Genomic DNA, 55,531 nt, shown 5'->3' with positions numbered 1-55,531 from the left:
AGGCTTTCCATGTGATGTCGGTGATTGCCTGGATGGCGGGCATCTTCTATCTGCCCCGGCTTTACGTCTATCACGTCGAGGGATTGAAGAAGGCAGGAGTCGTTCCCGGCAGCGAGCTTGACCTGCTCTTCCAGCACCAGGAACGGCTGCTGCTGCGCGCAATCATGAACCCGGCGATGATTTCCACCTGGGTTTTCGGCCTGCTGCTGGCGCTGACGCCGGGTATCGTCGACTGGTCCTCGGCCTGGCCCTGGACGAAGGCGGCGGGGGTGCTGGCGATGACCTGGTTTCATCATTGGCTGGGGCTTCGGCGGAAGGACTTTGCCGCCGGGCGCAACACGCGGTCTGGCCGCAGCTACCGCATGATGAACGAGCTGCCAACGATCCTGATGATCCTTATCGTGCTGTCGGTGACCCTGAAGTTCTAAGCGTCGTTGACTTTTCGCCGTGCGGGCATTAGCAGCAGGCGTCAACGGGGCCGTCCGGCCTGCAGTGTTTCCCATTCATTCCCCCTGCGACCGCCCCGCGCGGTCTGCCCGATTTGCTGGTTATCCCATGAAAGAGACTCTCAACCTCGCCGACCTCAAGGCTCACAGCCCCGCCGATTTGCTGGCGATGGCGGAAGAGCTGGAGATCGAAAACGCCCCTTCGATGCGCAAGGGCGAGATGATGTTCCAGATTTTGCGGGAACGCGCCGAGGAGGGCTGGGAGATCTCCGGCGATGGTGTGCTGGAAGTGTTGCAGGACGGCTTTGGCTTTCTGCGCTCGCCGTCCGCGAACTATCTGCCGGGCCCGGACGACATCTACGTCTCGCCCGACATCCTGCGCCAGTTCAGCCTGCGCACCGGCGATACCATCGAAGGCGTGATCCAGGCGCCGCGCGAGAACGAGCGGTATTTCTGCATGACCGACGTCACCCGGATCAACTTCGACGATCCGGAGCGGGCACGGCACAAGGTTCACTTCGACAACCTCACGCCGCTATACCCCGACGAACGGTTCAAGATGGAGATTGAGGATCCGACCCTCAAGGACCGCTCCGCCCGCATCATCGACCTCGTCGCGCCGATCGGGAAGGGCCAGCGCGGTCTGATCGTGGCGCCGCCGCGCACCGGCAAGACGGTGCTGTTGCAGAACATCGCCCATTCGATCGCGACGAACCACCCGGAATGCTACCTGATCGTTCTGCTGATCGACGAGCGCCCGGAGGAAGTTACCGACATGCAGCGGAGCGTGAAGGGCGAGGTTGTGTCCTCGACCTTCGACGAGCCCGCGACGCGGCACGTTGCGGTCGCTGAAATGGTGATCGAGAAGGCCAAGCGGCTGGTCGAACACAAGCGTGACGTGGTGATCCTGCTTGACTCGATCACGCGCCTTGGCCGTGCCTTCAACACCGTGGTGCCATCGTCGGGCAAGGTGCTGACCGGCGGTGTGGATGCCAACGCCCTGCAACGGCCGAAGCGCTTTTTCGGTGCCGCACGGAACATCGAGGAAGGCGGCTCGCTGACCATCATCGCGACTGCGCTGATCGACACCGGCAGCCGGATGGACGAGGTGATCTTCGAAGAGTTCAAGGGCACCGGCAACAGCGAGATTGTGCTGGATCGCAAGGTCGCCGACAAGCGCGTGTTCCCGGCAATGGATATTCTGAAGTCGGGCACGCGGAAGGAAGAACTGCTGATCGAGAAGTCCGACCTTCAAAAGATGTATGTCCTGCGTCGGATCCTGAACCCGATGGGCACCACGGATGCGATCGAATTCCTGATCTCGAAGCTGAAGCAGACGAAGACGAACAGCGAGTTCTTCGACTCGATGAACTCCTGATATGTTGTTGTGAAACAACAGGTTAAGTAAGTGGACACGATCTTTGCCCTCGCCACCGCGCGCGGCAAGGCCGGGGTCGCGGTTGTGCGCATTTCCGGCCCGATGTCGTTTGCGGCGGCCGAGGCGCTCGCCGGATCGTTGCCTGAGCCTCGGCATGCCGCGCTGCGTCGGGTGCGGAATTCGGCGGGCGATGTGCTGGATGACGCGCTGGTGCTGACGTTCCCGCCAGGCGGGAGCTTCACGGGCGAGGCTGTCGTGGAACTGCACCTGCACGGTAGCACGGCCGTCGTTGCCGCCGTGCTGCGGGAACTGGCCGCGCAGCCCGGCCTGCGCATGGCGGAGCCGGGAGAGTTCACCCGCCGCGCGCTGGAGAATGGGCGGCTCGACCTTGCCCAGGTCGAGGGGCTGGCTGACCTCATCGACGCGGAAACCGAGGCGCAGCGACGACAGGCGCAGCGGGTGCTGTCCGGGGCGGTCGGTGTGCGGGCCGAGGGGTGGCGACGCGACCTGATCCGCGCAGCCGCGCTGCTGGAAGCCACGATCGACTTCGCGGACGAGGACGTTCCGGTGGATGTGACGCCCGAGGTGCTCGCGCTGATCGACGGCGTCACCGCCGAGTTGCGCGCCGAGGCTGAGGGCGCGGTCGTGGCTGAACGTATTCGCGACGGCTTCGAGGTTGCCATCGTCGGGCGGCCGAATGCCGGAAAATCCACGCTGCTGAATGCACTTGCGGGGCGCGAGGCAGCGATCACGTCGGAAGTTGCCGGCACGACGCGCGACGTGATCGAGGTGCGGATGGACCTTGACGGCTTGCCGGTGACCATTCTCGATACGGCCGGGCTGCGGGCGACCGTGGACTTGGTCGAGAGCCTCGGCGTTGCCCGCGCGGTGGAGCGGGCGCGGCGGGCCGATCTGCGGGTCTTTCTCTGCGACGACGCGGGCTTGCCGGAGGAATTGGCACCCGATTCGGATGACCTGATCGTGCAGGGCAAGGCCGACCTTCGGCTGGGTTCGGGCCTGCGCGTGTCGGGCAAGACCGGACAGGGTATCGGCGAACTGGTGCAACGCATCGCCGGGATCCTTGGTGCCCGCGTGACGGGCGCCCAGACGATTACGCGCGAACGCCACAGGCTGGCGGTTTTGCGGGCCGTCGGGGCTATGGAATCAGCGCGCCTTGAGGTATTGCAGGGGCCGAACCGGGCGGAACTTGCCGCCGAAGATATGCGCCGGGCAATTCGCGCCCTTGATTCATTGGTGGGCCGTGTCGATGTCGAGCATCTCTTGGCGGAAATCTTCACGAGTTTCTGCATCGGGAAATGAGGAGTGTTTCACGTGAAACATTTTGACGTGGTCGTGGTTGGTGGCGGACATGCGGGGGCGGAGGCCGCTCACGCCGCTGCGCGGATGGGCGCGCGCACCGCACTGGTGACGCTCAGCCGTGACAACCTTGGCATAATGTCCTGCAATCCGGCGATCGGCGGCCTCGGGAAGGGCCATCTGGTGCGTGAGATCGACGCGATGGATGGGCTGATGGGCCGTGTTGCGGACCGAGCGGGGATCCAGTTCCGGTTGCTGAACCGGCGCAAGGGCCCGGCGGTTCAGGGCCCTCGCGCGCAAGCGGACCGCAAACGCTATCGCAGCGCCATGGTTGAAGAAACGGGCGCGCGGCCGAATCTGGTTGTGATCGAGGGCGAGGCGTCGGATCTGCGCATGGAGGGCCCACGCGTCGCCGGGGTGATCCTGGCGGACGGCAGCGAGATCGCGGCCCTTGCCGTGGTCCTGACCACCGGCACATTCCTGCGCGGGGTCATCCATATCGGGGACGTGCGCCGCCCGGGAGGCCGGTTGGGCGATCGCCCTTCGGTGCCGCTGGCCGAGCGCATCACGGCGATGGGCCTGCCGGTGGGTCGCCTGAAGACCGGCACGCCACCCCGGCTTGATGGCCGAACGATTCGCTGGGACGCGCTGGAAAGCCAGCCGGGCGATGACGATCCGGTCATGTTCTCTTTCCTCAACCGCGCGCCGGAGGCCCGCCAGATTGCCTGCGGCATCACCCATACGAACGAGAGGACGCACGAGATCATTCGGCAGAACCTCGGGCGCTCAGCGATGTATGGCGGCCATATCGAAGGGGTCGGGCCGCGCTATTGCCCGTCGATCGAGGATAAGGTGGTGCGCTTCGCCGACAAGGCGTCGCACCAGGTGTTTCTGGAGCCCGAGGGGCTTGACGACCCGACGGTCTACCCGAACGGAATCTCGACGTCGCTTCCGGCCGACGTGCAGGAAGACTACGTCCATTCGATCTTGGGGCTGGAGAAGGCGCGGATCCTGCAGCCCGGGTATGCCATTGAATATGACTACGTCGACCCGCGTGCGCTGCGCCCGACGCTGGAGGTGAAGGCGGCGCCGGGCTTGTTTCTGGCCGGCCAGATCAACGGCACCACGGGATATGAAGAGGCGGCGGCGCAAGGCCTTGTGGCCGGGCTTAATGCCGCACTTCAGGCGCTGGACAGGGGGGTCGTGCTGTTCGGCCGGTCCGAAAGCTACATTGGCGTGATGATCGATGATCTGGTGACGCGTGGCGTCACCGAGCCGTACCGCATGTTCACGTCGCGCGCCGAGTTTCGTCTCTCGCTGCGGGCGGACAATGCGGATCAGCGGTTGACCCCGGTCGGGCTTGATCTCGGCTGCATAGGCGAGAATCGGCGGCGGGCGTTCGGCGCCAAGATGGAGCGGCTTGGAGCGGGGCGTCATCTGCTTGCAGAGGTGAGCCTTACGCCGCGCGAGTTGGCCGAAGGGGGCGTCGCGATCAATCAGGACGGCGCGCGGCGCAACGGGCTTGAGTTGCTCGCCCATATCGGGATCGGCTTTGGCGAGCTGGAGCGATTCGACCCGAAGTTGGCCGATATCGACACCGAGACCCGCGAGCAGCTCGAGCGCGAGGCGCTTTATGCCGTCTACATCGAGCGTCAGCAGATGGATGTCGACGCGATGCGGCGCGACGAAAGCCAGCCGATCCCCGAAGGGTTCGATTATTCCGGCCTGTCGAGCCTGTCCAACGAGCTGAAGCTGAAGCTTGCGCGCGCGCAGCCGCTGACGCTGGCACATGCGGCGCGAGTCGAGGGGATGACGCCCGCCGCGATCACGCTAATTCTGGCGCGCTTGCGTCAGGATGCGCGCCAGCGAGTGGCGGGATGACGGCGCCGCGCGCGCAAGCGATCGGCGTCGGGCTGGATGTTTCACGTGAAACATTGGCCCGGCTGGAACGTTATGCGGCGCTGCTTGAAAAGTGGAATCCGGCGATAAATCTTGTCTCGCGCGCCTCCCTGGCCGATCTGTGGACCCGTCATTTTCTCGACTCGGCGCAGGTTTTCGAGCTTTGCCCCGAGGGCGCGCGCTCTTGGGTCGACCTTGGCAGCGGCGGCGGGTTTCCCGGCCTCGTGGTCGCAGTGCTGGCGGCCGAGGCGGCCCCTGACCTCAGGGTCACACTTATTGAAAGCGATTCACGGAAAGCCGCGTTCCTTGCGACGGCGGCGCATGATCTCGGGCTGTCGGTGACGGTGAAGGCAGACCGCATCGAAAAGCTTGCGTCGGCCGACGCGGATGTGATTTCGGCCCGCGCCCTTGCGCCGCTGACCGATTTGCTTGGCTTTGCGGCGCGGCATCTTGCGCCGGGTGGTCGCGCGCTGTTCCTGAAGGGCGCGTCCTACCCGCGGGAGCTCGCGGAGGCCCTTGCGCACTGGTCGTTCGACGTTCACACCTATCCCAGCAAGACCGACGCCGCGGGCGTCATCCTGTCTATCGGAGACATCGCCCATGCTTGATCCGACGCGTCCGATCGCCCCGCGAATCATCGCCATTGCCAACCAGAAAGGCGGGGTGGGCAAGACCACGACCGCCATCAACCTTGGCGCCGCGTTGGCCGAAAAGGGGTTGAGGGTGCTGCTCGTTGACCTCGATCCGCAGGGTAACGCCTCGACCGGGCTGGGCATTCTGTCGGCAAATCGCGGGATGACGACTTACGACCTGATCCTTGACGACGCGCCACTGGAAGAGGTGGTTATTCCCACAAGCGTGCCGAATCTCTGGATCTGCCCCGCGACGACCGACCTCTCGTCGGCCGATATCGAGCTTGTCTCCAACGAAAAGCGCAGTTTCCTGTTGCATGATGCGCTGCGCCAGCCAGCCGTGGACCGCCTTCGCCTTGATTACATCCTGATCGATTGCCCGCCCTCGCTCAGCCTGCTGACGGTGAATGCGATGGTCGCTGCGCATTCGGTTCTGGTGCCGCTGCAAAGCGAGTTCTTTGCGCTGGAGGGGCTGTCGCAACTTATGCTGACAATTCGCGAGGTTCGGCAGAGCGCCAACCCCACGCTGCGGATCGAGGGCGTCGTGCTGACGATGTATGACGGGCGCAACAACTTGTCGCTTCAGGTCGCGGCCGACGCGCGCGAGAATCTGGGTGACCTGATGTTCCGCACCATCGTGCCGCGCAATGTCCGCGTCGGCGAGGCACCGTCCTACGCCATGCCGGTTCTGAGCTATGACGCTCAGTCGCGCGGCAGCGTTGCCTACCGTGACCTGGCGGACGAAATGATCGAGCGGCACAAGACCGCCGCCTGAGGAGACGCAGATGTCTGAGAAGAGGATTGAGCGGCGGGGACTGGGGCGGGGTCTTTCCGCCCTGATGGCCGATGTCGCCCCTGCGCAGGCCGAGCCGGCAGCCCCGCGTCGGCCTGACCTGATGGTGCCGGTGGAGAAGGTCCACGCGAACCCGAATCAGCCTCGCCGTGACTTTCCGGCCGAGGCGCTGCGGGAACTGGCATCCTCGATCCAGACCCGGGGGATTCTTCAGCCGCTGATCGTGCGCGAGGATCCCGCTCAACCCGGCAGCTTCGAGATCGTGGCGGGGGAACGCCGCTGGCGCGCGGCGCAACTGGCGCAGTTGCACGAAGTGCCGGTGCTGGTGCGGAACCTGACCGATACCGAGGTTCTGGAAGTCGCGATCATCGAAAACATCCAGCGCTCGGACCTCAATCCGGTGGAAGAAGCGACGGCTTATCGCCAGTTGATGGAACGCTTTGGCCATACGCAGGAAAAGCTGGCCGAGGGGTTGGGGAAAAGCCGCAGCCACATCGCCAACCTGTTGCGGCTGCTGCAACTGCCGGATGAGGTGCTGGGCCATGTCCGATCCGGCGCGCTGAGCGCCGGCCATGCGCGGGCGCTGATCACGACCGACCACCCGGTGGAGTTGGCACGAAAAGTGCTGGCAGAGGGTCTGTCCGTGCGCCAGACCGAAGCCCTGGCGAAGGCGTCCGGCGGGCCCAGGGTGGGCGCAGGCACCCCGCGCCCGCGTATCGCCGAGAAAGACGCGGATACCCGCGCGCTGGAGCAGGATCTATCGGCAAATCTGGGGATGCGGGTCACGATCGATCACCGCGCCGGGGCCGATGGCGGCCAGTTGGTGATTGGTTACCCGTCGCTGGAGGCGCTGGACGAACTGTGCCGGGCGCTGACCGTGAGCCCCCTGCGGCGGGCGCGCTGAGTCACCCGGCAAGCAGTTCGCGCAGGACGCCGTTCAGCACGATCCGGCCTGCGGCGGTTGCACGCAGTCGGTCGGCTTGGTGCTCAACCAGGCCAAGACCGGCCAAATCTTTGATCACAAACGGCTTTACGCTTCCACCGAGCGCGACAAAGCGATCGAGGTCACTGCCTTCGGCCAGCCGCAGGCTCATCATGAGATACTCGGCCGCCTGATCCGCCAGGGGCAGGGCGCTTGCGTCCCGGTCCCCCGACCCCGTCTTTTCGACTTGAGTCAGCCAGACCGTCGGCCCCTTTGGCGTATCCGTCGCGAACCGCTGGCCGTCCAGCGTCAACCGCCCATGCGCGCCGGGACCGATGCCGACATAATCCCCCGCGCGCCAATAGATCAGGTTGTGCCGCGATTCCGATCCTGGCCGGGCGTGGTTGGAGACCTCGTAGCCCGGCATCCCCGCGGCATCGCACATCTCTTGCGTGAGTTCGTAGAGGTCAGCCCCCAGGTCGTCATCCGGCAAGCCGCGCAGGCTGCCAGCAGCGTGACGGGCGCCGAATGCGGTGCCGTCTTCCACGGTCAACTGGTAGAGCGAGAGGTGATCCACCGCCCGACTCAGCGCCTCTGACAGTTCGGCGCGCCAGCCAGCCAGCGTCTGGTCCTGCCGAGCATAGATCAGATCGAAACTCACCCGGTCGAAGGTCGCCCGCGCGATGTCGAAGGCCGCGCGCGCCTCGGCCGCCGTGTGCAATCGCCCGAGCCGCTTCAGATCGGCGTCGTTCATCGCCTGCAACCCCATCGACAGCCGGGTGACGCCCGCGTCGCGATAGCCGCGGAACCGCCCGGCCTCGACCGATCCGGGGTTGGCCTCCAGCGTCACCTCAAGGTCATTGGCGCAGGGCCAGGTGTTGCGCACCCTGTCGAGGATCGCCGCGACCACCTCCGGCGCCATCAGGCTTGGGGTGCCGCCGCCGAAAAAGATGGTGTTCAGAACCCGGCCCGGAGTCAGCGCGCCGACGCGGGAAATCTCGCTCAGATAGGCTCTCTGCCAGCGGGATTGGTCGATTTCAGCGGCGACATGGCTGTTGAAATCACAGTAGGGGCATTTCGAAGCGCAGAACGGCCAGTGCAGGTAAAGCCCGAAGCCGCCGTGCCGCCAGTCTTCCATATCAGCCCTTGAAGGCCGTCACTTCGACCTCGATCTTCATTTCGGGCCGGATCAGGCCAGCTACGACCATCGTCGCGGCGGGGCGAATGTCGGCCAGCGCCTGACTCAGCGCGGGCAGAATCGCGTCGACCAGGGCGGCATCGGTGATGGTGTATTGCACACGCACGATATCGGCCATCGCGAAGCCCGCGCCTTCGAGCACGTCCCGAATCGTGGCGAAACAGTTGCGGGTCTGCGCGGCCACATCGTCGGGCATCGTCATCGTGGCGTAGTCATAGCCGGTGGTGCCCGAGACAAAGCACCAATCCCCCTGCGCCACAGCGCGCGAATAACCCATCGTCGCCTCGAAGGGTGAGCCCGAAGAGATCAGTCGCCGCGTCATTTGAAGCATCCTTCGACCAGTTTCTTGAACGCCACCGCGCGGTGGCTGATGGCATTCTTCTGCGCCGGGGGCATTTCACCGAAGGTCTGATTGAAACCCTCCGGGCGGAAAATCGGGTCGTACCCGTGACCGACGCCACCGCGCATCGGCCAGACGATCTGCCCGGCGATCTGGCCTGCGAACACCTCGACATGCCCGTCGGGCCAGGCAAGGGCGAGGGTCGAACAGAACTTGGCCCGGCGCGGGAAGGCGGCCCTCGTCGCCTCCAGCCGCTCCCAGACCTTGGTCATCGCCAGCACGAAATCACGGCCCGCAGGGGTCTCGGCCCAATCGGCGGTATGCACACCCGGCGCGCCACGCAACGCCTCGACCTCCAGCCCGCTGTCGTCGGCCAGCGCGGGAAGCCCAGTTGCCTTCGCGGCGGCCAGCGCCTTGAGTGTGGCATTGCCCGCGAAGGTGGATTCGGTTTCTTCCGGCACCGGCAGGCCCAGTTCCTTGGCCGAGATCACCGCCACCGGAAACGGCGCCAGCAGCAACCGGATTTCCTCGAGCTTTCCCGAATTGTGGGAGGCAAGAACCAGCTTTGCCCCGTCAAAACGTCGCGTCACAACGCTGCCCTCTGAGCTGCCACCAGGGAAGATATACCTTGTTCGGCCAGGTCAAGAAGCTGGCCCATCTCGCTGCGCGAGAATGTCGCGCCTTCGGCCGACATCTGAACTTCGATCAGCCGCCCGGCACCAGTCAGCACGAAATTGCCATCGGTCCCGGCCTCGCTGTCTTCGGCATAGTCGAGGTCCAGCACCGCCTGCCCGCCATAAATGCCGCAAGAGACCGCGGCGACGTGATCCAGCATCGGGTCAGAGGTGACGATACCGGCTTTCATCAGCTTGTTCACCGCCAGCCGCAACGCGACCCAGCCGCCGGTGATCGCGGCGCAGCGGGTGCCGCCATCGGCCTGCAACACGTCGCAGTCGATCGTGATCTGGCGCTCGCCCAAGGCAGAGCGATCCACCCCGGCCCGCAACGCGCGACCGATAAGACGTTGAATTTCCTGTGTTCTTCCGGATTGTTTTCCCGCCGCAGCCTCACGCCGGTTGCGCGTCGTGGTGGCGCGCGGCAGCATCCCGTATTCCGCCGTCACCCAGCCAAGACCGGTGTTCTTCAGAAACGGTGGCGGCCTGTCCTCGATCGTCGCGGTGCACAGCACATGCGTGTCGCCGACCTTGATCAGGCAGGATCCTTCCGCGTGCTTGGTTGCCCCCGTCTCGATTGAAATCCGCCGCAGTTCGCTTATCTGTCTGCCGGATGGCCGCATGAAGGGCTCCTTTCGATGCACGCCGTCAAATACCCGTGTGCCGGGAGGGGATGCAACCCCGATTGACGGCCCGGCCAGCGGGGCTTTAATGGCCCGACGTCCAGGACATCAGGTGGTATGAACGAGGGATCGCGGATTCTCGCCGAAATGAATGACCGCTCGCGCGAGGTGTTTCGCCGCGTGGTGGAGTCTTACCTGACCTCTGGCGGGCCGGTGGGATCGCGCAGCCTGACCCGAACCATGAACGAAAAGGTCAGCGCCGCCACAATTCGCAACGTGATGCAGGATCTCGAGTTTCTCGGCCTGCTCGACAGTCCGCATGTGTCGGCCGGGCGAGTGCCGACGCAGCTTGGCCTGCGGATGTTCGTTGACGGGTTGCTGGAGGTTGGTGTCGTCACCGATGACGACCGCGAGAAGATCGACGCGACGGCCGGTGGGGCCGAGCGTGATGTGGGCGGCTTGCTGTCCCGCGTCGGCGCCGCACTGTCCGGCATCACCCACGGCGCCAGCCTCGTGTTGGCGCCGAAACGCGAGGCACCGATCCGCCATATCGAATTCGTCAGCCTTGCCCCGGACCGGGCGCTGGTGGTTCTGGTGTTCGCCAACGGGCACGTCGAAAACCGGGTGTTCACGCCGCCGCCCGGCCAGACGCCCTCGTCGATGCGCGAGGCGGCGAATTTCGTGAACGCGCTGGCGGAGGGGCGCACGCTGGCCGAGCTGCGCCACACGATGAAATCGGAAATCGTCGCCCGCCGACAAGAGATCGACGTGCTGGCCGCGGCCTTGGTCGAAAGCGGCCTTGCCGTCTGGGATGGCGGCGGAAGCCCGCAGGAGCGGCTGATCGTCCGCGGCCGCGCGAACCTGATCGACGACGCCACCGAAGTCGCCGATCTTGACCGCATCCGCAACCTGTTCGACGACCTGGAGCGCAAGCGCGACATCGCGCAGTTCCTGGAACTGGCCGAAGAGGGTGAGGGTGTGCGCATTTTTATCGGTTCGGAGAACAAGCTTTTCTCACTTTCGGGTTCCTCTCTGGTGGTCTCTCCCTATATGAACGCTGACCGTAAGATCATCGGTGCTGTGGGGGTGATCGGGCCGACACGGCTGAACTATGGCCGCATCGTGCCGATCGTTGACTACACGGCGCAATTGGTGGGGCGGCTCCTGTCCGACCCCGGCAAGGGATAGAGAATGGCAGACGAAGCGAAGACCGAAGACACCACCGCCGCGATGGCCGGGATGCATGACGAGGGCATCGAATACATCGACGCCGAAGAGCTGGAGAAGCTGCGCGCCGAGCGTGACGACCTGCGCGACCGCTTCATGCGCGCGCTGGCGGATATGGAGAATTCACGCAAGCGGGCAGAGCGTGACCGCCGCGAGGCCGAACAGTATGGCGGCTCGAAATTCGCCCGCGACATGCTGCCGGTCTACGACAGCCTCAGCCGCGCGCTCGACCATGCCACGGACGAGCAGAAGGCGGTGTCGGGCCCGCTGCTGGACGGTGTGTCGCTGACGCTGCGCGAGTTGCAGAACGTCTTCGCCAAGCACGGGATCGAGATCATCCGCCCCGCAGCGGGCGATGCCTTCGACCCGAAGGAACATCAGGCGATGTTCGAGGCCCCGCTGCCCGGGACCAAGGCGGGCACGATCGTCGAAGTTATGGGCGCCGGCTTCCGCCTGCACGATCGCCTGCTGAGGCCGGCACAGGTGGGCGTGTCGTCGAACACCGGCGGCTGAGCCGAGGGGCCGGGATACTTGAGGACCGAAAGGTTAGGGCGCCAGGCTCATATGTTTGGCGTCAGGAGGCCGCGCAGGTCGTAGATCAGGCGCAGCGCCTCCATCGGTGTGAGGTCGTCGGGGTGGATGGCTGACAGCCGCGCCTCGACCACCGACAGCTTGGTCACAGAGGGCGCGCGCGGCGTGGACGCCGAGGCGGCGAAGAGCGGCAGATCCTCTATCAGCGCCCGTCGACGGGTGCCGCCCTCGCGTTCACCCTTTTCCAGCGCCTCCAGCACCACGCGCGCCCGGGCGACCACCGACTCCGGCAGCCCGGCCAGCCGTGCCACCTGCACGCCATAGGAACGGTCGGCCGCGCCCTTGCGCACCTCATGCAGGAAGATCACGTCGCCCTGCCACTCGCGCACCGTCACGGTGGCGTTCTCCACCCCCGCCAGCCGCCCGGCGAGCGTCGTCATCTCATGGTAATGCGTGGCGAAAAGGGCCCGGCAACGGTTCACGTCATGGAGGTGTTCCAGCGTCGCCCAGGCGATGGAGAGGCCGTCATAGGTCGCCGTCCCGCGGCCGATCTCGTCGAGGATCACCAGCGCGCGGTCGTCGGCCTGGTTCAGGATCGCCGCCGTCTCGACCATCTCGACCATGAAGGTTGATCGCCCCCGAGCAAGATCATCGGCCGCGCCAACCCGGCTGAAGATCTGGCTGACAAGGCCGACATGGGCGGAGAGGGCAGGGACATAGCTGCCCGCCTGCGCCAACAGGGCGATCAGCGCATTCTGGCGCAGAAAGGTCGATTTCCCCGCCATGTTCGGCCCGGTCAGCAGCCAGATCGCAGGTGTGCCGCCCTCCGTCAGCGCGCAATCGTTGGCCACAAAGGGCGCTCCGCCCTGACGCCGCAGCGCCCGTTCCACCACCGGATGGCGACCGCCGATCACGTGGAAGGCGTGGCTGTCGTCCACCCTGGGCTCCACCCAGTCCTCGGCGGCAGCAAGATCGGCGAGTGCCGCCGCCAGGTCGATCTCGGCCAACCCGCGCGCGGCCTCGGCGATGGCGGGCGCCACGTCCAGAATGGAGCCCTTCAGGCCGTCATGGAGCCGCTTTTCAATATCCAGCGCATGGGCCCCTGCATTCAGGATACGGGTTTCCATCTCGCTCAGTTCCAGCGTGGTGAAGCGGACCTGATTGGCGGTGGTCTGGCGGTGGATGAAGCGCGCCGACAGGGGGGGTGCCAGCATCCGTTCGGCGTGAGTGGCGGTCGTCTCGATGAAGTACCCCAGCACGTTGTTGTGCTTGATCTTGAGGCCTAGAACCCCGGTTTCGCCGGCATACTCGGCCTGCATCCGCGCAATCACCCCGCGCCCCTCGTCGCGAAGGGCCCGAGTCTCGTCCAGTTCTGTGTCATACCCCGATGCGATGAAGCCGCCATCGCGAGCCAGCAGGGGCGGTTCGGCGACCAGCGCCGCCTCGAGCAGGCCGATAAGCCGCTCGTGTCCGACCAGAGCCCGCGCTGCTTCGGTCAGAAGCGCAGCCTCCGACCCCGCCAGTCGCCCGGCAATCCGTGCGGCCTGACCCAGCCCGTTGCGGATTGCCGCCAGATCGCGCGGGCCGCCCCGGTCGAGCGCGATGCGCGACAGCGCGCGGTCAATGTCGGGAACGTGGCGCAGATCGTCCCGCAGGGCGCCCGCCAATGGTCTCTGTTCCAGCAGAAATCGCACCGCGGCCTGCCTGCGGTGAATCTCCGACAGATCGCGCGACGGCGCACCGAGCCGACGCTCCAGCAACCGTCCGCCCGCCGCCGTCAGCGTTCGATCCACAGCCGCCAGAAGCGACCCCTCGCGCTCGCCAGAAAGGGTCGCGGTGATCTCGAGATTGCGCCGGGTTGCCGCATCAATCTGGACGCGGCCCTGTGCGGCGTCCTTCACTGGCGGGCGCAATAGGGGTAGCTTGCCGCGCTGGGTCAGCTCCAGATAGGCCACCAGGCCACCCAGCGCCGCCAGTTCCGCCCGCCCGAAACCGCCAAAGGCATCAAGGCTAGCCACCTGCCACAGCGCGCATAGCCGCTTTTCCGCCCCTGCGCTGTCCAGACTCGCCCGCGCCAAAGGCGTTATCGCCGCTCCCGAATCAGACACCAGTTCGGCCAGATCGTGTTCGCGCACCTCACTGACCAGCACTTCGCGCGGAGAAAGGCGGGCCAGTTCCGGCCCCAGCCGCACCAGCGGGCAGGGCGCCACCATTACCTCGCCGGTCGAGACATCCACCCATGCCAATGCCGCCTCATCCCGCACTTCGGCGAAGGCCGCCAGATAGTTGTGCCGCCGCGCCTCGAGCAGGCTCTCCTCGGTCAGCGTGCCGGGGGTGACCAGTCGGACGACCTCGCGCCGCACGACCGATTTCGATCCGCGCTTCTTGGCTTCGGCCGGGTCTTCCATCTGCTCGGCGACGGCGACGCGAAAACCCTTGCGGATCAGCGTCAGCAGATAGCCTTCGGCGGCGAAGACCGGCACGCCGCACATGGCGATATCTTCGCCCAGATGCTTGCCGCGCTTGGTCAGGGCGATATCCAGCGCCTCGGACGCCGCGACGGCATCGTCAAAGAACATCTCGTAGAAATCGCCCATCCGATAGAACAAGAGCGCGTCGGGGTATTGCGCCTTCGTCGCCAGAAACTGCGCCATCATCGGCGTCACGTTTGCATCGTTCTCGGCCAAATCCACCCCCCGGACAAGGCCCGACCCTACAAAACCACCCCTGCGCGGGAAAGCGCGAAATCAGCAACTGTTGCGAGGCGGCTGCCCAACGCGCTACACCTGCGACACGACAGGGGGGTGTGATGGCAATCTGGAATCTGGGGTCGATCAACATCGACCACATCTACCGCGTGCCGCATCTGCCCATGCCGGGCGAAACGCTGGCGGCGCTGAGTTATGCGACGGGCCTTGGCGGCAAAGGCGCCAACCAGTCGGTTGCGGCTGCGCGCGCCGGGGCACGGGTCTGTCACATCGGCGCGGTGGGGGCCGAGGGCGGCTGGGCGCTTCGCAAACTCAAGGCTTTCGGCGTCGATCTGGCGCATGTGGCTGAAGTCGCGGCTGCCACGGGCCATGCGATCATCAACGTCGATCCGCAGGCCGAGAATGCGATCGTCATCCACGCCGGGGCGAACGCGGCCTTGACCCCGGCGCAAGTCAGCGGCGCGATGACTCTTTCGACCACTGCAGATACGGTCTTGCTGCAAAACGAGACCAACCTTCAGGCGGAAACGGCAACCGCGGCGGCTGCGCGCGGATTGCGCGTGATCTACTCCGCGGCACCGTTCAGCGTTGCGGCCGTGCAGGCCGTGCTCGCCCATGTCAGCCTTCTGGTGATGAACGAAGGGGAGGCGGCGTCGCTGGTTGCAGCACTGGGCCAGCGGCTTGAGGCGTTGCCAGTCGAGGGCGTCATCGTCACCAAGGGCTCGCGCGGGGCGGAATGGATTTCGGCCGGCGCAGAGACGATTTTCCAACCCTCCTTCCCGGTGACGCCGGTCGACACCACGGGCGCGGGCGATTGCTTCATCGGCTCGCTCGCGGCAGCGCTCGACCGGAACGAGCCGCGCGCCGCCGCGATGCGTTTTGCCGCCGGGGCCGCCGCACTGCAAGTGACCCGCCCCGGCGCGGCCGAGGCAATGCCGACCCGCGCCGAAGTCGAGGCTTTCCTTGCCACCCAACCCTAAGGCAACAGCATGACCCATGTGACGACCCACCAAGCCGAGGAAGATGCTCGCAACGACGCGATCCTGATCCACGTCAATGGTCGCATCGTGCCGAAGGCCGAGGCACTGATCAGTGTCTATGACAGCGGATTCATGCTGGGTGATGGCGTGTGGGAGGGGTTGCGCCTCTACCACGGCCGTTTTGCCTTCCTCGATGAGCACCTCGACCGGCTTTTTGAGGCCGCCAAGGCCATCGACCTTGATATCGGCCGCAGCAAGGCCGAGATCGCGCAGGCGCTGGACGACCTGAGACTCGCCAACGGGATGGAGCATGACGCCCACGCCCGCCTGATGGTCACGCGCGGGGTGAAGCACCGGCCGTTCCAGCACCCATCACTGTCACGCTCGGGCCCGACCATCGTGATCATTCTCGAACACTCGATGCCGAAACTCCGGCGTCCGATCCGGCTGGCGACCGTTCCGCAGATTCGTGGCCTGCCGATGAGCCAGGATCCCAAACTCAACAGCCACTCCAAGCTGAACTGCATCCTTGCCTGCATCGCCGCCGAAAAGGCCGGGGCGGACGAGGCATTGATGCTTGACGTGCATGGTTTCGTGAACACGACCAACGCCTGCAACTTCTTCATCGTCCGAAAAGGGCAGGTTTGGACCTCGACCGGTGATTACTGCATGAACGGGATCACGCGCCAGAAGGTCATCGACCTCTGCCGCGCGAACGACATCCCGGTCTTTGAGCGGAACTTCTCACTGGTCGAAACCTATGGCGCCGACGAGGCGTTCCTGACCGGCACCTTCGGTGCGCAGACGGCGGTCGGGGTGATCGACGGGCGGGTGATCGGCACGGGCGAAGTCGGGCCGGTGACGGAGCGGCTTCGGAGCCTCTACAAGGCGCTGATCGCGGTGGAGTGCGCCTGATGCGTATTGCCATGTGGTCCGGCCCCCGGAACCTGTCCACGGCGATGATGTATGCCTTCGCGCAGCGGGCCGATTGCGCTGTGTGGGATGAACCGTTCTACGCCGCCTATCTGGCGGCGACCGGCATCGACCACCCGATGCGCCATGCGGTAATCGCGGCGGGCGAGGCCGATCCGGGTCGGGTGGCTGCCGACTGTGCAGGGCCGATTCCGCAGGGAAAGAGCCTGTTTTACCAAAAACACATGACGCTCCACATGATCCGCGGGTTCGAGCGGTCCTTCATGCGGGCGTGCGAGAATGTCTTCCTGATCCGCCACCCGGCGCGCGTTGTGGCGAGCTATGCGAAAAAACGCGAGGCGCCGACGCTGGTGGACATCGGTTTTGTCCAGCAGGCGGACCTGTTCGACGAGGTGGCGGGCTGGTCCGGCCGTGCCCCGCTGGTGATCGACAGCGCCGATATCCGCGCCGATCCGGCCGGGGCGCTGGGTCGGCTTTGCGCCGCGCTGAGGATCGCGTTCGACCCGGCGATGCTGTCCTGGCCCGCCGGGCCGAAGCCCTACGACGGCATCTGGGCCTCGCACTGGTATGGCGCGGTGCATGGCTCGACCGGGTTCGAGGGGGCGGAGGAGCCGTTGCCGGACCTGTCCCCGGCCTTTGCGGCGCTCGCGGCCGAGGCGCTGCCCTTCTACGAGCGACTGAGGGCGCACAGCTTGCAGGGAAAAGGGGCCGACCGCGGCCGATCCCTTCCGAGAACCTTCGCAGAATAGATGCCCTACTTGAACCGCGCATTCCGCGTGGCGATCAGCTTCAGCCGCAGCGCGTTCAACTTGATGAACCCCGCCGCATCCTTCTGGTCGTAGGCGCCCGCGTCCTCCTCGAAGGTCACATGCTTCTCGGAGTAAAGCGAGTGCTCCGACCAGCGCGCCACCGTGCGGGCCAGCCCCTTGTAAAGCTTCACGCGCACCGTGCCGGTCACATGTTCCTGCGATTTGTCGATCAGCGCCTGCAACATTTCGCGCTCGGGCGAGAACCAGAACCCGTTGTAGATCAGTTCGGCATAGCGCGGCATAATCGAATCCTTCAGATGCCCCGCGCCCGAATCGAGGGTGATCTGCTCGATGCCCCGGTGCGCCTCCAGCAGGATCGTGCCGCCCGGAGTCTCATAGACCCCGCGCGACTTCATGCCGACGAAGCGGTTCTCGACCAGATCAAGCCGCCCCACGCCATGCTTGCCACCGAGTTCGTTCAGCCGGGTGAGAATCGTGGCCGGGCTCAACCGGTCGCCGTTGATCGCCACCGCGTCGCCCTTTTCGAAGGTAACCTCCACCATCTCGGGCGTGTCGGGCGCCTTCTCGGGGTCCACGGTGCGCTGATACACATAATCGGGCGCCTCATTGCCCGGGTTTTCCAGCGCCTTGCCCTCGGACGAGGTGTGCAGCAGGTTCGCATCGACCGAGAAGGGCGCCTCGCCACGCTTGTCCTTGGAGATCGGGATCTGGTTCGCCTCGGCGAATTCCAGCAACCTCGTGCGGCTGGTCAGATCCCATTCGCGCCAGGGCGCGATCACCCGGATAGCCGGGTTCAGCGCATAGGCCGACAGCTCGAACCGGACCTGATCGTTGCCCTTGCCGGTTGCGCCATGCGCTACGGCATCGGCCCCGGTTTCCTCGGCGATCCGCACCAGATGCTTGGAAATCAGCGGGCGCGCGATCGAGGTGCCCAGCAGATAGAGCCCCTCGTAAAGCGCATTGGCGCGGAACATCGGGAACACGAAGTCGCGCACGAACTCCTCGCGCACATCGACGATGTGGATGTTTTCCGGCTTGATACCCAGAAGGATCGCCTTTTCCCGCGCCGGGTCAAGCTCTTCGCCCTGGCCGAGGTCGGCGGTGAAGGTCACCACCTCGCAGCCGTATTCGGTCTGCAGCCACTTGAGGATGATCGAGGTATCGAGCCCCCCGGAATAGGCAAGCACCACTTTCTTCGGCGCGGACATCGAAACCTCCAGCATTTCAGGGCGACTGCGCGCGATTATCCCGTTTCCCCCCCGAGGGCAAGAATGCCGCGCCGCTTGACGCTTGCGTTTCGGGCGCTGCCGGGCGAGTTCTTTCGCATGACCGAATTCACCAGGGCCGCCGAGGCCGCCACCGAGGCGCTGCGCGCGCTGTTTCACGCGACGCCCCTGCAGCGCAACGACCACCTGTCGCAGCGCTATGGGGCCGAGATCCTGCTGAAGCGGGAAGACCTGAGCCCGGTGCGCAGTTACAAGATCCGCGGCGCCGTGAACGCGATGCGCAAGGTTCTGGCCCGCGATCCGGGGCAGCGGCAATTCGTCTGCGCCAGTGCGGGCAACCATGCGCAGGGCGTGGCCTACGCCTGCCGCCACTTCGGGGTGAAGGGCACGATCTTCATGCCGGTGACAACGCCGCAGCAGAAGATCGAGAAGACGCGGACCTTTGGCGGTGACAGCATCGATATCCGGTTGATCGGCGATTATTTCGACCAGTCGCTGGCTTCGGCGCAGGCCTATTGTGCCAGCGTCGGCGGCCATTTCCTGTCGCCCTTCGATGATCCCGACGTGATCGAGGGCCAGGCCTCGGTGGCGGTGGAACTGCTCGCCCAGCTTGGTCGCGCGCCCGATCTGGTGATCCTTCCCGTCGGCGGCGGCGGCTTGTCGGCCGGGGTCACGGGCTATCTGGGCGAAACCGCGCCCGCCACCGATTTCCGCTTTGTCGAGCCGCTGGGTGGCGCCAGCCTGACGGCGGCACTGTCGGCCGGGCAGCCCGTAACGCTGCCCAGGGTGAACAGTTTCGTCGACGGTGCCGCAGTGGCGCGGATCGGCGAGCGTCCCTTCGACCGGCTGCGCGGGATCGACCCGGCGAAAGTCCTTCTGGCGCCCGAAGACCGCATCTGCGTGACCATGCTCGAAATGCTCAACGTCGAGGGCATCGTGCTGGAACCCGCCGGCGCGCTGTCGGTTGATGTGCTGCCGGAACTTGGCGCCCAGCTTGCGGGCAAGACGGTGGTCTGCATCACCTCGGGCGGCAACTTCGATTTCGAGCGGCTTCCGGAGGTGAAGGAACGGGCACAGCGCTATTCGGGCCTGAAGAAATACTTCATCCTTCGCCTGCCTCAGCGCCCCGGGGCCCTGCGTGACTTCCTCGAGATGCTGAGCCCCGAAGATGACATCGCCCGCTTCGAATACCTCAAGAAATCGGCACGCAATTTCGGCTCGGTTCTGATCGGGATCGAAACCGGCCATGCTGACAATTTTGCGCGTCTGTTCGGTCGGCTGGATGCCGCCGGGTTCGTCTATCGCGACATCACGGGCGACGAGACCCTGGCGGAATTCCTGATCTAGGCGGCCTGTCCGCGTCGCCCTGAAGGCCGCAAACGGGCCAGAAACGCCTGCCGCGACGCCGCGTAAAGCGCTGCGACCGGGGCCCGGTCGATCGGTGTGCCCGCCTCCGCCCGCCGCTCCTCGACCTGGCAGAGCGCGGCAAGGTCGGCAAAGCCAAGGTTCAGCGCGCTTCCTTTCAGGAAGTGCAGATCGGCCTCCAACTGCCGTGGCCGCGCATGGGTGGACAGGCGGCCAAGCACCTCCTCCACCTCTTCGAGGAAGAGGTCGACGACCTCTCCAAAATCCGCCTCGCCGATTTCGGCGCGCAGACAGTCAACCCTGTCCCAATCGATCATCGCGATCCCCGTTTTGCCCAAGACCGCCCCGCACCCGCAGCAACCTTGCGGCTGTTTCACTTAACGGCCGGTAACGGCCTCGGGCATGAATAAACGCAAGTTTAGCATTCATCCGGGCTTAAGGGCTTTGGGCGAATCCTTAGCCGGTACTGTGGAAGGGTCGGGGAATTGAACATTGCCGTGCTGAAGACCTACGATCCGATGCTCACCCGCTCTCCGGTGGCGCCCCGCAACGTGCTGGTGGTTGATGACAGCCGGGCGCAGCGGAAAATCCTCACTGCGTCACTCCTGCGGCGCGGCTATCACGTGATGGAGGCGGGCTCGGGCGAGGACGCGCTGGCGCTTTGCCGCCTGAACCGATTCGACTTCGTGCTCAGCGACTGGATGATGCCCGGCATGTCGGGGCTGGAATTCTGCGCCGCCTTCCGCGCCCTTCCGCGTGACGGCTATGGCTATTTCATCCTTCTGACATCGCGCTCCGAAAAGGGCGAGGCCGCGCGCGGACTGGATGCCGGTGCCGACGATTTCCTCGCCAAGCCGGTCGATTCCGAGGAACTTCACGCCCGCATCACCGCCGGCGAACGAATCCTGCGGATGGAGCGGGAGCTGACCCAAAAGAACCACATGATCGGCGCCACCCTTGCCGAGATGCGAAAGCTCTATGATTCGCTTGATCGCGACCTGATCGAGGCGCGCAAGCTGCAGCAGTCGCTGGTGCCGGTGCGCCACCACGACTTCGGCCGGGCGCAGGTCTCCCTGCTCCTGCAGCCCAGCGGCCATGTTGGCGGCGATCTGGTCGGCGTCTTCCCGATCAACGACCGGCGCGTCGGCCTGTTTGCCATCGACGTCTCCGGGCATGGCGTCGCCTCGGCGATCATGACGGCACGGCTGGCGGGCGTGCTGTCGGGGGCCGCACCCGAACAGAACATCGCGTTGGTCATGGGGCCCGGCGGCCAGCGCGACGGTCGCCCGCCGGAACAGGTGGCCGAGGCGCTGAACCGTCTGCTGCTCGACGACATCCAGACGGAACAATACCTGACGCTGCTTTACGCCGACGTGGACTTGCAGACCGGCGATACGGCGCTCGTGCAGGCCGGACACCCCCACCCCGCGGTGCAGCGGGCGAACGGCACGGTGGAGTTCATTGGGACGGGTGGTCTGCCGGTCGGCTTGATCCCCGGAGCGCGCTATGACCGTGTGACCCTGTCGCTCGCGCCCGGTGACCGGCTCTTGCTGATGTCGGATGGCATGACCGAATGCATGGATGCGCAGGGCGCCCAGCTTGGCGAAGCGGGAATCGCGGAACTTGCCATCGCGAACGCGGGGGTGGGCGGCATGGCCTTTCTCAACAGCATCGTCCGCGGCCTTCACGGCTTCGCCGGCACGCCCGATTTTGCGGACGACGTTTCGGCCGTCCTGCTCGAACGCGGTCCGCTAGCGGGCTAGAGGAGCCCGCGCAGGAACGCCCGGTCGCCCGCGTTTCCCAGTTCGAGGGCCGCGGCTTGCAGCGTCATCCACACGGCCGTGTGCCCCGCCTCCGATGGCGGCCCGAGCCGGAGGACCGGACGGGCAAGGTAGACCGTGCAGAGCTTTTCGGCCCAGAAGTCGTATTCGGGCATGTAGGTGAAGCGGCGGAAGGCCCCCAACCGCCGCTCCACCGCAATGCGCCAGCCGGTCTCTTCGATCACCTCGCGATGCAGCGCGCGAATCGGCTGCTCTCTCGGGTCGATGCCGCCACCGGGCAGCTGGAATTCCGGGATCGGCGCGGCCTGGTGCGTCACCAGAACAGCGTCGCCGTCGCGCAGGATGGCATAAACGCCGGGTCGTCGCCGGTAGCGCCGTCCGGTTTCGACCGGTTCGCCGAATCGTCTGATCATCTGGCCTCCCTTGGTGCCCCGGTTGCCGCGCCTATATTACGGCGGTATGCCAAGACGCATGGCGCAAGGAAACCCCATGACACTCGGATCACGAATCGCCTGGGACGATACCGTCCTGCCATTTCAACTGGACCGCGCCGACATCCGCGGCCGCATCGCCCGCCTGGACGGCGCGCTGGACCGCATTCTGCGGCAGCACGACTACCCCCCCGCGATCGGTGCCCTGGTGGCCGAGGCGGCGCTGCTGACGGCCCTGATCGGGCAGACGATCAAGTTGCGGTGGCGGCTTTCACTGCAAATCCGGGGCGCCGGAGCCGCAAAGCTGATCGCGACCGACTACTACGCCCCCACGGCGGAAGGCGCGCCCTCGCGCATCCGTGCCTATGCGAACTTCGATGCCGATGCGCTGGAGCCGACGACCCGGCCTTTCGATCTGATCGGCGAAGGTTATTTCACCATCATCATCGACCAGGGCCGTGGAATGGTGCCCTATCAGGGGATCACGCCGCTGAACGGCGGCTCGCTTTCAGCCTGCGCAGAGACATATTTCGCCCAGTCGGAACAGTTGCCGACCCGGTTTGCGCTGACCTTCGGCCAATCCTCCGTGCCGGGGGGCAGTTCGGAGTGGCGCGCTGGCGGGGTCATGCTGCAACACATGCCGAAGGCCTCGCCGTTCGCCAAGGGCGAGGGCGGCTCGGGTGCGGGCGGACTGCTGGCACCCACCGACATGCTGGACGGCGAGGATGAAGAAAACTGGCGGCGCGCCAACCTCCTGCTCGATACTGTGGAAGAACTGGAACTGGTTGGGCCGTCCGTGCAGCCGACCGACCTTCTGGTGCGGCTGTTCCACGAAGAGGGGCCGCGTGTCTTCGATCCGCAGCCGGTTGCCTTCGGCTGTTCATGCTCGGCCGACAAGGTGCGCCAGAGCCTGTCGATTTATTCGGCCGACGATATCGCCAGCATGGTGACGCCAGCGGGGATCGTGACCGCCGATTGCCAGTTCTGCGGCGCACATTACGAGTTCGACCCCGCAACCCTTGGGCGTGATGCGGCGGAGGGTGCCGGTGCCATCGCATGACCCCTTCGCCGCGGTCATGCGGGCGCTGTCGCAGTCGGCTGACAGGTCATCCGATTTCGACCTGACTCCGGATTACCGGCCCCCGGTTGGCCGCGTTTTGCGGTCGGCCGCCGTGCTGGTACCCCTGATCGGCGCGCGCGGGGACGAGGTGATCCTGACCAAACGATCCTCGCATCTCAAGCATCATCCGGGGCAGATCGCCTTTCCGGGCGGCAAGGTCGAGGCGTCGGACATCAGCATCGAAGCCGCGGCGCTGCGCGAGGCGCACGAAGAGATCGGCCTCGATCCCGCCCTGGTCGAGGTGCTGGGGCGGCTGCCTTCGCATGAAACGGTGACGAACTTCACGATGACGCCGATCCTGGGTCGGATCAGGGCCGATTTTGCCCCGGTCCTGCAAGACGACGAAGTGGTCGAAGTGTTCCGGGTGCCGCTCGCTCATGTGACCGACCTGACACGCTTTCGGGTGGAGCGGCGACGCTGGCGCGAGGAATGGCGGCATTACTATACGGTGCCTTGGGGCCCATACTACATCTGGGGCGCCACGGCGCGGATCCTTTACGGTCTTGCGCGGCGGATGGCCGAATGAAGATCGGCGGCGACTGGATGGCGCGGGCCGAAACGCAGGCGGTCTGCCGGGCGCTGACCGGGGCCGGGCATCGCGCGCTGTTTGTCGGCGGCTGTGTGCGCAACGCGCTGCTGGGCGAACTGGTGGCGGATGTCGACATCGCGACCGATGCGCGGCCGGAAACCGTGTCTGCATTGGCGGAAGCGGCGGGCCTGAGGGCGGTGCCGACGGGTATCGAACACGGCACCATCACCGTCGTCAGCGGCGGCGCTCCCTATGAGGTGACCACCTTTCGACGCGATGTGGAGACCTTCGGCCGCCATGCGACCGTCGCGTTTTCCGAGGACGTGGCCGAGGATGCGTCGCGTCGCGATTTCACCATGAATGCGATCTACGCCACGCCGGATGGCGAGGTGGTGGACCCGCTTGGCGGTCTGGCGGACCTGCGAGCCAGGCGGCTGCGCTTCGTCGGCGATCCGGTGGCGCGGATCGAAGAGGATTATCTGCGCATCTTGCGGTTCTTTCGCTTCCATGCCTGGTATGCCAATCCGGCGGGCGGGTTCGACGCGGAGGGATTGGCCGCCTGTGCCGCACATTCGGCCGGAATAGACACGCTTTCGCATGAACGGCTGGGCGCCGAAATGCGAAAGCTCCTCGCGGCGCCGGACCCCGCCCCGGCCGTTGCGGCGATGGCCCGCTGCGGGGTTCTGACCCATGTGCTCCCCGGCGCCGATCCGGGTGCCTTGCCGGTGCTGGTCCATCTGGAGGGGGGGCTTCTTCCGCGCTGGCCGCGGCGTCTGGCGGTTCTTGGCGGCAAGGATGTTCAGGCGGCTCTGCGTCTTTCACGGGAAGAGTCGCGCATTCTGGGCCTGATCAGAGACGAAATGGCGTCAACCCGTGGTGCGGGCGAGCTTGGATACCGGTTCGGTGCGCTCGTCGCCACGGATGCGGTGCTGGCACGAGCGGCGCTGATGGGGTCGACCCCGGCCGAGGACTGGCGGGGGCAGGTGGCGACCGGGGCGGCGGCGAAGTTTCCATTGCGCGCGGCCGACCTGATGCCTGCTTACACCGGCACCGCGCTGGGCGCCCGCCTTGCCGAGCTTGAGGCGCGGTGGATCGCCTCGGGGTTCGCCCTTGGGCGTGATGAACTCCTGACTTGACCCGCGCACCGGGCCGCGCCTAGATCGGTCAGCCATCCTGACTGACCGATCATGACCCTTGACGCCTTCCTGACCCTCTTCGCGCTTGCCTTCGCTTCGGCCTGGACGCCAGGACCGAACAACGCGCTGCTGGCGAGTTCCGGGGTGAACTTCGGGCTCCGGCAGACGGTTCCGCACGCGTTGGGGGTCGGCCTCGGGTTTCCGCTGATGGTGTTCATCGTCGGCCTGTTTCTGGGCGAGGCGTTTCAGGCCAGCGCGTTCCTGCGCGAGGTTCTGCGCTACGGTGGCGCGGCCATGCTGCTATGGGTGGCGTGGAAAATCGCAACTTCGGGCGGTTTAGGGTCTTCTGCGGCGTCGGCGCGGCCCTTTCGCTTTCACGAGGCGGCGGCCTTCCAGTGGGTGAACCCGAAAGCCTGGGTGATGGCGATCTCGCTGACGGCGCAGTTCGTCAACCCGGCGCATCCTGTCACCACGGCTCTGATGATCGCCGGGGTGTTTGTCGTGGTGGGCCTTTCATCGGCCTTCGGTTGGGCGGCGCTGGGCAATGTCCTGCGGCGGTTTCTGTCGCAGGGACGGCGGATGCGCGTGTTCGATGCCGTGATGGGCGCCATGATCGCCGTCGGTGTGGTCTACCTCTTCCGGCACTGAGCGGTTTCCCTTCGGACCGAAGCGGGCTATATCCCCTTGGTAACGCGCGAAGAGGCCACCGTGCTCGGGTTTTTCGAACGGCTTGTCGATCCCTACACGCCCTACATCGAGACAGACGCGCCACCTCGGCGTCTGTGGCCGTTTCTGCGCGAGTATGTGCGCCCCTTCCGCCGGGTCTTCGCCCTGACCACCGTCACCTCGTCGCTGGTCGCGCTGATCGAGGTCGGGCTGATCTGGTACGTCGGCCGACTGGTCGATCTTCTGTCGAAGGGCACACCCGACGACGTCTGGGTGACCTATGGCACCGAGTTTCTGCTGGCCGGGGCGGTGGTGCTGCTGGTTCGCCCGCTGCTTGCGGCGCTGAACACGACATTGTTGCACAACACGATCCTGCCGAACTTCGGCACCATGATCCGCTGGCGCGCGCACCGGCATGTGTTGCGTCAGTCGGTCGGCTGGTTCGAGAACGACTTCGCCGGGCGCATCGCCAACCGGATCATGCAGACGCCGCCCGCCGCGGGCGATGCGGTGTTCCAGACCTTTGATGCGGTGACCTTTGCGACGACAACGCTGATCGGCGCGGGGGCGGTTCTGAGCAGCGCCGACCCGCGTCTGGTGCTGCCGCTGCTGGTCTGGCTGGTGCTTTACGCCGCTCTGGTGCGCTGGACGCTGACGCGGGCGGGGCCGGCGTCGAAGGCTGCATCGGATGCGCGCTCGGCGGTGATCGGGCGCGTGGTGGACGCTTACACCAACATCCACTCGGTCAAGCTCTTCGCACACCAAGACGACGAGATCAATTACGCGAAGGAAGTGATCGAGACCGCGCGGGAGAAGTTTCAGGTCGAAATGCGTGTCGTGACCAAGATGGACATCATGCTGACCGTGCTGAACGGCGGGTTGATCGTCTCGGTCACGTCCTGGGCGCTTTACCTCTGGTTTCACGGGCAGGCCAGCGTCGGCGTGGTCGCCGCGGCCACGGCGCTGGTCCTGCGGCTGAACAACATGACCTACTGGATCATGTGGGCCACCACGGCGCTGGTGCAGGCGCTGGGCATTGTCGCCGAGGGGATGGAGACCATCGCGCAGCCGGTGACCCTGGTCGACGCGCCGGACGCCAGGCCCCTGTGGCTGACCGAAGGGCGGATCGAGGTGCGGGGCGTCAGCCATCATTACGGGCGGGGCAGCGGGGGCCTGGACGGTGTGACCCTGACCATCCGGCCGGGTGAAAAGATCGGGCTGATCGGGCGCTCGGGCGCGGGCAAATCGACCCTCGTCAAGCTGCTGTTGCGGTTTTACGACATGGAGGGCGGGCAGATCCTGATCGACGGTCAGGATATCTGCGCCGTCACGCAAGAGAGCCTGCGCCGCGAAATCGGTATGGTGCAGCAGGATAACGCGCTGCTTCATCGCTCGGTGCGCGAGAACATTCTCTACGGTCGGCCCGAGGCGACCGAGGCCGAGATGCGCAAGGCCGCGCAGCGGGCGGCGGCGGACGGGTTCATTGCGACCTTGCAGGACAGTGACGGCCGCCAGGGTTATGACGCGCGGGTGGGCGAGCGCGGCGTGAAGCTGTCGGGTGGTCAGCGGCAACGCATCGCACTGGCTCGCGTGATCCTGAAGGACGCGCCGATCCTGGTGCTCGACGAGGCCACGAGCGCCCTCGACAGCGAGGTGGAGGCGGCGATTCAGGAGACGCTTTTCGGTCTGATGCAGGGCAAGACCGTGATCGCGATCGCCCACCGGCTGTCGACCATCGCGCATATGGACCGGATCGTGGTGCTGGATGATGGGCATATCGCCGAGGATGGCACCCATGCCGTGTTGCTGGCGAGTGGCGGGCTTTATGCCCGGCTCTGGAACCGGCAATCGGGTGGCTTCATCGGCGTCGAACCGCAAGATGAGGCCGCCGAATGACCCTGGGAAGCTGGATCGACCCGTTCCGCCCCGCCGACCGTGCGCCGCCGCGCACCCTTGGCGCCTTCTTCGTCTGGTGCTTCAGCGGCGCCTGGAGCGCGCTGCTGTGGTCGGCCGCGATCTCTGCCGCGGCGGGCACGCTGGAGGTCATCTCGGCCATGCTTCTGGGTGCCGTCGTCGACACGGCGCAGGCCGCGGGCCAGGCCGGGGTGTTGCGCCAGCACTGGCCGCTCTATCTCGGCTTCACGCTGTTTTACATCCTTGCGCGTCCGCTCATCTTCGGGATGTCGACCGCGACCGTCTCGATCACGCTGGGGCCGAACCTGCTGCCTCTGGTCCTGTCGCGGCTGCACCGCTTCACGATGGGGCAGTCGGTGACGTTTTTCGACAACGACTTCGCCGGCCGCATCGCGCAAAAACAGATGCAGACGGCGCGGGCGGCGACGGATGTGGCGACCGAAATGGTCAACGTGGTGGCCTTTGCGCTGGCCTCGCTGGTCAGTTCGGCGGTCTTCCTTCTGGCGGTGGATTCGCGGATCGCGCTGGCGCTGACCCTGTGGCTGATCGCCTACCTTGCCCTCATCCGCTGGTTCGTGCCCCGCGTGCGCGGCAAATCCGCTGCCCGCGCCTCGGCCCGTGCGATGGTCACGGGCCAGGTGGTGGACTCGATCACCAACATCAAGACGGTGAAGCTGTTCGCTCATGCCGAGTATGAGGATCGCTCGGCCCTGTCAGCGATGGCAGGCTACCGGGAGCGGGCGCTCGATTTCGGCGTGGTTTCGACCTGGTTCCGGTTCACGCTGATGGTGCTTGCGGGGGTGCTGCCGGTGCTGCTGGTCGGCGGCGCGATTCTGCTCTGGTCACAGGGCCACGCCACAATAGGCGACATCGCCGCCTCGGGCGCCATCGCGATCCGCATCGCGCAGATGACCGGCTGGGTCAGCATGTCGCTGATGGGCATCTACGGCAGCGTGGGCGAGGTCGAGGATGGCATGAACACCCTGACCCCGCCGCACTCGCTGACCGACAAGCCGGGGGCGCTGGTGCTGGGCCGGGTGAAAGGCGAGATCCGGTTCGAATCCCTGGGCTTTGCCTACGGCCGCCGCTCGGGTGGGATCGACAGCGTCGACCTGACGGTGCGGCCGGGCGAAAAGCTGGGCATCGTCGGCGCCTCGGGGGCGGGGAAATCGACCCTCGTCGCGCTGCTCTTGCGGCTCTATGACGCCGAAACCGGGCGGATTCTGATCGATGGCCACGACGTGCGCGACGTGACGCAGGAAAGCCTGCGGCGCCAGATCGCGATGGTCACGCAGGAAACCGCCATGTTCAACCGCTCGGCGCGCGACAACATCCTCTATGGCCGGCCCGACGCGAGCGACGAAGAGATGATCGCCGCCGCCAAGCGCGCCGAGGCGCATGAGTTCATCGAGCGGATGGTCGATCACATGGACCGTCGCGGCTACGACGCGCATCTGGGCGAGCGCGGTGTGAAGCTGTCGGGTGGCCAGCGGCAGCGGATCGCGCTGGCCCGCGCCTTCCTGAAGGACGCGCCGATTCTGGTGCTGGACGAGGCAACCTCGGCCTTGGATTCCGAGGTGGAGGCGCAGGTTCAGGAGGCGCTGGGCCGGGTGATGGAGGGCAAGACGGTGCTGGCCATCGCCCACCGGCTGTCCACCATCGCCGAAATGGACCGGATCGTGGTGATGGACGCGGGCCACATCGTCGAGGAGGGCACGCACGCGGCGCTGCTGGCCCGCCACGGCCTTTACTGGCGCTACTGGACGCGGCAGTCGGGCGGCTTTCTTGGCACCGAAGAGGCGGCGGAGTGAGGCTGACGATCGAACGCCTGGGCCATCTCGGCGACGGGATCGGGCCGGGGCCGGTTTATGTGCCGCGCGCGCTGCCCGGTGAGGTCGTCGAGGGCGACCTTGTCGGCGACACGATGCCAGCGCCGCGGATCGTCGCGCCGTCGCCCGATCGGGTGGCGCCGCCCTGTCCGCACTATGGCGCCTGCGGGGGCTGCGCACTGCAACACGCCTCGGATGGGTTCGTGGCTGAATGGAAGGTGGGCGTCGTGCGCGCGGCGCTGGAGGCGCAGGGGCTATCGACCCTGTTCCGGCCCATTCTGACCTCGCCGCCGCAATCACGGCGGCGCGCCACGCTGGCGGGACGGCGGACGAAGAAAGGCGTGATCCTCGGTTTTCACGGCGCCGGTTCGGATGCCGTGACCGCAGTGCCGGAGTGTCGTCTGCTGCACCCCGGCCTGATGGCGGCCTTCCCGGCGCTGGAGGCGCTGGTGACCACGGGCGGTTCGCGCACGGGAGTGCTGTCGCTGACGGTCACCCATTCCGATGCGGGGCCGGATCTGGCGGTGACAGGTGGCAAGCCGCTTGACGGGGCACTGCGGCTGTCGCTCGCGCGGGTGGCCGAGGCGGGCGGCATCGCGCGCCTGACCTGGGACGCCGAGACCATCGCGCAAAGGCAGACGCCCGGCCAACGTTTTGGCGCGGCGCGCGTGGTGCCGCCACCGGGCGCCTTCCTCCAAGCGACGGCCGAGGGCGAGGCGGCGCTGTTGGCGGCGGTGAAAGACGCGGTGGGCGATGCACGTCGGGTGGCCGATCTCTTCGCGGGCTGCGGCACCTTCACCCTGCCGCTGGCCGCGCGGGCCGAGGTGCACGCGGCGGAGGGCGATGCGGCGCTGCTGGCGGCGCTCGACCGTGGCTGGCGCGGGGCGGTGGGCCTGAAGCGCGTTACCACCGAGACACGCGACCTCTTTCGCCGCCCGGTGCTGGCCGAGGAGCTGAAGGGTTTTGACGCGATCGTGATCGACCCGCCCCGCGCCGGGGCCGAGGCGCAGGTCGCGGAACTGGCCCGTGCGGGACGTCCGGTCATCGCGATGGTGTCCTGCAACCCGGTCACGTTTGCACGCGACGCGCGACGGTTGACTGATTCGGGCTACAGGCTCGACTGGGTGCAGGTGGTTGATCAGTTCCGCTGGTCGGCGCATGTCGAAATTGCGGCAGGGTTCACGCTGGACGGGCGGTGACGTCTAGGCAAATCGGGCGCGGCTCTTGTAGACTGCGCCAAAGCCCACAGAGGCGCAGAGGCAGGACTGAAAGATGACATTCGCGCGGATCGGGCTCGCCCTTGCGCTGGTCGGTGGCGTTGCAGCCTGTGGCCACAACAAGTTCAAGACCTACAACGGGCCCGAGGTGACTCAGGTGCAGGTCTACAAGTCACAGCGCACGATGCTGCTGCTGCATGACGGCACCATTCTGAAGGCCCAGAAAGTGAGCTTGGGCGGCAACCCGGTCGGGCCGAAGCAGGTCGAGGGTGACGGCAAGACCCCCGAGGGCCAATACATCATCAACCGCCGCAATCCCGACAGCGCGTTCCACCTGTCTCTGGGTATTTCCTACCCCAACGCGACGGATGCCGAGACGGCCCTCGCGATGGGCGAATCGCCGGGCGGCGACATCTTCATCCACGGCCAGGAAGGCCGTCGGACCAACGGCACGGACTGGACGGCAGGCTGTATCGCCATTCCGAACAAGGAGATGGAGGATGTTTACGCGATGGTGAAGACCGGCACGCCGATCTTCATCCTGCCGTAGGCGACCGCCTCAGTTCCCGGTGACCAGCGTCCACCAGATCTTGCCGCTCGATTCCTGATACCAGGAAAAGCCGAGGTTCACGGCCTTCGGGTCGAGGATCACGTCGCGCGTGTCCTTTTGGTCCATCCAGGCGCCCAGCGTCTGCAACTCGGTCTCGTAGGTTTCCGAGATGTCCTCGCCCAGGAAGAGACCGGGGTATCCGGTGCGCTTCACCCGGTCGATCGGCGAAGAGCCGTCGGAGCCGAAGTGCCAGGGCCGGTTCTGCACCGACATGTCGCGCGAATGCGTCGCGGCGGCGGCCGTCAGTTGCGAATCCAGCGCCAGCGGCGCCTCGTGGGACCGGCCGCGCAACGTGTTGATGTTGTCGAGCATCCGGTAAACGACCTTCGAGGAATCGCCGGGCCCGATGGCGTAAACCTGCGGCAGCGGTTTGCCGTCTGCCCCCATTTGCGGAAGTTGCGGTTGTTCGCTGCACCCGGCAAGGGCGACAGTTCCAGCAAGAAGCATGACGGCAAGACGATTCATGTATTCGACACCCGGTTGAGACGCTTGACGACCTTTACAGGGTCGCGCCGTAGTGTTCAAACGCAACAATGCCATCGGGCGGCGCGTTGACGGCCGTTTGAATTGCCGCCACAAGCCCGAGGGATGTAAGATACTGCCTCATCACGACGCAGGACATCAGGAGGCGCACTCATGAGTGCTTGGTACTCTGGAAAATTCAACCGCCGGGCTTTTCTCGGCACGGTCGCCGCCGGGATGGGTGTGATGGCGCTGCCCGCCTCGGCGCAGCAGGCGAACTCGACCGAGATGGAGTCCGATCTGAACACGGTCGTGCGGCGGAACATTTCGAGCTTCCGCTCGCTGCAGTGGCAGGACCATTTCGACAACACCCGAAACGGGGCGATCCTGGTCGATACGACCTCGCGCGCGCTGCACTTCTGGTCGGAAGACCAGACGATCTACAAGCTTTATCCCACCAGCGTTCCGCTGTCGCCGGACCTGACGCGCAAGGGTCGGACCGAGGTGATCCGCAAGGTCAAGGACCCGACCTGGTCGCCGACACCCGCGATGAAGCAACGCGACCCGGAATGGCCGGACTTCGTTCCCGCGGGCCCGGACAACCCGCTTGGCACACGCGCGCTGTATCTGAGTTGGCAGTTCTACCGGATCCACGGCACGCAGGATACGCGCAAGATCGGCCGCCGGTCCTCGAACGGCTGCATCGGCCTCTACAACGAGGATATCGAGCAGCTCTTCGACCTGACGAAAGTTGGCACCCAAGTGTTGCTAATTTGACGACATGATGGCCATCCTGTTGACGGGCCTCGGAACCTTGGTTGCATTCCCCGGCGCCAGGTGGTTGAACAGACCTACGAGGTACAGTCTTGGGTGCCCCCGCCGTCCTCTGAAATTCACGGCCCGGGGCGAATTCTGGAGGTTTACTATGAAGAAACTTGCACTTGCTGCCGCGATTTCGGTCGTCGCTTCCAGCGCTTTCGCCGGCAACATGGCGAAGCCGGTGATGGAAGCCCCGGTGGCTGTCGCCCAGGCGAAGCAAACGTCGTCGTCGAGCTCGGCGCTCGTTCCGCTGATCCTGCTGGTTGTCGTCGTCGCTGCTGTCGCGTCGTCGAAGTAATCACACTCCGTATGGAGTGGTTAGCAGGCAGCGGATGTTCTCCGCTGCCTGTTTTGCTTTGTCCGGCGGCCTGTCGGTGACGGCATCCCTCAGCCGACCCAACCCGCGAGGTTCTGGGCGATCACAGCGGTTAGCGCCGCGATATGCGCCGGGTCATCGTTCAGGCACGGGATGTAGGTGAAGCTTTCACCGCCCGCGTGTTCGAACGCCTCCCTGATCTCGCCATTGATCTCTTCCAGCGTCTCGATGCAGTCGGCCGAGAAGGCCGGGGCGATCACCGCGATCCTCGTCTTGCCGGCTTTCGCCAGTTCGGCCACATGCTTTACGGTGTAAGGCTGCAACCATTCCTCGGGACCGAACACCGACTGGAACGAGGTGTGAATCATCTCCTTGCTCCAGCCCAGCCGCTCGCGCAGCAAGCGGGTCGTCTTCTGGCACTGGCAATGGTAGGGGTCGCCCGACATCAGATACCGCGTCGGCATCCCGTGATAGGAAGCGACCAGCACATCGGGCTTTTGGCTCAGCCCGGCCCAGGCGCGTTCGACCGACTGCGCCAGCGCCTCGATATAAAGCGGATGATCGAAATACTCCGGCACGGTGCGGGCGGCGGGCTGCCGTTTTTCCTTGCTCAGCGCGCAGAAGAAGGCGTCGTTGGCGGTGGCCGAGGTCGCGCCCGCGTACTGCGGATAAAGCGGGAAGAACAGGATCTTTTCGCAGCCCGCATCGACCATCGCGCGCACCTTGGATGCGGTGGAGGGGTTGCCGTAGCGCATGCAGAAGTCGACCATCACGTTGTCGCCGTAGCGCGCCGTCAGCGTCTCACGCAGCGCGGCGGTCTGGTCCCTGGTGATCGTCATCAGCGGGCTTTCGTCCTTGTCGTGGTTCCAGATCAGCTTGTAGTTCGCCCCCGAACTGAACGGCCGCTTGCTCAGGATGATCAGTTGCAACAGCGGTTGCCATTTCCAGCGCGGATAGTCGATTACCCGCCGATCCGACAGAAACTCGCTCAGATAGCGCCGCATCGACCAGTAGTCGTAGTGGTCGGGCGTGCCGAGGTTGGCCACCAGCACGCCGACCTTGGAACGGCGCACCGGGGGATGGTCGCCCGGCGCATGTGCGAGCCGACCCTCGCCGGGCCGAATCATGTCCTGCTCCGCACCCGGCTTGGCATCCTGCATGGCGGTGGCTCCGATGAGTGGTGAAGGCTCGCTTTGGTCCGAGATATAGGCTTTTGCCCCGCGGTCAATCGCTTGCCGCCCCACCATCTTGCGCAAGCCGGGTCTCGGCCGCGCCAAGGGCGTCGGAAAGCCGCGCAACGGCCGATCCGGGCCGCAGCGGCTGCTGCTGGCTTTCATGCGGGGTCCAGCCGGTCAGGAAGATCAGCTCGAAGCTCGCGCCGACGCGGCCCTCCGTTGCGGGAAAGGTCGCGGCGTAGATGCGCGCGGCCTCGGCGAACAGGCGGCGGGGCACGGATTTCCGGCTGCGGGCGGCCATTGCATTGCCTTCGCCCATCGCGCGCAGATCGCGCATCAAGTGCAGCGCCGAGGCGTAGGTGACGGTGATCAGGTCGCTGTCGGCCACTGGCAGGGCAAAGCCCGCGCGCTGAAGCAGGCCGCCAAGCTCGCGAATCTCGGCCATCGCCAACACGCGGGGCGACAGGCCCCCGCTGATCCGGGCCTCGGCCTCGGCCAGCGCGACGCGCAGTTCGGCCAGTGTGCGGCCACCGAAGAGGATGCCCAGGAACAGCCCATCGGGGCGCAGTGCGCGCCGACATTGCACAAGCTGGCCGACGAGGTCATTTGCCCAGTGCAGGCCGAACGCATGGATCACCAGATCGTGCCCGCCTAGGGTCAGCATCAAGGTCTCGTCATCGGGCACCACCGTCGCGCCGGGGAACGCGCGTTGCCAGAGATCAGGGAAACCGGTCACCACGGCCACGTTCGTGAACGTCCTGTTAACCTCTTCCAGTCTCTCCTGCAGGTTCAGGATCGCCTCGTCGTGCAGGAAGGTGGCCGGGGCGGCGGCCACCCGGGTCCGGTTGCGGGCAAGTGCTGTGCGGTCGGTCAGTTCCGGGGGACGGGCCATCGGTGTTCCTGCAAGGTCGGGCGTTACTTAGGAGGTTCGCGCGGAAATGCAAAGCGTGCTGCGGCTGCTCTATCCCCCGCATTGCCTGAGCTGCGCGGCGCCGGTGACGACCGAATTCGGCCTGTGCGGCGCGTGCTGGAAGGCCACGCCTTTCGTGACCGGGCTGGTCTGCGACATCTGCGGCACGCCGCTGCCCGGCACCGAGGACGGCACGCCGGTGCATTGCGACGACTGCCTGACGATCGCCCGGCCGTGGGACCGAGGCCGCGCGGCACTGGTCTACAAAGACAACGGGCGCAATCTGGTGCTGGCGCTCAAGCACGGCGACCGGCTCGATCTGGTGCGCCCCGCGGCGAAGTGGATGCAAGCGGCGGCGGCGCCGATCCTGCGGCCGGGGATGCTGGTGGCCCCGGTGCCGCTGCACTGGCGCCGACTGTTGCGGCGGCGCTACAATCAGGCGGCGCTGCTCTCCCGGGCCGTCGCGGCAACGGCGGGCCTTGAGCATTGCCCCGATCTCCTGATCCGGACCCGGCGCACACCCACGCAGGAGGGTCGGGATCGCGACTCGCGGTTTGCCAACATCTCGGGTGCGCTGGCCCTACATCCCCGCCGCGCGGCCCGGCTGGCGGGGCGCCACGTCCTGCTGGTGGACGACGTGCTGACCTCCGGCGCGACACTGGCCGCCGCGGCCGAGGTCTGCCGGGCCGCGGGGGCTGCTGCGGTTTCGGTGCTGGTACTGGCGCGCGTTGCGAAGGATGCTTAAATCCCTATAATCGCGCCAAATCTCAGGACCGCTGCCATGAAACCCGTTGAAATCTACACCTCGCCCTCGTGCGGCTATTGCCACGCCGCCAAACGGCTGCTGACTCAAAAGGGCGCGGCCTTCACCGAGCACGACGTGGCAGGCGATCCGTCGCTGCGTCGGCTGATGATGGATCGCGCGAATGGTGGCTACACCGTGCCGCAGATCTTCATCGGGGGCAGCCACGTCGGCGGCTGCGACGATCTCTACGCGCTCGACCGGGCGGGCAAGCTCGATCCGATGCTGGCGGGCTGAGGGATGCGCGCGGGTCTCCTGCAGCTCAACGTCTCCGACGATCCGGCGGCCAACCTGCTCGAAACGCGGGCGCTGGTGCGCGCTGCCGCGCAGGGGGGGGCGGGCTTCGTGCTGACGCCCGAGGTGACCAACTGCATCTCGGCCAACCGGGCGCATCAACAAAAGGTGCTGCACCCCGAGGAAACCGACCCGACGCTGGCCGCGCTGCGGGCCGACGCCGCCGATCTGGGGATCTGGCTGCTGATCGGGTCGCTGGGGCTGAAGACCGATGACGCCGATGGCCGTTTTGCCAACCGGTCGTTCCTGATTGCCCCGGATGGGGCCATCGCGGCGCGCTATGACAAGATCCACATGTTCGACGTCAACGTGTCGGACACCGAGGTTTATCGCGAATCGGCGGGCTACCGGCCCGGCGCGCGCGCCGTGGTGGCCGAAACGCCCTTTGCCAGAATCGGCATGAGCGTCTGTTATGACGTCCGCTTCCCCAATCTTTACCGTGCGCTGGCGCAGGCCGGCGCCGAGGTGCTGACCGTTCCCGCCGCCTTCAACCACATCACCGGCCAGGCCCACTGGGAGGTGTTGCTGCGGGCCCGGGCGATCGAAACCGGGTGCTATGTCCTCGCCCCCGCGCAGGTCGGCGACCATGCCGCCCATGACGGCGGCACCCGCCGAACCTACGGCCACGCGCTGGCCGTGGCGCCCTGGGGCGAGGTGCTGTCGGACGCGGGCACCAAGGTCGGCGTGACCTTCGTCGACATCGACCGCGATCAGGTGGCGCGCGCCCGGGCCCGTGTGCCGTCGCTCACGCACGACCGGCCGTTCAAAGCCCCGTGATGGCCGACAAGCCCGAGGATCTGGCCAACGCCCTGTTTTCCGAGCTGTTCATGGCTGATCAGCTTGCTCGCGCGCATGTTTCGAAAGTGCTGCCGAAGGGGATGGAACTGTCGCATTTCGGCGTCCTCAACCATCTTGCGCGGATGAGCGACGAACGCACCCCGGCGCAACTGGCCAAGACCTTTCACGTCACCCGCGGCGCGATGACGAACACGCTGACCAAGCTGGAATGGGCGGGTCACGTCCACATCCGCCCCGACTGGGACGATGCGCGGCGCAAGTTCGTCTCGATCAGCCCGGCCGGGCGCGCGGCGCGCGATGCGGCGCTGCAATCCATTGCGCCGGTGATCGGCGAAGTGGTGGCCGCCCTCGGTCCCGACCGGGTCCGCGCGGTGCTGCCGGTGTTGCGCGAGATGCGGCTGCGGTTCGAGCGCGTCGACCCCGCCGCCTGATCAGGCCGGTTTCCGGCTGGCGGTGACGTAGTTCACCGACAGGTCGCGGTCCGACAGGCTCCAGGACCAGGCGACCGGATTGAACACCATGCCCTTGCGGTCCAGCGGGTCAAGCCCGGCGCGGCGGATCAGGTCGAACAGTTCGTCGGGCGTGATGAACTTCTGCCACGCATGGGTGCCCTTGGGCAGCCAGCGCATCACCCATTCCGCCCCGACGATGGCCACCAGAAAGCTTTTGGCGTTGCGGTTCAGGGTGGAACAGACCATCAGCCCGCCCGGCTTCAGCAACGCGCGGCAGGCGGTCAGGTAGGCCAGCGGGTCGGCCACATGCTCCACCACCTCCATGTTCAGGACCACGTCGAACTGCTCGCCCGCCGCCGCCAGCGCCTCGGCGGTGGTATGGCGGTAGTCGATCGTCAGGCCCGACTGCTCGGCGTGAAGCTGCGCCACCGGAATGTTGCGCGGGGCGGCATCGGCACCCACCACCGTCGCGCCCAGCCGTGCCATCGGTTCCGACAGAAGCCCGCCGCCACAGCCGATATCAAGGATGCGGAGTCCGGCGAAGGGCGCAATGCCCGCCAGATCGCGATCGAACTCGGCCGCGATCTGCCGGGTGATGTAATCCAGCCGACAGGGGTTCATCTGGTGCAGCGGCTTGAACTTGCCGCTGGGGTCCCACCACTCGGCGGCCATCGCTTCGAACTTGGCCACTTCGGCGGCATCGACGGTGGTCTCGGCAATCATCGCGGCTGGCGTCCCTTTTTCTTGAGCACGGACCCGTGGCAGGGCATCGTTTCCCCCTATATAGGTCAGTCATGGATAAAGCCTCAGGCCAAAAACGCGCAGTCGAGTTCCTCTACCCGCCGATCGAGCCCTTCGATCAGCGGATGCTCGACGTCGGCGACGGGCACCGCGTCTATGTCGAGCAATGCGGCCTGCCGACGGGAATCCCGGTGCTGGTGGTGCATGGCGGTCCCGGTGGCGGATGCAGTCCGGCGATGCGGCGCTACTTCGACCCCGCGGTTTACCGCATCATCCTGTTCGATCAGCGTGGCTGCGGCCGCTCGCGCCCCCATGCCAGCGTCGAGGCGAACACCACCTGGCATCTGGTCGCCGACATGGAGCGTATCCGCGAGGAACTGGGCATCGGCCGCTGGCTCCTGTTCGGCGGAAGCTGGGGCGCGACGTTGGCGCTGATCTACGCCATCACGCACCCGGAACGCGCCGCCGGTCTAATTCTGCGCGGCATCTTCCTGATGACCAAGGCCGAGCTGCGCTGGTTCTATGGCGGCGGCGCGGGCGCGTTCTGGCCCGAGCATTGGGCGCGGTTCTGCGAGGTTGTCCCGGCTGACGAGCGCGGCGACCTGATCGCGGCCTACGGGCGGCGGCTGTTCTCGGGCGATCCGGGCGAAGAGACGCGCTTTGCCCGGCTCTGGGCCGGGTGGGAAAACGCCTTGGCGACGATCGACCACGACGCCGTGATGAACGACAGTCCCTCCGATTACGCCCGTGCCTTCGCGCGGTTGGAGAACCACTATTTCACCAACGCAGGGTTTCTGGAACAGGACGGCTGGATCCTGGCGCACAAGGCGCGCATCGCGCATATCCCGGCGGTGCTGGTGCAGGGCCGCTATGACATGATCTGCCCGCCGGTATCCGCCTGGAAACTGGCGGAGGGCTGGGCCCGGGCCGACCTGCGGATGATCCCGGTGGCGGGGCACGCGCTGTCGGAGCCGGGAATCAGCGCCGAACTGGTGCGCACCACCGATGCGCTGCGGCGGCAGCGGGCGGCGCTGGGCCTTTAGGCCGGAACAAGCCGCTGCTGGGCATGCAGGCGCCGCGCCATCCGCACCCAGAAGGCCGGGCCGACATCGTCGCGATAAAGCCGTTTGCGTGGCGGCGGCGCCATCGTCAGGCAAAAGCCGGGGTTGCCTTCCGCAACACGCTCGACAAAGCGCGCGTTCAGAGGTGCGAAATGGGCCAGCAGCCGCCCCTCTTCCGCGCGGGTGTAGACGGTGGTGCGCACCCCGTCCTCCAGTTCCTCGCGCAGCGTTGCCTCGGCCAGGGCGACCAGGTCCGCTGGCGCGGGGAAGGGCGCCGCAATCTGGTTCGCGGCCCAGGCGGCCAGCGGATCGGGCGACACATTCGCCGCACCATTGTCGACCGCCCGCAGATCGCCGGGGGCGAGCCGCACGCCCGCCGATCGCAGAACCTGGCCGATGATGCCGCCCGACGCGGCCTGGGACGAGGCGAAGTCGAGGTAGTGGATCTCGGCCCGGGCAAAGGCGCCTTGCAGGAAATCATCGAGCGCGTTGAAATCGAGAAACAGCCCGGCGCCGAAGCCGGAGGCGAGCGAATTCGCGAGGAACGTCGGCCAGGGTGGCGGCACGTGCTTCTTGGACACCTCCAGGTAGATCGACTGCAGGTAGGACAACTGATCGCGCAGGGTGCAGAGCACGTCCACCTGATCGAACGGCGCAAGGCGGCGGCGCAGGTCCGCCAAATCGACCCGCGGCAGGGGCTGGCCGCGCGAAAACTCCTCGCTGCTCAGAAAGACCGTGCCGGTTTCGCGCGCCAGTGCGGCCACGCGCGCCCAGCCTGCCGCCGCGCCCCCCGGCAGATCAAAGACCGTGGGCAGCGGTAGCCACTGCATGACCAGCCCGTGATGGCCCGTCACGCGGCCAAGCTCGGGATAGACCAGCCCGTGGCGCGCCAGCAGCGCCCGGTTCGCCGCAAAGGTGTTCTGGATCGTGGTGGTTGCCGTCTTGTGCGTGCCGATGTGGAGGATCACCCGTGCCATCTCATTCCCCCATCCCGCGCCAGTCGCGCAATTCATCGAGCCAGGCGCGGCCATACTGGCGGCCGGGTTCCAGCACCGCCCGCTCGGCCCATTCATTCCATGCGTTCAGGAACACCTCGTTGCGATACGACCCGGCCAGGCGATGCTCCGTGAGCCCGCGCAGCCAGCGCCGGAATGCCCCCGGATTGCTGCCCCAGGCGATATGGGCGTCAAGCCCGCGGCGGGCGGTATTGTCCCAGGACGGCATCGCGCCCGCGATGGTGTTGGGCGGCAGGCTGGCCGCATGGTCGGCTGACAGGCTGCGCGTGATCACGCGGTCGTAATCGTAGATCAGCCCGCGAAAACCGGGCACGGGCCCCTGCACCATCCGGTTCCCCTGTGGTCCGCCGTAAAGAAAATCCTCGCCCTGCACGAGGCCATGGGGCGGCATTTCCACCCAGAAGTCGAAGAGGTCCGGCGGCACGGGCGATTCGCCCGCAACATGGAACCGTACCGCGCCCAGTTCGACCGGCCCGATCCCCAGCGCCTGCCAGGCGGCGCGCAGGCGGGCGACATTGCGCAGCGGGTCGGGCATGTCCTCCGGCCGGTAGATGACGAACCGCGGCCGTTGACCGTCAGGGCGCTGATAGCGGGCATCACGCATGTAGGGCAGGCTGGAAACGGCGAGCCCCTCTTCAAATCCGGGGGCATAGGTCTGTTCCACCAGCGTTTCGCCCGACAGCCCGTCCCAGTTGCGGCGCCAGCTCTCGTTGGCCCAGCACAGGTAGAAGGGGAAGGCGACATCCTCTCGGCGCAGCAGACCGTCCAGCGGCGCCTCCAACAGTCGGCGGCCGCCGAACCAGTAGTGGTAGACGCAGAAGGCATCGATTCCCGCCCCCTGCGCCAGTGCCGCCTGTTCGCCCATCACCTCGGTCTGGCGCAGGTCATAAAAGCCCAATTCGCTTGGCAGCGCCGGTTGGGCATGGCCGTCGAACATCGGCCGGGCCCGGGCGGCGGCCTGCCATTCGGTGTATCCGCGGCCCCACCAGGCGTCGTTCTCAGCCAGGCGATGAAACTGCGGCAGGTAGAAGGCCGAGACATATCGCGCTTTCCGCGGCGGTCTTGGCGTCGGCCGGGCCCTCTCGATGATCTCGGTGCTTTCGCGGACCGTGAGCCCGGAGGCGGTGGCGATGGCGCCCAACGCCCGCTCGAAGGCGTGGGCCAGCGTTCCGTCGACCTGGCCGCACTCGGTCTCGAACAGGGTCTGCTCCAGTTCAAGCCCCCGGATCATCGCGATCATCACCGGCTTCAGCCAGTACATCGACCCCGCCGGAAAGGCCAAAGTCTCGCGCACGGCGCGAATTTCGATCCGGCGCAGCAGCCAGGCGGTGATGTCAAAGTTCGTGCCCCACCAGGCCGGGTCGCGGTAGTGCTGGCCGTCGGCGACCCAGACGCCCGCGTCGTCGTCGGCGAGAAAGGCGGCCAGCCGCCGCGCCGTGCCCGCGCCGGGCAGGACGCCGCCGATCAGGCTGCGCCGCCAGTCGTCGCCATCGGTCCGGTGCGGCGAGCGTTTGGTGTGGATCTTCGCGACCGCCCGATAACCATCCAGCAGCCCCGCGTTCACCAGATGGACGAAGGGGAAGATGTCGCGCCCCCGGTTCGGCATCGGCACCGCCAGCGCGCCCGGGAAGGCGGCGCGAATGTCTTCGGCCAGCGCCTCGGCCGCGCCTCCGCCAGTGTCGGTGACGGTCACGAAAAGGTCGAAAGGCATGTCGAGCGCGGCGAGGTGCCCGGCGATCTCGGGCCACAGGTCGTGATAGTAGACGTGCACGACGACGGCGACGGGGGCCCTTTCGCCCGTTCGGGGCCGCAGCACGGGGGCGGGCCGATTGTCCGTCATGCGACCAGATGGCAGGTCGCGCGTCAGCCGATTCTCGCGTCGACCATACAGCAGGAAGTGCAGGTAGGGCCGCGCCGCCCAGCCGGTGAGGTCGGGGTTGTGGCGGATGTAGGCGCGGGGCGAGAATTCCGGGTTGGGCTGGCGCCCCTCACGCTCGCCGAACACGACGTAGTGCCGCTCGGGGAAGGCGCGGAACAGCGGGTGCAGGCCGGGGTTGGCGCCGCGGTAGAAGGTGCGATCGAAATGCCCCGCCTGTCGGATCGCCCGCAGATAACGTGCGATCCGCGGGTGCGGGTTGAGGAATTCGCCAAGCCATTCTGCCTGCTGAACCAGTCGTGCCGTCATCCTGCCGCCTCCTGAAGCGTCCGCCGGGCAAGGCGCTTCGCCGTGATGCCTAATGATGTGAATAAGCGCGGCGCGCTGAAGATAGCGTTAACCCTGGGGCGCTAGACCTGAACGCATCGGGAACGGCACGGGGCCGAATCTCCGGTCAGTCGTTGAGGATGTCGCGATGCGCGCGTTTCAGAAGCAGGAGTCCGGCGGCCAGCGTGGTCAGGGCCACGCCGAAGACATAGGCTGGCGACACATTGGCAGCCTCATAGGTCGGGTAGAAGCCCCGCCGCATCTCGCCGGTGACATGGATCAGCGGGTTGAACCACAGCACCGTCTGCACCGTCTGCGGCACGCTTTCGTAGAGGAAGAACACACCCGAGACGATGAACAGCGGCCGGTTCACGATCGACCAGATCGTATCCCACAGCGGAAAGATGGCGCGCAGGTAACAGTTGAATGTGCCGACGCCAAGGCCAAGTGCGGCCGCCATCGTCAGCCCGAGCAGGATCGCGGGCATGTCGAGCGTCGGGCGCAGGCCGAAGATCAGGTGGATGCCGACGATCACCACGATGAAGACCACCACCTGCGTCAGCGTGTTCAAGAGGAACCGCGCCAGAATCGCGTCGATGAAGGTGACGGCCGGGTAGGCCAGCAGCGGTTTCGAGAACTGGATCGCCTGCGCGAGCTTCAGCGAGAGCGTGGAGTAGAGCGTGAAGGGCAGGTAGGCCGTGGCATAGAACAGCGGGAAGTTGGTGCCCAGTGCCGGGCGGTGCAGGAACATCGAGAAGGCGACCGACAGGATCGCGATGCCGCCGACCGGCTCCAGCACGGCCCAGAGATAGCCGCCGGGCGAGCGGCCGTAGGTGGTGGCCATCTCGCGCAGCATCAGCGCGACGATGGTGCGCAGCACCGTCAGTGGCCGAAGGCCGGTGGCGACGGTCGATCCGCCGGGTTGGTCCTGCACGATCTCGGCCCCCTGGTTGCCTGCGCTTCACCTTTATGGCGATCGACCGGCCGTCACGCAACCTTGAGTAGCGCAAGAGAAGGAGCATGACCGTGGCGCAACCTGGCCTTCAGGCCCAAGCCCGCGCCAAAGGCGCCGGGCGGCCCATTCCGCTGAAGCCGGTCGCCCCGGCAGCCGCCCCACCGCCTCGACCAGTGGCCCGCCCGGCCGCGCAGGCCCGGCGTCAGCCCCACCACTGGGGCCTGATCGCGAGTTTCCTCGCGCTCGTCCTATTGCCGACGTTGATCTCGGGCGGCTACCTCGCGTTTCGGGCGGCCGATCAGTATGGCGCCACTGTCGGCTTTGCCGTCCGGACCGAGAAATCCTCGACCATGATCGACCTGCTCGGGGGGATTTCGCAGCTCTCCGGTGCCAGCAGCACCGATGCAGGCATGGTCTATCAATACCTGCAAGGCCCGGAACTGGTGAAGAAACTCGACGCGCGGCTGAACCTGCGGGCGATGTTCGCGCGCGCCCATGCCACCGATCCGGTCTTCGCCTATGACCCGGCGGGCAGCATCGAGGATCTGGTCGATTACTGGAACCGCATGGTGACCGTGTCGCTCGACCAGGGAACCGGGCTCATCACGCTGGACGTGCGGGCTTTCACGGCCGCCGATGCGCAGGTCGTGGCGCAGATGGCATTCGACGAAAGCTCGCGCATGATCAATGATTTGTCGGACATCGCGCAAGAGGACGCGATGCGATCCGCGCGCACGGAACTGACGCAGGCCGAGGATCGGCTGCGCGCGGCGCGGGCGGCCTTGCAGGGGTTTCGCGACCGGACGCAGATTCTCGACCCCAGCGCGGACGTGACCGGGCAGATGGGTCTGCTCAATTCGTTGCAGGATCAGCTTGTGGCCGCGATGATCGACCTCGACCTGGTCCATCAGACCACGCACGGCAACGACCCGAGGGCCAACGAGGCGCAGCGCAAGATCGACGTGATCCGCAACCGCATTGCCGAGGCGCGGCAGACCTTCGGCTCTGCCCCCGGCAAACCGGGCGACCAGTCCTACGCCAGCCTGCTGGGCGAGTTCGAGCGGCTGAGCGTCGACCAGGACTTCGCCGAAAAGGCCTATGCCATGGCGCTGGGCGGGCTCGATTCGGCCGAGGCGGCGGCGCGACAGCAGTCGCTCTACCTTGCAGCCTATCAAGAACCGATGCTGGCGGAGGCCTCGGAATACCCGCGGCGCGGACTTTTGACCGGCCTGGTCGCGTTCTTCTGCTTTCTCGGCTGGGCGGTTCTGGCGCTGATCTATTACAGCCTGCGCGATCGGCGGTAGGGCATGATCCGACTGGAAAACCTCTGCAAGACCCATGTGCTCCACGGTCGGCGCAAGATCGTGGCGCGCAACATCCATGCGACCTTCCCCTCGGGCGTATCGGTCGGGTTGCTTGGCCGCAACGGTGCGGGCAAGTCCTCGCTGCTGGAGATGATTGCCGGAACGCTGGCGCCCGACCGCGGGCAGGTCGTCTCCAGCGGCACGGTGTCCTGGCCGGTCGGTTTCTCCGGCAGTTTCCATCCCGATCTGACCGGGGCGCAGAATGTGCGCTTTGTCGCCCGCATCTACGGGGTCGACACGCGTGAGTTGCTGGATTTCGTCGAGGACTTTGCCGAAATCGGGGCGCATTTCGATCTGCCGCTGCGCAGCTATTCCTCGGGGATGCGCTCCCGGCTGGCCTTCGGCTGTTCGATGGGCATCCGTTTCGACACCTATCTGGTGGACGAGGTGACATCGGTGGGCGACGCCCTTTTCCGGCAGAAAAGCGAACGGGTGTTCCGGGCGCGGATGGCGCAAAGCGGGGCCATCGTGGTGTCGCACTCGCTCGGCCTGCTCGAACGGCTTTGCGTAGCCGGCGCGGTGCTGGAGCAGGGCAGGCTTGTCTACTATCCGAAGATCGCGACCGCCATCGCGCACTACATGGCGATGCTCGGCCTGTCGCGTGAGGCGGCAGAGTGATTTCATCCCAGCAGATCGTGAAGGACCGGGCTGCTGCCGATTTGCAGTTCGATATGCTGTTGCGCGGCGCCATCGACCAGCGCCCAGACAATCTGCCCGGTCGGCTTGTAGATCACGAAGGCCTCGGCCACACCTGCCGCTCCGGCGCCCGGCGTTTCGGCGTAGTTCACCTGAAACTGGGTCGCCTTGGCTGCGGCATTTCCGAATTGCAGCACATCACCCTCAACCGTGCTGTAATCCTGAATCCAGTCGGACCCGTGCGACGCGATGCCAAAATGATAGAAATGGTCCGCTCCGGCTCCGCCGTTCAGTCGGTCGCTGCCGAACCCGCCGTTGAGGAAATCATCGCCCGGCCCGCCAAACAACAGATCGGCCAGCGGCCCGCCATTCAGCGTGTCGTTTCCGGCGTTGCCGATCAGGGTATCGGCGCCGAAGTTGCCGTCGAGCGAATCGTTGCCATCATCGCCCGAGACCGAGTCGTTGCCATAGCCGCCGTCGATCGTGTCGTTGCCCGCGCCACCGTAGATCACATCCCTCAGGTCGGCGGTGGTCTCGCCGCCCAGGATCGAATCATTTCCCTCGCCCCCCAGCAGGGTGTCGAGGCCGTCGCCGCCGCGAACCGTGTCGGCGCCCGTCCCGCCATCCAGCGAATCGTTGCCCGCGCCGCCACACAACAGATCATCTCCGGCGCCACCGATGACGGTATCGTTGCCATATCCCCCGTCGATCGTGTCGTTTCCGCCCCCCCCATCCAGCTTGTCGGCCCCATCTTTGGCGCTGTCGCCCCCATAGATCAGATCATTGCCGTCGCCGCCTGCGATCGAGTCGGCGCCATCATCGCCTTTCAGCGTGTTGTCCCCGGCCAGCCCGCAAATCGTGTCATTCCCAAGGCCGCCGCAGATCGAATCGTTGCCCAGATCGCCGGTCAGCGCGTTCGCCCCGGCGTTGCCCGTCAACACCAGCCCGTCGGGCGTGGACGGCGCCGGATTTTCGACATAGCCCGTCCCGTCCGGCAGGGTCACCGAGACATGGTCCGCGTTCAGGATGGTGGCATTGGAAAACGTGGCGGCCGACAGGGGGCCCGGCAGGCTTGCATCGACCTCGATCCAGTAGGTGCCGAAGTGCAGCTCGGCCCCCGTTGCGGTCGGGACAATTGTCAATTGCCCGGCATCATGCAGCATCGGCAGGGCGGAGAGGTCCAGCCGGTCGGTGCCCGGTGTGAAATCGAGCACCGTGCCGATCTTGCCATCGGCTGTCGGTCCGGCGGGATCGAAAACGAAAAGGTCCGCGCCGCCGCCGCCCCAGAGCCGGTCGAGGCCGCTATGCGCCACCAGGATGTCATCCAGCCCGGTGCCGGTGAGCTTGCTGCCGCCGCCGCCCTCAAGGATGGCACCGAACTTCGACAGATCGACGACCAGAGCGGTCAGGCCGGGTTCGCTGGCCGAGGTCGCGAAGATGTCGATCGTGGTGCCCTGCGCGACCGCCGACAGCGCCGAAATGTCGGCAAGCGTGGTGCCAGGCGAATCCGCAAGGCTTGCAAGGTGCTCCAGCCGCCCCTGCGGGGTCAGGGCAAAGAGGCTGATGCCGTCATCCGATCCGGCGGCCAGAACGAAGACATGCCCGCCCTGGGTGACCGTGGTGACGTGGCTGGCCCCGGCGAAGCGGGTGTTCAGATCGTCCACCACCTGATCGGTCGCCGTCATCGTTCCGTCCGCCGCGACCTTGACGACCGTCAGGCTCGACGATCCGGCCGAGGCGACAATCGCGAAGCTGTGTCCATCGAGGCTCGCGGACGCGATGGCCGTGGGTGTCGCGATGCTCAGGCCGGTCTCGGGGCCGAGTGTTCCCGCGAAGGTGAGCGCGCCGTTGGCGGCCAGAGTGTAGCCGAGCAGGCGATCATCCCCGCTCATCCCCGCGACAAGGACATGGGCGGTGCCGATGTCCAGCGCGGCAAGGGCGGTGATCGTGCCGTCTTGCGGGGCGCCGATTCCTGCCGCCCCGGGCAGCGCGGTCAGCCCGGACGATCCCACGACATAGCCCGTTGGCGCCGCCATCCCGGCATGCGCCACATAGAGGCAGGACACCGTACCGAGTGTCACCGAAACCGTCCCGCTGGTCGCGTGCGGCAACGCAGCCGCGGCCGGAAGCATTCCCGCCGTGGCGCCCGTCAGGCTGCCATCGGCCTTCAGGCCATAGAGGGTCAGCGACGTGTCATAGGCGCCAACCGGCAGCAGCATCGTCTTGCCGTTAAACAGGACCGAATCGAGCGCGGTGGAGGCGAGGGACGCGGAACTTGAGGCGTAGCTTTCCGTCCCGGACAGGCTCAGCGTCCCGTTGCTGTCGACCCCGTAGGCACTCAGCCCGCCACCGCGTGACGTGGCAAGGTAGAGCATCGGCCCACCAGCGCCCGCGAGGAGTGTCATACCGGTCACGCCGGTCAGAAACCCGGCGGAATCGCCCGGAATCGCCATGATTTGTTTGAATCCGACCACGCCCAACCCTCGGCACCCTGTTTTCCCCCGCAAAGGTTGGCGGAAAAGCGGTCCGGTGCGGTGACGCGAATATGGCGCGCGCGCGGCGATCGCCGACAATTCGCCGCATGTTCCTGCCGTGGATTTGCCGGAGCGCCCGCGCAACGTGGTGCGGAAACCGGCGCACGTGCGCAAAACCTCTTGTATGCCGAGCCCGTTTCTGGGAACTGGGAGCGATAGAACGCTCTACCCTCGGGGGGATGATGAAGTACTTTTCCGTTGCAATCGCTCTTTTGCTGGGCGGTTGCGGGTCCGCTTACATCAGCCCGAGTGTGCACGACGAAGCTGTTGGCGGCATTCCGGTGCATGTCCAGATGATGTCGGCGCCGGTGATCGCCGAGGCCAACGCCTCGCCTTACACGCCGCTGCCGCTACCGAAGGCCTTCTATCAACTCGGCCCCGGTGGCGCGATGCCCGCCGGTGCGGGCGCGATGCCCGATCCGGCGCTGCTGCCCGAAACCCGGCCCGCGCAGGTGACCGCGCACCTGCCGCCACCGCCGCCCGATGTCCCCTATCGCATCGGGGTCGGCGATGTGGTGCTGCTGGCGACGACGGACAATGCCGCATCGGCAAGCACTGTCGGCGCCTTGACGGGGTTGCTGGTCGCGCAAAGCAAGCGCCAAGGCTATACCGTGCAGGATGACGGCGCGATCGCCATCCCCGACGTCGGCCGCGTGAAGCTTGCGGGCCTGACGCTGGAAGAGGCCGAGAACGCGCTGTTTCAGGCGATCGTCGCCAAGCAGATGACGCCGGCTTTCAGTCTCGAGATCGCCGAGTTCCATTCCAAGCAGGTCTCGGTCGGCGGCGCCGTCCGGGTGCCCGGGGTTGCACCGATCACGCTGACGCCGGTCTACCTCGACGAAGCCCTGGCTGCGGTCGGCGGCGTGACGGTCTCTGATCAGAGCTACGCCACCGTGCGTCTCTATCGCGATGGGCAACTTTACCAGGTGCCGTTGAAAGACGTGTTCGCGACCAAAGGAAACGAGCGAATTCGACTGGTGGATGGTGACAGCATCTTCGTCGACACCGAATACGATCTCGACAAGGCGCAGGCCTATTTCGCCGAACAGATCGCGCTTTCGGGCGCCAAGACCCAGGCCAGGGCCCAGGCCCTTGCGGAACTGAGCGCCCAGGTCACGATCGCTCAGGGCCAGCTTACGGCGGCGCGGGCGAACTTCCAGGCCCGGCTGACACTTGGCGCGGAACCGCAGGACTTCGTCTACCTCACCGGCGAGGTCAGCAAGCAGAGCCGCTTCCCGCTACCCTATGCGACGAAAGCGACCTTGGCAGACGCGCTTTACTCCGATGGTGGGTTCTCCAACATCACGGCAAACCCGCGGCAGATCTACGTGATCCGGGCCGAGGAGGCGAAGGGTGGCGTGACCGGCATTTCGGTCTATCAGCTTGATGCGAGCAACGCGGTGAACGTGATCATGGCGACGCGCTTCGAATTGCGCCCGAACGACGTGATCTTCATCGCGGAACAGCCGATCACCAAATGGGGCCGCGTGATCGCGCAGTTGTCGCCGACCCTGGTGGGCGCGACGGTGACCAAGGTGAAGTGATGCGATTGGTTCCGCCGGCCGCCCATACGGGGACCGGCGGGAGCGAACGCAGGAATTGAGCGCCGCTATCTTCCAGACGCGGGCAGGGGTATAAGAGCGTCAAGCCCGACCTGACGGCTGACGGCAAAGGCATTCGAACGGGCAGACGCGCTCACCAGCTTCGATGGAGTGTGTCGGCCGGAAGATTGTAGGACCGGTCACCGAAACACGGTGACGCGCAAAGGCTAGAGAATGCATTTTTTGATTGGCATCAAGTGACACAGGGGGAGCAACGTCCCGTGAATGACATGCGTGAAATAAAAACCGACATTCCAGTCCCTGGTCAAACGGGCGATGACCAGATCGATCTGATCGCGCTGGGCAGGGTGCTGTGGCGCGGAAAGCTACTTGTCTTCGTTTCCGCGTTCGCTTTGGCAGTAATGGCCGCGGTGTACGTCTTCTTCTTGGCGACGCCGATGTATGATTCGACTGCGGTTGTTTCGATGAACACGCAGCAGAGCCAGGTGATCAGCAGCGTGGACAGTGTTCTGTCCGCACTTGGAACCGACAGTTCGACGATCAACACGGAAACGATTGTCCTTCAGTCGCGAAACCTTCTCGAGCGCGTCACTGACAAGCTGGAACTCATCAATGACCCCGAGTTCAACGTTCTGCTGGAACCGACGACTTTCGCGTTGATCGTCAAAGGTGCGGAAGATCGTGTCAAGAGTCTCCTGGGGATGCCCTTGGCGCCACCCCCGACGCAGTCCGACATCCGGAACGCGGTCATTGATCAACTGTTGTCGCAACTGACCGTCACGAACGAGACCAACTCGATGGCCTTCGATATCGATGTGACGTCGAAAGACCCGAACAAGTCGGCCCTGATCTCGAACACGATCGCGGCCCTCTACATCGATAACCAGAAGTTGCAGCAACTTGATGCAACCAAACAGGCCAGCCAATTCCTGACGGCGCGCACTGCCGACCTGCAAGCGCAGTTGCAGGCCGCCGAGAACAAGCTGAGCGACTTCAACCACATCACGCAATTGGTCAGTGCCGACGCGCTGACGGCCCTGCAGGTTCAGATCAAGGATCTGCGCGACCGGTTGTCGCGGCTGCGCAACGACCGCGACGTAACAGCGAAGCGGGTCGACGATCTGGCGGCATTGATTCAGGCCGGAAACCCTGATGCGTTCGGTGCATTTGCAGACGATCCCTCGTTTTCAATTCTGGTGGACCGGCTAAGGGCAGGAACAATCACCCGGACTGATTTCGACGCTGCGGCGAATGCGTTGCTGCAACGGGCAAGGACGGCGGTTCTGCGTGACGATGAACAAATCTCTGCTCTTGTTGCGTCCGAGAAGGTTCAGTCGGATCAGATTGACGAGCAGTCCAAGGACCTAATCACATTGCAGGAACTGCAACGTGAAGTGGATTCGACCCAGGCGATCTATGATTCGTTTCTGGCGCGCCTGAAGCAGACCGACGTTCAGCTCGGGCTTGCCCTTGCTAATAGTGTGCAACTCTCGTCTGCGGTGCCGATCCCCATCGCAACGTCGCCCCGCAAAGGCCTGCTTCTCGTCGTCGCGACATTCCTCGGCCTGATCATCGGCTCCGGCGTCGTGCTGTTGCGCGAGCTTCAGTTTGCCAGCTTCCGCACCGCCGACGAACTGCGCGCGGCGACCGGGTTGCGGGTGCTGGGGTCGATCCCGGTGATTCCCAGCCATTCGCGCAAGGATGCGCTGGGCTACCTGCGTGACAAACCGACGTCGATCATCGCCGAGGCGGTGCGGAACCTTCGCACCTCGATCCTGCTGTCGAACATCGACCATCCGCCAAAAGTGCTGATGATCACCTCGTCGCTGCTGGGCGAAGGCAAGACGACCGAGACCCTGGCGTTGGCCCTGAACATGGCGAACCTCGGGAAGCGCGTGATCCTGATCGAGGGCGACCTGCGCCGCCGCATCTTCTCGGAGTATTTCGACACCAAACACGCGGTGACCCTGCTCAGCGCGATGAATGATCACAACGAGATTCTCGAGCACGATCTGATGCAGCCGGAAGTCGGGGTGGATCTGCTGGTTGCGGCGAAGGCGAATGTGAACGCGGCCGATGTCTTCGCGTCCGAGAAATTCTCGTCGCTGATCACGCTGTTGTGCGAACACTACGACTTCGTGCTAATCGACACGCCGCCGGTGCTGGTGGTTCCCGACGCCCGCGTGATCGCGCGCCATGCGGATGCGGTCATCTATACGGTGAAGTGGGACTCCACGACCCGCACGCAGGTGCGCCAGGGGCTCGAGATGTTCTCGTCGCTGGGGATTCCAATCGCCGGGCTGGTGCTGAACCAGGTCGATAGCCGTCAGATGAAACGCTACGGCTATGGCGGGCAATACGGCTACGACGTCTACAAGTCGCGGTATTACGACCAGAGCTGACGCGGACCCTCGTCCCTGCGAGAAGATCGGATCGGCCCCCTTGTTCAGAGCGGGGCCGATTTGCCTTCCGTTCAGGCTCAGGTTCCCAGAAAGCTGACCGAACCGGGCAGGATGCGCGCGGCCGTAAGGTGCCCGGTGTAGACCCCGCCGGTATCGACCGAAATGCGCCCCTCGGCAGCCACGGCGGCGTCCACCACGATGTGGCCATGCACGACCCAGGCACCATCGGACCGTGGCACCGTGTCGAAATCGCGATGCCCCCACAGCAGGGTGCGGCTTTCCTGCTCGTCCATCGGTCTTGCCGGGTCCGCGCCGCCGTGTACCGCCCAGACGTCGCCGCTCCGCCAGCTGAGCGGCAGGCTGCGCAGCCAGTCCTCAATGCCATCGGGCAGCGCGCGGTGCACATCGCGTGACAGCGCGCCAAGTTCGTCGGCGTCCATCCCCTCGGCCAACGCACCACCCAGCCCGAGGCTCAGAAGCGTCTGCAGGCCGCCATTGCGCAGCCAGCGTGGACCTTTTTCAGGCGCATCGATGAAGTCCAGCATCAGCTTTTCGTGGTTGCCTTGCAGGCAGATGACCCGGCCTTCACCGTGCATTTGCAAACCATGCACACGCTCCAGCACGGCCCGGCTGCTTTCGCCCCGGTCGATGTAGTCGCCAAGGAAGACCAGAAAAGGCGTGGTTCCGGGCATCTCGGCGACAAGCGCCTCCGCATCCGCCCCGACTTGTTCCAGCAGCCGGTCGAGCAGATCGATCCGACCATGAATGTCGCCGATCACGTAAAGTGGCGCGTCCGGGCGCGGCGGCGCAAAAACGACCGGGCCGACGGGCCGGGAGGGGCTCGGCGGTGTGCGTCGTCTGAACAAGGTGCCAAAGAAGCTCATGGACGACAGATGTGACGCCGAACCGAAAAAGGCAAGCGTCTGATCATGGGCGGCACTTCAGTTGCGGATCGCCAACGCCCGCGGCACGAGGCTGTTCATCCGCGCGACGTGAACGGCCCGCGTCTGGGTCAGGAAGTCATGGTCCCGCACCACGCGCGCCCGCGCCGCAGGGCCGAGGCCGACATAGTCGCCCGGCCTTGCCAGGACGTCGATCACCTGCCGCGCCAGCGCCTCGGGCGACAGGAAATCGACCAGAAGCCCGGTTTCGCCATGCGTGATCACCTCGCGCACCGGGGCGGTATCGGAGGCCACCATCGTCGCCTGCATCGACATCGCCTCCAGCAGCGACCAGGACAGCACGAAGGGCACCGTCAGGTAGATGTGGCAGCGGCTGATCTGGATCACCTTCACGTAATCGGCGTAGGGTAGCCGCCCGAGGAAGTGAACCCGGGTCCAGTCGACGCGGGCGCCCAGCTCGCGCTCCATCTGGCCGCGATAGCCCCCGGCCTCACCGCTTTCCTGACCATAGGAGACCTCGTTTCCGCCGATGATCAGCACGCGCGCCTGCGGCCGGGCGTCGAGAATCTGCGGCAGGCTGCGCATGAAGACGTGAAAGCCGCGCGTCGGTTCCATGTTGCGCGCCATGTAGGTGAAGACCTCGTCGTTTCGCCCGATGTCGCGGTCGAGGCGCGCAAGCCGGAGCGATGCGGCGGCGTTCGGCAGCAACTGGTCGGTCCGGATACCGTCATGGCAGACATAGCTCTTGGCGCGGAACGGCTCGGGGTAGGTCTCCATCTGCCACCGGGTCGGCGACTGGCCCAGATCGACCGCCTCCAGGCAGAGGTAATTGACCGCGTTTCGGGCATGGCTGACCTGAGCGGCGGACTCGGAGGGCGGAAACTCGGGATCGAAGCCGATCGAGCCGCCCTGCGAAAGGAAGTAGTATTCCCAATACCCCAGGATCGGCACGTCGGGCCAGACCTGCTTGACGAAGGTCAGTTCGCCCCAGCCGACATGGCCGAGGATCAGATCGGGGCGGAAACCCTGGTCCTGCATGGTGCGGCAGGCGAGGAACGCGCCATATCCGGCGCCCATGCAATCCTCGAAATAGCGCGAAAGGGCGTAGGCATCCTTGGCGGACCGGTGATGCGTCTTGTAACGCGCGATGGTGACGCCGGGGGTCGCCTGGATTTCCTTGCGCTGGGTCAGAAAGATGATGCGATGCTCGCCCTGGCCCGCAAGCCAGCGCAGGATTTCCCGGTACTGGCCGGGCATGTTCTGATGGACGAAGAGAATGTTCATGCGGCCCGCCAAACCCTTTGGTGCCCATCAGTAGGCAAGCGCCGGGTGGCCTGCAAGCCGTGGCGCCTTGGTGTCACACTAGCCCGAGAACGGCCGCGACCCAGAGACAGCCGGTGCCAAGGCGACTTTGCCGGTGCAGACCGAGGCGCCCGAGCCGCGCCGGACGGCGGCTTGGCGACGATGCCCGCGCGGCCGCGAAAGCCTCGACCAGCGCCCGGTTCTCGGGCGTCAGGTAGGGGGCCGCGCGCAGCAGCGCCGCAATGTTGAGGTCATTCCAGCGCCGCAGATGCCCGCGCACGACGATCCAGTAGCGCCGCAGATGCGCCCGCATTCCCCGATTTGCCCCGATCACGTTCGCGTCGTGCTGGCGGTAGAGCACGCTTGGCGCGGGATCGTGGATCACCGTGCCGCCCGCGCCGGTGACGATCTGGTAGGCCCACCAGTCATGTGCCGCCACATCCTCCACCCGCCGCGCCGCGGCCTGCAACAGCCGCAGCGCGGCCCGGTTCACCACGATCGTGTTTCCCGCGGCGATGTTCTGCACCAGCGCGTTGCGAAATGACGGCGGCAGGGGCCAGTGCTCCGACCGATGCAGATCGCCGAGCCGGGCGTCGCAGATCCAGGTGCGCGCGCAATACAAGGCCGGTTCACGCTCCGGCACCCGCGACAATGCGTCGAGCGCGCGGGCCAGCTTGCCCGGCAGCCAGACATCGTCCTGATCCGCGAAAGAAACGAATCGGGCGCCGGGCCCGACCGAGGCAAGCAGGTGCAGGAAGTTCCGCGCGAAACCGCCACCCGGGCCTGAAAGCATCCGGACCCGGCGATCGGGATGGCGCGCCGCCCAGCGCCGCACACGTTCCGGCCCATCATCATGCGAGCCGTCATCGCTGACCGTCAGCCGCCAATCGGGATGCGTCTGGGCCACCAGACTGTCCAATTGCTCGTCGATGAACCGCCCGCCATTGTAGAGCGCCAGAAGGATCGTCACCTCCGTCGATGATGACGATCCCGCCCGATCCCCGTTGGCAGGCGGGTCGAACGCGTAGGTTGGTATCAGATCGTCGGGAGCGTACCGCATCTCATCCCCTGTCCGTTGCCCGCAGAATAGCCGCCGAGGCGTTAAGACGTTCTGAACCGTGTCGGCCGCGAAGGTTGCCCCCGCGCCACACTCCGCTGCGGCGGATTGTCCGGCCTGCAATCCTGTTGTCCTGCGCCGGTCACCCCCCTAAGGTCGAAAAAAAACGAGGGGTGGACATGCGTCCTGGCCAACGAATGACGCGTCCGATCGGAAAAGTGCTTGCGCTGTCGTCATTGGCGGCGGCTTTGGCGGGTGTGGCGGCGGCCGATGACTTTGTGCCGCAGCCCTCGCTGAATTTCATGGGCGTGACCGGCCTGATCGACATGCCCACGGCCGAAGTGCAGAGCGACGGCGATCTTTCGACGAGCGTGTCGAGCTTTGCCGGGATCACGCGGACAACACTGTCGTTCCAGATCTCGCCGCGCCTGTCGGGCAGCTTTCGCTACTCCTCTCTTCGCGACTGGTTGGCGGTTTCGAAGGATACCTACTACGATCGCAGTTTCGACCTGCGCTACCAGATCCTCAGCGAGGGCCGCTATCTTCCGGCCGTGCTCGTCGGTTTGCAGGACT

At 65.9% G+C, this 55,531-nt stretch carries 53 protein-coding genes (2 of these 53 only partly in view); 34 read left to right on the top strand and 19 right to left on the bottom strand.

Annotated elements, in window-relative coordinates; translation table 11 throughout:
- From AC11WY_RS04215 to AC11WY_RS04185, 7 genes are all read left to right on the top strand, one after another.
- Positions 1-428 carry the 3' portion of a CopD family protein gene (locus AC11WY_RS04215; RefSeq protein ID WP_482922917.1) on the top strand. It extends 37 nt beyond the left edge of the window, so the window shows 428 of its 465 coding nt (coding positions 38-465); its start codon lies beyond the left edge, outside the window; it ends in the stop codon at positions 426-428.
- 127 nt (positions 429-555) lie between these two features.
- Positions 556-1,824 (top strand): transcription termination factor Rho, encoded by a 1,269-nt coding sequence (rho, locus tag AC11WY_RS04210; RefSeq protein ID WP_482922857.1) that lies wholly within the window; start codon positions 556-558, stop codon positions 1,822-1,824.
- A gap of 30 nt (positions 1,825-1,854) precedes the next feature.
- A complete protein-coding gene (mnmE, locus tag AC11WY_RS04205) occupies positions 1,855-3,144 on the top strand; it encodes a tRNA uridine-5-carboxymethylaminomethyl(34) synthesis GTPase MnmE (RefSeq protein ID WP_482922855.1) in 1,290 nt (429 codons plus the stop codon).
- A 3-nt stretch (positions 3,145-3,147) separates the two neighbouring features.
- Positions 3,148-5,022: a tRNA uridine-5-carboxymethylaminomethyl(34) synthesis enzyme MnmG gene (gene mnmG, locus AC11WY_RS04200; protein WP_482922853.1), complete on the top strand. Its 1,875-nt coding sequence runs from the start codon at positions 3,148-3,150 to the stop codon at positions 5,020-5,022.
- A complete protein-coding gene (gene rsmG / locus AC11WY_RS04195; protein WP_482922851.1) occupies positions 5,019-5,648 on the top strand; it encodes a 16S rRNA (guanine(527)-N(7))-methyltransferase RsmG in 630 nt (209 codons plus the stop codon). The genes mnmG and rsmG overlap by 4 nt, the downstream gene beginning before the upstream one ends.
- On the top strand, positions 5,641-6,447 hold the full coding sequence (locus tag AC11WY_RS04190; protein ID WP_482922849.1) for a ParA family protein: 807 nt from the start codon (positions 5,641-5,643) through the stop codon (positions 6,445-6,447). The genes rsmG and AC11WY_RS04190 overlap by 8 nt, the downstream gene beginning before the upstream one ends.
- 10 nt (positions 6,448-6,457) lie before the next feature.
- Positions 6,458-7,369, top strand: coding sequence for a ParB/RepB/Spo0J family partition protein (locus tag AC11WY_RS04185; RefSeq protein WP_482922847.1), 912 nt, complete (start codon positions 6,458-6,460; stop codon positions 7,367-7,369).
- A 1-nt stretch (position 7,370) separates the two neighbouring features.
- Here the strand turns inward: AC11WY_RS04185 and hemW are convergent, their stop codons facing one another.
- Genes hemW through rph form a run of 4 tightly spaced genes read right to left on the bottom strand, consistent with a single transcriptional unit; the run spans position 7,371 to position 10,222 of the window.
- A complete protein-coding gene (gene hemW / locus AC11WY_RS04180) occupies positions 7,371-8,525 on the bottom strand; it encodes a radical SAM family heme chaperone HemW (RefSeq protein ID WP_482922845.1) in 1,155 nt (384 codons plus the stop codon).
- A 1-nt stretch (position 8,526) separates the two neighbouring features.
- Positions 8,527-8,907, bottom strand: a complete 381-nt coding sequence (locus AC11WY_RS04175) for a RidA family protein (protein ID WP_482922843.1) — start codon at positions 8,905-8,907, stop codon at positions 8,527-8,529.
- On the bottom strand, positions 8,904-9,515 hold the full coding sequence (gene rdgB, locus AC11WY_RS04170; RefSeq protein ID WP_482922841.1) for an RdgB/HAM1 family non-canonical purine NTP pyrophosphatase: 612 nt from the start codon (positions 9,513-9,515) through the stop codon (positions 8,904-8,906). Before rdgB ends, AC11WY_RS04175 begins: the two co-directional genes overlap by 4 nt.
- Positions 9,512-10,222: a ribonuclease PH gene (gene rph / locus AC11WY_RS04165; protein ID WP_482922839.1), complete on the bottom strand. Its 711-nt coding sequence runs from the start codon at positions 10,220-10,222 to the stop codon at positions 9,512-9,514. Before rph ends, rdgB begins: the two co-directional genes overlap by 4 nt.
- Positions 10,223-10,339: 117 nt before the next feature.
- On the opposite strand from rph, the gene hrcA reads away from it, so the two are divergent.
- Positions 10,340-11,410, top strand: a complete 1,071-nt coding sequence (gene hrcA / locus AC11WY_RS04160; RefSeq protein ID WP_482922837.1) for a heat-inducible transcriptional repressor HrcA — start codon at positions 10,340-10,342, stop codon at positions 11,408-11,410.
- A gap of 3 nt (positions 11,411-11,413) precedes the next feature.
- The gene (locus AC11WY_RS04155; RefSeq protein WP_482922835.1) at positions 11,414-11,962 is read left to right on the top strand and encodes a nucleotide exchange factor GrpE; all 549 of its coding nucleotides are present in this window, start codon (positions 11,414-11,416) and stop codon (positions 11,960-11,962) included.
- A 47-nt stretch (positions 11,963-12,009) separates the two neighbouring features.
- Here the strand turns inward: AC11WY_RS04155 and mutS are convergent, their stop codons facing one another.
- Entirely contained in the window at positions 12,010-14,637 is a 2,628-nt protein-coding gene (gene mutS, locus AC11WY_RS04150; protein WP_482922915.1) for a DNA mismatch repair protein MutS, read from the bottom strand.
- 152 nt (positions 14,638-14,789) lie between these two features.
- Between mutS and AC11WY_RS04145 the strand changes: the two genes are divergently transcribed.
- From AC11WY_RS04145 to AC11WY_RS04135, 3 genes are read left to right on the top strand one after another with little or no spacing between them, the layout of a single operon-like run.
- Entirely contained in the window at positions 14,790-15,668 is an 879-nt protein-coding gene (locus tag AC11WY_RS04145; protein WP_482922833.1) for a ribokinase, read from the top strand.
- 9 nt (positions 15,669-15,677) lie between these two features.
- Entirely contained in the window at positions 15,678-16,583 is a 906-nt protein-coding gene (locus AC11WY_RS04140) for a D-amino acid aminotransferase (RefSeq protein ID WP_482922831.1), read from the top strand.
- Positions 16,583-17,350, top strand: coding sequence for a sulfotransferase-like domain-containing protein (locus AC11WY_RS04135; protein ID WP_482922829.1), 768 nt, complete (start codon positions 16,583-16,585; stop codon positions 17,348-17,350). The genes AC11WY_RS04140 and AC11WY_RS04135 overlap by 1 nt, the downstream gene beginning before the upstream one ends.
- A 5-nt stretch (positions 17,351-17,355) precedes the next feature.
- Here the strand turns inward: AC11WY_RS04135 and AC11WY_RS04130 are convergent, their stop codons facing one another.
- The gene (locus tag AC11WY_RS04130; protein ID WP_482922827.1) at positions 17,356-18,579 is read right to left on the bottom strand and encodes an argininosuccinate synthase; all 1,224 of its coding nucleotides are present in this window, start codon (positions 18,577-18,579) and stop codon (positions 17,356-17,358) included.
- A gap of 117 nt (positions 18,580-18,696) precedes the next feature.
- On the opposite strand from AC11WY_RS04130, the gene ilvA reads away from it, so the two are divergent.
- Positions 18,697-19,944, top strand: a complete 1,248-nt coding sequence (ilvA, locus tag AC11WY_RS04125) for a threonine ammonia-lyase IlvA (protein WP_482922913.1) — start codon at positions 18,697-18,699, stop codon at positions 19,942-19,944.
- Here ilvA and AC11WY_RS04120 read toward each other — a convergent pair.
- Entirely contained in the window at positions 19,941-20,279 is a 339-nt protein-coding gene (locus tag AC11WY_RS04120) for an Hpt domain-containing protein (protein WP_482922825.1), read from the bottom strand. The two genes, ilvA and AC11WY_RS04120, sit on opposite strands and share 4 nt — an antisense overlap.
- 168 nt (positions 20,280-20,447) lie before the next feature.
- Here AC11WY_RS04120 and AC11WY_RS04115 point away from each other — a divergent pair, with 168 nt between their 5' ends.
- Positions 20,448-21,725 (top strand): PP2C family protein-serine/threonine phosphatase, encoded by a 1,278-nt coding sequence (locus AC11WY_RS04115; protein WP_482922823.1) that lies wholly within the window; start codon positions 20,448-20,450, stop codon positions 21,723-21,725.
- Here AC11WY_RS04115 and AC11WY_RS04110 read toward each other — a convergent pair.
- Positions 21,722-22,156: an NUDIX hydrolase gene (locus AC11WY_RS04110; protein WP_482922821.1), complete on the bottom strand. Its 435-nt coding sequence runs from the start codon at positions 22,154-22,156 to the stop codon at positions 21,722-21,724. The two genes, AC11WY_RS04115 and AC11WY_RS04110, sit on opposite strands and share 4 nt — an antisense overlap.
- Positions 22,157-22,232: 76 nt before the next feature.
- Here AC11WY_RS04110 and hslO point away from each other — a divergent pair, with 76 nt between their 5' ends.
- The 8 genes from hslO to AC11WY_RS04070 all read left to right on the top strand — a co-directional run bounded on the left by hslO (position 22,233) and on the right by AC11WY_RS04070 (position 31,135).
- Positions 22,233-23,234 (top strand): Hsp33 family molecular chaperone HslO, encoded by a 1,002-nt coding sequence (hslO, locus tag AC11WY_RS04105; RefSeq protein ID WP_482922819.1) that lies wholly within the window; start codon positions 22,233-22,235, stop codon positions 23,232-23,234.
- On the top strand, positions 23,203-23,820 hold the full coding sequence (locus AC11WY_RS04100; protein ID WP_482922817.1) for a CoA pyrophosphatase: 618 nt from the start codon (positions 23,203-23,205) through the stop codon (positions 23,818-23,820). The genes hslO and AC11WY_RS04100 overlap by 32 nt, the downstream gene beginning before the upstream one ends.
- A complete protein-coding gene (locus AC11WY_RS04095; RefSeq protein WP_482922815.1) occupies positions 23,817-24,959 on the top strand; it encodes a CCA tRNA nucleotidyltransferase in 1,143 nt (380 codons plus the stop codon). The genes AC11WY_RS04100 and AC11WY_RS04095 overlap by 4 nt, the downstream gene beginning before the upstream one ends.
- A 51-nt stretch (positions 24,960-25,010) precedes the next feature.
- The gene (locus AC11WY_RS04090) at positions 25,011-25,607 is read left to right on the top strand and encodes a LysE family translocator (RefSeq protein ID WP_482922813.1); all 597 of its coding nucleotides are present in this window, start codon (positions 25,011-25,013) and stop codon (positions 25,605-25,607) included.
- Between the two features lie 60 nt (positions 25,608-25,667).
- Entirely contained in the window at positions 25,668-27,521 is a 1,854-nt protein-coding gene (locus tag AC11WY_RS04085) for an ABC transporter ATP-binding protein (RefSeq protein ID WP_482922811.1), read from the top strand.
- Positions 27,518-29,350, top strand: coding sequence for an ABC transporter ATP-binding protein (locus AC11WY_RS04080; RefSeq protein WP_482922809.1), 1,833 nt, complete (start codon positions 27,518-27,520; stop codon positions 29,348-29,350). Before AC11WY_RS04085 ends, AC11WY_RS04080 begins: the two co-directional genes overlap by 4 nt.
- Positions 29,347-30,567: a class I SAM-dependent RNA methyltransferase gene (locus tag AC11WY_RS04075; RefSeq protein ID WP_482922807.1), complete on the top strand. Its 1,221-nt coding sequence runs from the start codon at positions 29,347-29,349 to the stop codon at positions 30,565-30,567. The genes AC11WY_RS04080 and AC11WY_RS04075 overlap by 4 nt, the downstream gene beginning before the upstream one ends.
- A 73-nt stretch (positions 30,568-30,640) precedes the next feature.
- Positions 30,641-31,135, top strand: a complete 495-nt coding sequence (locus AC11WY_RS04070; protein ID WP_482922805.1) for a L,D-transpeptidase family protein — start codon at positions 30,641-30,643, stop codon at positions 31,133-31,135.
- Between the two features lie 9 nt (positions 31,136-31,144).
- Here AC11WY_RS04070 and dalA read toward each other — a convergent pair whose 3' ends face one another.
- Positions 31,145-31,660, bottom strand: coding sequence for a divisome-associated lipoprotein DalA (gene dalA / locus AC11WY_RS04065; protein WP_482922803.1), 516 nt, complete (start codon positions 31,658-31,660; stop codon positions 31,145-31,147).
- 171 nt (positions 31,661-31,831) lie between these two features.
- Here dalA and AC11WY_RS04060 point away from each other — a divergent pair, with 171 nt between their 5' ends.
- Positions 31,832-32,434: a L,D-transpeptidase gene (locus AC11WY_RS04060; protein ID WP_482922801.1), complete on the top strand. Its 603-nt coding sequence runs from the start codon at positions 31,832-31,834 to the stop codon at positions 32,432-32,434.
- Between the two features lie 148 nt (positions 32,435-32,582).
- Positions 32,583-32,774: a hypothetical protein gene (locus AC11WY_RS04055; RefSeq protein WP_482922799.1), complete on the top strand. Its 192-nt coding sequence runs from the start codon at positions 32,583-32,585 to the stop codon at positions 32,772-32,774.
- A gap of 89 nt (positions 32,775-32,863) precedes the next feature.
- Here AC11WY_RS04055 and hemH read toward each other — a convergent pair whose 3' ends face one another.
- Positions 32,864-33,919, bottom strand: coding sequence for a ferrochelatase (gene hemH / locus AC11WY_RS04050; protein ID WP_482922797.1), 1,056 nt, complete (start codon positions 33,917-33,919; stop codon positions 32,864-32,866).
- Positions 33,920-34,016: 97 nt separating this feature from the next.
- Positions 34,017-34,859 carry a methyltransferase domain-containing protein gene (locus AC11WY_RS04045; RefSeq protein ID WP_482922795.1) on the bottom strand — a complete coding sequence of 281 codons (843 nt, stop codon included), beginning with the start codon at positions 34,857-34,859 and terminating at the stop codon, positions 34,017-34,019.
- Between the two features lie 46 nt (positions 34,860-34,905).
- Here AC11WY_RS04045 and AC11WY_RS04040 point away from each other — a divergent pair, with 46 nt between their 5' ends.
- Genes AC11WY_RS04040 through AC11WY_RS04025 form a run of 4 tightly spaced genes read left to right on the top strand, consistent with a single transcriptional unit; the run spans position 34,906 to position 37,202 of the window.
- On the top strand, positions 34,906-35,622 hold the full coding sequence (locus AC11WY_RS04040) for a double zinc ribbon domain-containing protein (RefSeq protein WP_482922793.1): 717 nt from the start codon (positions 34,906-34,908) through the stop codon (positions 35,620-35,622).
- A gap of 36 nt (positions 35,623-35,658) precedes the next feature.
- A complete protein-coding gene (grxC, locus tag AC11WY_RS04035) occupies positions 35,659-35,916 on the top strand; it encodes a glutaredoxin 3 (protein WP_482922791.1) in 258 nt (85 codons plus the stop codon).
- A 3-nt stretch (positions 35,917-35,919) separates the two neighbouring features.
- Positions 35,920-36,750, top strand: a complete 831-nt coding sequence (locus tag AC11WY_RS04030; RefSeq protein ID WP_482922789.1) for a carbon-nitrogen hydrolase family protein — start codon at positions 35,920-35,922, stop codon at positions 36,748-36,750.
- A complete protein-coding gene (locus AC11WY_RS04025; protein ID WP_482922787.1) occupies positions 36,750-37,202 on the top strand; it encodes a MarR family winged helix-turn-helix transcriptional regulator in 453 nt (150 codons plus the stop codon). Before AC11WY_RS04030 ends, AC11WY_RS04025 begins: the two co-directional genes overlap by 1 nt.
- Here AC11WY_RS04025 and ubiG read toward each other — a convergent pair whose 3' ends face one another.
- Positions 37,203-37,946: a bifunctional 2-polyprenyl-6-hydroxyphenol methylase/3-demethylubiquinol 3-O-methyltransferase UbiG gene (gene ubiG / locus AC11WY_RS04020; RefSeq protein ID WP_482922785.1), complete on the bottom strand. Its 744-nt coding sequence runs from the start codon at positions 37,944-37,946 to the stop codon at positions 37,203-37,205.
- Between the two features lie 71 nt (positions 37,947-38,017).
- Between ubiG and pip the strand changes: the two genes are divergently transcribed.
- On the top strand, positions 38,018-39,007 hold the full coding sequence (gene pip, locus AC11WY_RS04015) for a prolyl aminopeptidase (RefSeq protein ID WP_482922783.1): 990 nt from the start codon (positions 38,018-38,020) through the stop codon (positions 39,005-39,007).
- Here the strand turns inward: pip and AC11WY_RS04010 are convergent.
- The 3 genes from AC11WY_RS04010 to AC11WY_RS04000 all read right to left on the bottom strand — a co-directional run bounded on the left by AC11WY_RS04010 (position 39,004) and on the right by AC11WY_RS04000 (position 43,100).
- Entirely contained in the window at positions 39,004-40,002 is a 999-nt protein-coding gene (locus AC11WY_RS04010; protein ID WP_482922781.1) for a hypothetical protein, read from the bottom strand. The two genes, pip and AC11WY_RS04010, sit on opposite strands and share 4 nt — an antisense overlap.
- A 1-nt stretch (position 40,003) precedes the next feature.
- Positions 40,004-42,226, bottom strand: coding sequence for a glycoside hydrolase family 99-like domain-containing protein (locus AC11WY_RS04005; RefSeq protein WP_482922779.1), 2,223 nt, complete (start codon positions 42,224-42,226; stop codon positions 40,004-40,006).
- 145 nt (positions 42,227-42,371) lie between these two features.
- Complete coding sequence (locus AC11WY_RS04000) at positions 42,372-43,100, bottom strand: ABC transporter permease (protein ID WP_482922911.1); 729 nt, start codon at positions 43,098-43,100, stop codon at positions 42,372-42,374.
- Positions 43,101-43,264: 164 nt separating this feature from the next.
- Here AC11WY_RS04000 and AC11WY_RS03995 point away from each other — a divergent pair, with 164 nt between their 5' ends.
- Both AC11WY_RS03995 and AC11WY_RS03990 read left to right on the top strand, forming a co-directional pair.
- On the top strand, positions 43,265-44,503 hold the full coding sequence (locus AC11WY_RS03995; protein ID WP_482922777.1) for a KpsE/RkpR family capsule polysaccharide export protein: 1,239 nt from the start codon (positions 43,265-43,267) through the stop codon (positions 44,501-44,503).
- A 3-nt stretch (positions 44,504-44,506) separates the two neighbouring features.
- Complete coding sequence (locus AC11WY_RS03990; protein ID WP_482922775.1) at positions 44,507-45,181, top strand: ABC transporter ATP-binding protein; 675 nt, start codon at positions 44,507-44,509, stop codon at positions 45,179-45,181.
- Positions 45,182-45,183: 2 nt separating this feature from the next.
- Here AC11WY_RS03990 and AC11WY_RS03985 read toward each other — a convergent pair whose 3' ends face one another.
- Complete coding sequence (locus AC11WY_RS03985; protein ID WP_482922773.1) at positions 45,184-47,652, bottom strand: hypothetical protein; 2,469 nt, start codon at positions 47,650-47,652, stop codon at positions 45,184-45,186.
- 92 nt (positions 47,653-47,744) lie between these two features.
- Between AC11WY_RS03985 and AC11WY_RS03980 the strand changes: the two genes are divergently transcribed.
- Together AC11WY_RS03980 and AC11WY_RS03975 are read left to right on the top strand one after the other, a co-directional pair.
- The gene (locus AC11WY_RS03980; RefSeq protein WP_482922771.1) at positions 47,745-49,277 is read left to right on the top strand and encodes a polysaccharide biosynthesis/export family protein; all 1,533 of its coding nucleotides are present in this window, start codon (positions 47,745-47,747) and stop codon (positions 49,275-49,277) included.
- Positions 49,278-49,564: 287 nt separating this feature from the next.
- Entirely contained in the window at positions 49,565-51,697 is a 2,133-nt protein-coding gene (locus tag AC11WY_RS03975) for a GumC family protein (RefSeq protein ID WP_482922909.1), read from the top strand.
- A 77-nt stretch (positions 51,698-51,774) separates the two neighbouring features.
- Here AC11WY_RS03975 and AC11WY_RS03970 read toward each other — a convergent pair whose 3' ends face one another.
- The 3 genes from AC11WY_RS03970 to AC11WY_RS03960 all read right to left on the bottom strand — a co-directional run bounded on the left by AC11WY_RS03970 (position 51,775) and on the right by AC11WY_RS03960 (position 54,961).
- Entirely contained in the window at positions 51,775-52,476 is a 702-nt protein-coding gene (locus AC11WY_RS03970) for a metallophosphoesterase (protein ID WP_482922769.1), read from the bottom strand.
- 162 nt (positions 52,477-52,638) lie between these two features.
- Positions 52,639-53,883, bottom strand: coding sequence for a glycosyltransferase (locus AC11WY_RS03965; protein ID WP_482922767.1), 1,245 nt, complete (start codon positions 53,881-53,883; stop codon positions 52,639-52,641).
- A gap of 73 nt (positions 53,884-53,956) precedes the next feature.
- Entirely contained in the window at positions 53,957-54,961 is a 1,005-nt protein-coding gene (locus tag AC11WY_RS03960; RefSeq protein WP_482922765.1) for a glycosyltransferase family 2 protein, read from the bottom strand.
- Positions 54,962-55,215: 254 nt separating this feature from the next.
- On the opposite strand from AC11WY_RS03960, the gene AC11WY_RS03955 reads away from it, so the two are divergent.
- On the top strand, positions 55,216-55,531 hold the 5' portion of the coding sequence (locus AC11WY_RS03955) for a YjbH domain-containing protein (protein WP_482922763.1). Its footprint extends 1,742 nt past the window's final position; 316 of the gene's 2,058 nt are visible here — the first part of the coding sequence; the start codon lies at positions 55,216-55,218; the stop codon falls past the right edge of the window.

Source organism: Solirhodobacter sp., assembly GCF_964715405.1.
Note: the sequence above shows the minus strand (reverse complement) of the source record. Positions and strands in the feature narration are given on the sequence as shown.

What these genes read in the sequence shown, in the direction of transcription:
- rho (WP_482922857.1), top strand. Translation starts at nt 556, where the DNA reads ATGAAAGAGACTCTCAACCTCGCCGACCTCAAGGCTCACAGCCCCGCC.
- rsmG (WP_482922851.1), top strand. Translation starts at nt 5,019, where the DNA reads ATGACGGCGCCGCGCGCGCAAGCGATCGGCGTCGGGCTGGATGTTTCA.
- AC11WY_RS04190 (WP_482922849.1), top strand. Translation starts at nt 5,641, where the DNA reads ATGCTTGATCCGACGCGTCCGATCGCCCCGCGAATCATCGCCATTGCC.
- AC11WY_RS04185 (WP_482922847.1), top strand. Translation starts at nt 6,458, where the DNA reads ATGTCTGAGAAGAGGATTGAGCGGCGGGGACTGGGGCGGGGTCTTTCC.
- hemW (WP_482922845.1), bottom strand. Translation starts at nt 8,525, where the DNA reads ATGGAAGACTGGCGGCACGGCGGCTTCGGGCTTTACCTGCACTGGCCG.
- AC11WY_RS04175 (WP_482922843.1), bottom strand. Translation starts at nt 8,907, where the DNA reads ATGACGCGGCGACTGATCTCTTCGGGCTCACCCTTCGAGGCGACGATG.
- rph (WP_482922839.1), bottom strand. Translation starts at nt 10,222, where the DNA reads ATGCGGCCATCCGGCAGACAGATAAGCGAACTGCGGCGGATTTCAATC.
- hrcA (WP_482922837.1), top strand. Translation starts at nt 10,340, where the DNA reads ATGAACGAGGGATCGCGGATTCTCGCCGAAATGAATGACCGCTCGCGC.
- AC11WY_RS04155 (WP_482922835.1), top strand. Translation starts at nt 11,414, where the DNA reads ATGGCAGACGAAGCGAAGACCGAAGACACCACCGCCGCGATGGCCGGG.
- mutS (WP_482922915.1), bottom strand. Translation starts at nt 14,637, where the DNA reads ATGATGGCGCAGTTTCTGGCGACGAAGGCGCAATACCCCGACGCGCTC.
- AC11WY_RS04145 (WP_482922833.1), top strand. Translation starts at nt 14,790, where the DNA reads ATGGCAATCTGGAATCTGGGGTCGATCAACATCGACCACATCTACCGC.
- AC11WY_RS04140 (WP_482922831.1), top strand. Translation starts at nt 15,678, where the DNA reads ATGACCCATGTGACGACCCACCAAGCCGAGGAAGATGCTCGCAACGAC.
- AC11WY_RS04135 (WP_482922829.1), top strand. Translation starts at nt 16,583, where the DNA reads ATGCGTATTGCCATGTGGTCCGGCCCCCGGAACCTGTCCACGGCGATG.
- AC11WY_RS04130 (WP_482922827.1), bottom strand. Translation starts at nt 18,579, where the DNA reads ATGTCCGCGCCGAAGAAAGTGGTGCTTGCCTATTCCGGGGGGCTCGAT.
- ilvA (WP_482922913.1), top strand. Translation starts at nt 18,697, where the DNA reads ATGACCGAATTCACCAGGGCCGCCGAGGCCGCCACCGAGGCGCTGCGC.
- AC11WY_RS04120 (WP_482922825.1), bottom strand. Translation starts at nt 20,279, where the DNA reads ATGATCGATTGGGACAGGGTTGACTGTCTGCGCGCCGAAATCGGCGAG.
- AC11WY_RS04110 (WP_482922821.1), bottom strand. Translation starts at nt 22,156, where the DNA reads ATGATCAGACGATTCGGCGAACCGGTCGAAACCGGACGGCGCTACCGG.
- hslO (WP_482922819.1), top strand. Translation starts at nt 22,233, where the DNA reads ATGACACTCGGATCACGAATCGCCTGGGACGATACCGTCCTGCCATTT.
- AC11WY_RS04100 (WP_482922817.1), top strand. Translation starts at nt 23,203, where the DNA reads ATGCGGCGGAGGGTGCCGGTGCCATCGCATGACCCCTTCGCCGCGGTC.
- AC11WY_RS04095 (WP_482922815.1), top strand. Translation starts at nt 23,817, where the DNA reads ATGAAGATCGGCGGCGACTGGATGGCGCGGGCCGAAACGCAGGCGGTC.
- AC11WY_RS04090 (WP_482922813.1), top strand. Translation starts at nt 25,011, where the DNA reads ATGACCCTTGACGCCTTCCTGACCCTCTTCGCGCTTGCCTTCGCTTCG.
- AC11WY_RS04080 (WP_482922809.1), top strand. Translation starts at nt 27,518, where the DNA reads ATGACCCTGGGAAGCTGGATCGACCCGTTCCGCCCCGCCGACCGTGCG.
- AC11WY_RS04070 (WP_482922805.1), top strand. Translation starts at nt 30,641, where the DNA reads ATGACATTCGCGCGGATCGGGCTCGCCCTTGCGCTGGTCGGTGGCGTT.
- dalA (WP_482922803.1), bottom strand. Translation starts at nt 31,660, where the DNA reads ATGAATCGTCTTGCCGTCATGCTTCTTGCTGGAACTGTCGCCCTTGCC.
- AC11WY_RS04060 (WP_482922801.1), top strand. Translation starts at nt 31,832, where the DNA reads ATGAGTGCTTGGTACTCTGGAAAATTCAACCGCCGGGCTTTTCTCGGC.
- AC11WY_RS04055 (WP_482922799.1), top strand. Translation starts at nt 32,583, where the DNA reads ATGAAGAAACTTGCACTTGCTGCCGCGATTTCGGTCGTCGCTTCCAGC.
- hemH (WP_482922797.1), bottom strand. Translation starts at nt 33,919, where the DNA reads ATGATTCGGCCCGGCGAGGGTCGGCTCGCACATGCGCCGGGCGACCAT.
- AC11WY_RS04045 (WP_482922795.1), bottom strand. Translation starts at nt 34,859, where the DNA reads ATGGCCCGTCCCCCGGAACTGACCGACCGCACAGCACTTGCCCGCAAC.
- AC11WY_RS04040 (WP_482922793.1), top strand. Translation starts at nt 34,906, where the DNA reads ATGCAAAGCGTGCTGCGGCTGCTCTATCCCCCGCATTGCCTGAGCTGC.
- grxC (WP_482922791.1), top strand. Translation starts at nt 35,659, where the DNA reads ATGAAACCCGTTGAAATCTACACCTCGCCCTCGTGCGGCTATTGCCAC.
- AC11WY_RS04030 (WP_482922789.1), top strand. Translation starts at nt 35,920, where the DNA reads ATGCGCGCGGGTCTCCTGCAGCTCAACGTCTCCGACGATCCGGCGGCC.
- AC11WY_RS04025 (WP_482922787.1), top strand. Translation starts at nt 36,750, where the DNA reads ATGGCCGACAAGCCCGAGGATCTGGCCAACGCCCTGTTTTCCGAGCTG.
- ubiG (WP_482922785.1), bottom strand. Translation starts at nt 37,946, where the DNA reads ATGATTGCCGAGACCACCGTCGATGCCGCCGAAGTGGCCAAGTTCGAA.
- pip (WP_482922783.1), top strand. Translation starts at nt 38,018, where the DNA reads ATGGATAAAGCCTCAGGCCAAAAACGCGCAGTCGAGTTCCTCTACCCG.
- AC11WY_RS04010 (WP_482922781.1), bottom strand. Translation starts at nt 40,002, where the DNA reads ATGGCACGGGTGATCCTCCACATCGGCACGCACAAGACGGCAACCACC.
- AC11WY_RS04005 (WP_482922779.1), bottom strand. Translation starts at nt 42,226, where the DNA reads ATGACGGCACGACTGGTTCAGCAGGCAGAATGGCTTGGCGAATTCCTC.
- AC11WY_RS04000 (WP_482922911.1), bottom strand. Translation starts at nt 43,100, where the DNA reads ATGCTGCGCGAGATGGCCACCACCTACGGCCGCTCGCCCGGCGGCTAT.
- AC11WY_RS03995 (WP_482922777.1), top strand. Translation starts at nt 43,265, where the DNA reads ATGACCGTGGCGCAACCTGGCCTTCAGGCCCAAGCCCGCGCCAAAGGC.
- AC11WY_RS03990 (WP_482922775.1), top strand. Translation starts at nt 44,507, where the DNA reads ATGATCCGACTGGAAAACCTCTGCAAGACCCATGTGCTCCACGGTCGG.
- AC11WY_RS03985 (WP_482922773.1), bottom strand. Translation starts at nt 47,652, where the DNA reads ATGGCGATTCCGGGCGATTCCGCCGGGTTTCTGACCGGCGTGACCGGT.
- AC11WY_RS03980 (WP_482922771.1), top strand. Translation starts at nt 47,745, where the DNA reads ATGGCGCGCGCGCGGCGATCGCCGACAATTCGCCGCATGTTCCTGCCG.
- AC11WY_RS03975 (WP_482922909.1), top strand. Translation starts at nt 49,565, where the DNA reads ATGCGTGAAATAAAAACCGACATTCCAGTCCCTGGTCAAACGGGCGAT.
- AC11WY_RS03965 (WP_482922767.1), bottom strand. Translation starts at nt 53,883, where the DNA reads ATGAACATTCTCTTCGTCCATCAGAACATGCCCGGCCAGTACCGGGAA.
- AC11WY_RS03960 (WP_482922765.1), bottom strand. Translation starts at nt 54,961, where the DNA reads ATGCGGTACGCTCCCGACGATCTGATACCAACCTACGCGTTCGACCCG.